This window comes from Microbispora oryzae (assembly GCF_017896165.1).
In the GTDB taxonomy this organism is placed as follows: domain Bacteria; phylum Actinomycetota; class Actinomycetes; order Streptosporangiales; family Streptosporangiaceae; genus Microbispora; species Microbispora oryzae.
The window spans coordinates 1-53,738 of the sequence record NZ_JAFCNB010000030.1; the positions used below are offsets into that span (position 1 = coordinate 1).

The following is a 53,738-nucleotide window of genomic DNA, read 5'->3' on the forward strand; positions in this document are numbered from 1 at the left end:
GCATGTGTTAAGCACGCCGCCAGCGTTCGTCCTGAGCCAGGATCAAACTCTCCAAACAATGCTGAAAAATTCAACCCCAGCAGCACCCCAAACACATTTGGGATGCCACAAAGGAATCCGTCATAAAAGACGGGGTTCATGCATAAATGCACTGGCTTTTAACACGCTGTTGAGTTCTCAAGAAACGGACGCGATCACCATCACCCGAAACCCGCAAACCGCGAGACCCGAACTCCGGGGCGTTCATTTCGTTGTGTCTTAATTCTGGCTAATTCCCTGATTTCTGTCAAATCCGCTCTTTCGAGCCGATTGCCCAGAAATCCGACTTTCACCGGAATTCCGACCGCCCCGTCTCCAGGGCAACCCCTCTAATCTACCCCGACTCGGACAGACCACCAAATCGCAGTGGAACTACCGAAGCCGGTTGGATGAAAGGGATCAACCGAAAGCCTAGCGCCGGACCCGCTCTACCGAGCCTGTGGCGCGCCGCGTTTCGGCGTGAAGAAAGACTAGCACCCCCGTGGAGGTGCCGAGGACAACTTGTGTAACTTCCCCTCGGCACCGTCCCTCAAACCTCAGAACCTCATGCCATCGCCGCCCGCCTGACGTGCGAGGACGGGCAGGACGGGGAACCTTCCCCGTGTCCTAGGAGGGCAGCGAGGCCAGCTGGGCCTCCAGCCGGGCGATGTCCTCCTGGGCCTGCGCGGCACGCTGACGCACCTTGGCCACCACCTCGTCGGGCGCCTTCGACATGAACTGCTCGTTGCCGAGCTTGGCCGTCACCTGCGTGTGTTCCTTCCGGGCCGCGGCGAGGTCCTTGTCCAGTCGCTTTCGCTCCGCGGCGACGTCGATGGCGCCGGCCGTGTCGATCTCAACCAGTACCGTGCCGACGGTCAGCCGTGCCGTCGCGGTGAACCCGTCGGCCGGGTCGTCCAACCGCAGCAGCGTGCGGATGGCGGGCTCGTGGGCGGCGAGAGCCGTACCGTCGAGCGCCAGCCGTGCGGCGACCCGCTGGCCGGGCTTCAGTCCCTGGTCGGAGCGGAAGCGCCGGACCTCGGTGACCAACTCCTGAAGGGAGGCGATCTCCCGTTCGGCGTCGGCGTCGGCCAACTGGGGTGACAAGCCAGGCCAGGGAGCGACGACGATCGACTCTCCCCCGGTCAACGCTCGCCACAGTTCCTCGGTCACGAACGGGACGAGTGGGTGCAGCAGCCGTAGCAGGGCGTCGAAGACGTGCCCGAGGACGCGCTTGGTGTTGTCGGCGACCACGCCACCCTGCGAGATCTGGACCTTGGCCAGCTCGACGTACCAGTCGAAGACCTCGTCCCAGGCGAAGTGATAGAGCGTGTCGGAGACCTTCGCGAACTCGAACTCCTCGAAGGCCTCGTCCACCGTCTTGACGACGGACTGCAGGCGCGAAAGGATCCACCGGTCCGCGGAGGTCAGCTCCTCCGGGAGTCCGTCAAGCACCGCGCCGTTCATCAGGGCGAACCGCGTCGCGTTCCAGATCTTGTTGCAGAAGTTCCGCGAGCCGGCGGCCCAGTCCTCGCTGATCGCGACGTCGGAACCCGGGTTGGCGCCGCGGAGCAACGTGAACCGGGTCGCGTCGGCGCCGTACCGCTCGATCCAGTCGAGCGGATCGACGACGTTGCCGAACGACTTCGACATCTTCTTGCCGAACTGGTCGCGCACCATGCCGTGCAGGGCGACGGTGCGGAACGGCGGCTGCCCGTCCATCGCGTAGAGCCCGAACATCATCATCCGGGCGACCCAGAAGAACAGGATGTCGTAGCCGGTGACCAGGACCGTCGTCGGGTAGAACCGGGCCAGATCGGCGGTCTCGTCCGGCCAGCCGAGCGTGGAGAACGGCCACAGGCCCGACGAGAACCATGTGTCCAGCACATCGGGGTCCTGCTCGTAGCCCGCGGGCGGCTCCTCGTCCGGCCCCACGCAGACCATGTCGCCGTCGGGTCCGTACCAGACCGGGATGCGGTGTCCCCACCACAGCTGCCGGGAGATGCACCAGTCGTGCATGTCGTCGACCCAGTCGAAGTAGCGCTTGGCCATCTCCGGCGGGTGGATGCGGGTGCGCCCGTCACGCACGGCGTCGCCGGCCTCCTTGGCCAGCGGCTCGACGTTCACGAACCACTGCAGCGACAGCCGCGGCTCCACCACCGTCTTGCAGCGGGAGCAGTGGCCGACGGAGTGGACGTACGGCCTCTTCTCGGAGACGACCCGGCCCTGCTCGCGCAGCGCGGCCACCACCGCGGGCCGTGCCTCGAACCGGTCGAGCCCCTGGAAGGGGCCGTGGGCGGTGATGACACCGCGCTCGTCCATGACGACCAGCGACTGGAGGGAGTGACGCCGCCCGATCTCGAAGTCGTTCGGGTCGTGCGCGGGAGTGACCTTCACCGCTCCGGTGCCGAAGGAGGGATCCACGTGCTCGTCGGCCACGATCGGGATGCGGCGGCCGGTAAGCGGGACCTCGACCTCCTTACCGACGAGGTGCGCGTAACGCTCGTCGGCCGGGTGCACGGCCACGGCAGTGTCGCCGAGCATCGTCTCGGCCCGGGTGGTGGCGACGACGATCTCGACGTCGTCCGACCCGTATCGGATCGACACAAGCTCGCCGTCGTCGTCGGAGTGCTCGACCTCGATGTCGGAGAGGGCGGTCAGGCAGCGCGGGCACCAGTTGATGATCCGCTCGGCCCGGTAGATGAGCCCGTCGTCGTACAGCTTCTTGAAGATCGTCTGGACGGCCCGGGAGAGCCCCTTGTCCATCGTGAAGCGCTCGCGCGACCAGTCCACGCCGTCGCCGAGCTTGCGCATCTGCCCGAGGATCCGGCCGCCGGACTCCTCCTTCCACTGCCACACACGCTCGACGAACGCGTCGCGTCCGAAGTCGTGACGGGACAGGCCGTCCTTGGCGATCTCACGCTCGACGACGTTCTGCGTCGCGATGCCGGCGTGGTCCATGCCCGGCAGCCAGAGCGTCTCCAGCCCCCGCATGCGGGCCCGCCTCGTCAGGGCGTCCTGGACCGAGTGATCGAGGGCGTGCCCCACGTGCAGGGAGCCGGTCACGTTGGGCGGGGGGAGCACGATGCTGTACGGCTCGCGCCCGCTGCCCGGATTCGCGGCGAAGTAGCCCGCCGCTACCCAGCGCTCGTAGCTCCGGGTCTCCACGTCGGCGGGCGCGTACTGGGTAGGCAGCTCAGGCGTTGTCATGATGCCCAATTCTAGGGACGTCGGGACGCCGTCTGAGCCGCTCGCGGCCGTGCTGTGGATTCGCGCCGCGTAACGCCGATCCGGCGGGGGTTCTGTGGCGCCGGCGGCCGCCCGGGACGGCCTCTCAGGCCGACTTCTCCCTGGGCGTACGCTGCTGCTTCGCCTGCAGCTGGTCGCGCGGCACGAGCGTCGGGTTGACGTGTTCGAGCACGGATTCGCGGGTGATGACGACGCGGGCCACGTCCTGCCGGGAGGGCACCTCGTACATCACGGACTGGAGGACCTCCTCCATGATGGCGCGGAGGCCGCGGGCGCCGGTGCCCCGCAGGATGGCCTGGTCGGCGATGGCCTCGAGGGCGTCGTCGGAGAACTCGAGCTCCACGTTGTCCAGCTCAAGCAGGCGCCGATACTGCTTGACGAGCGCGTTCCGCGGCTCTGTGAGGATCTGGATCAGCGCGTCGCGGTCGAGGTTGTGCACCGAGGTGATCACCGGGAGCCGGCCGACGAACTCCGGGATCATGCCGAATTTCAGCAGGTCTTCCGGCATGACGTCGGAGAAGATGTCCGAGGAGTGCATCTCCTCCTTGGAGTGGATGATCGCGTTGAAGCCGATCCCCTTCTTGCCGACCCGCGACTCTATGATCTTCTCCAGCCCGGCGAAGGCGCCGCCACAGATGAAGAGCACGTTGGTCGTGTCGATCTGGATGAACTCCTGGTGGGGATGCTTGCGGCCGCCCTGCGGCGGCACACTCGCGGTCGTCCCCTCAAGGATCTTCAGCAGCGCCTGCTGGACGCCCTCGCCCGACACGTCGCGGGTGATCGACGGGTTCTCGCTCTTGCGGGCGATCTTGTCTACCTCGTCGATGTAGATGATGCCGGTCTCGGCCTTCTTCACGTCGTAGTCGGCGGCCTGGATCAGCTTGAGCAGGATGTTCTCGACGTCCTCGCCGACGTATCCGGCCTCGGTGAGGGCGGTGGCGTCGGCGATGGCGAACGGGACGTTGAGCATCTTGGCGAGCGTCTGGGCGAGCAGGGTCTTGCCGGAACCGGTGGGACCGAGCAGAAGGATGTTCGACTTGGCGAGCTCGATGCCGTCGTCACGGCCGCGCTCTCCCGACTGGACCCGCTTGTAGTGGTTGTAGACGGCGACGGACAGCGCCTTCTTCGCCTTGTCCTGCCCGATGACGTACGCGTCGAGGAACTCGTAGATCTCACGCGGCTTCGGCAGGTTGTCCCACTTGAGCTCGGAGGACTCGGACAGCTCCTCCTCGATGATCTCGTTGCAGAGATCGATGCACTCATCGCAGATGTAGACGCCTGGTCCGGCGATGAGCTTCTTGACCTGCTTCTGGCTCTTGCCGCAGAACGAGCACTTCAGCAGGTCTCCGCCGTCGCCGATGCGTGCCACCCCAGATACTCCTTTGCGTGGGACCGCCCTGCAGAGCCGCGGTCGCTTCCGTCCGCATCCGGATCTCTACCGGTGCGAAAACGTCATCCCGCTCAAGTTTCGACGTTACCGCCTCCGGGGCCCTCAGTGAGCCCCCTAGCGGTGAGTCGCACCGGAACGTGCCCAATTGGGCACCGTTCCGGTGCGCCAACTCACTCAGGAAGCGATCGCTGCCGCGCGCTTCTTCCGCGACGGGATGATGTCGTCCACCAGCCCGTACGCCTTCGCCTCGGAGGCGCTGAGGATCTTGTCACGCTCGATGTCCCTGCGGACGTCCTCGGGCGCCTTACCTGAGTGCTTCGCCACAATCTCCTCGAGCAGCGACCGCATGCGCAGGATCTCCCGCGCCTGGATCTCGATGTCGCTGCCCTGGCCGCCACCTTCACTGTACGGCTGGTGAATGAGCACTCGGGCGTTCGGCAGCGCGAACCGCTTCCCGGGCGTGCCGCCCGCCAGCAGCACGGCCGCGGCGGAGGCCGCCTGACCCAGGCACACGGTCTGGATCTCGGGCCGGACGAACTGCATCGTGTCGTAGATCGCCGTCATGGCGGTGAACGATCCGCCCGGCGAGTTGATGTAGATGTTGATGTCCCGGTCGGGGTCCAGCGACTCCAGGGTCAGCAACTGCGCCATGACGTCGTTGGCCGAGGCGTCGTCGATCTGCACTCCGAGGAAGATGATGCGGTCCTCGAAGAGCTTGTTGTACGGGTTCATCTCCTTGACGCCGTAGGAGGTGCGCTCGACGAAGGAGGGAAGGACGTAACGGCCGCTGATGTCTCCCGGCCGGATCAGTTCACTCACTTGGACGCTCCAGTCATGAGACGGCGCCCTCGGAGGGCACCTGACGCGCGCTGCGCACGACGTGGTCGATGAACCCGTAGTCCGCGGCCTCCTCGGCCGTGAACCAGCGGTCACGGTCGGAGTCGCGCTCGATCTGCTCGAGCGGCTGCCCGGTGTGGTGGGCGATGCGCTCCGCGAGGGTCTTCTTCACGTAGAGCATCTGCTCGGCCTGGATCGCGATGTCCGCCGCCGTGCCGCCGATGCCGCCGGACGGCTGGTGCATCATGATCCGGGCGTGCGGCAGCGCGTACCGCTTGCCCTGGGCGCCCGCGCAGAGCAGGAACTGCCCCATGGACGCGGCCAGGCCCATCGCGACGGTGCAGACGTCGTTCGGCACGTACTCCATCATGTCGTAGATCGCCATGCCGGCCGTCACCGAGCCGCCCGGGGAGTTGATGTACATCCAGATGTCCCGGCCGGGGTCGTCGGCCGCCAGGAGCAGCAGCTCGGCGCACAGCCGGTTGGCGACCTCGTCGTTCACCTGGGTGCCGAGCACCACGATGCGCTCGCGCAGGAGACGCTGGTAGAGCTGGTCCTCAAGTCGACCGGGAGCGCCCTCGGGCCCCCGGGCCTCGAGGCCTGAGCCGGAGGACGGGAAGAAGGTCGGCGGGCTGGTCACAGCGTCACCTTCCAATGTGTCGTTATCGATTGGCTTTGCTTGTGACCTTAACGCGCGGCGCAGACAGCTCATGCCTCCTCGCCGGGGTGTTCGCTGACGGCGCATGTTCGGCATGCCAGACTCACGGAAGTTCGCGCGGGACGGAGGCGGCCGCTCGGCCCGGTTCTCCGCACTTGCCGTGTCCACGCTGGTCAAGCGGGTGCCATGAACGACCGAAAGCCAAGCGACGATAATTTGCCGTGATTTTCAGTAAATCGCGAAAAACCCCCGCCGCCATGCTGCGGCGGGGGTTTTCCCTCGCGTCATCCGGGCTCGCCGGACCTGTCCGGTTCGCCCCGCGTACCGTGCTGGGCTGATCAGCTCTCGGCGGGCGCCTCGGCCTGGTCGGCGTCGACCGCCTCCTGCTCGGGGTTGAGCTCGGCGTAGACGGCCTTCAGGTCGATCTCGTTGCCGGCCTCGTCGGTCACCTTGGCGGCGTCGCCGATGACCGTCTTGGCCTTCTCCCTGACGATCTCCATCATGGCGAGCGGCAGCTGGTTGTTGTCGGCCAGGTGCTGCGCCAGAGTGTTCGGCGCGACGCCCATCTGCATGGCGCGCTGCACCACGTAGTTGGTGAGCTCCTGCTCGCCGACGCCGATGTCCTCCGACTTCACGATCTTGTCGAGGACGAAGCCGGACTTGAGGGCCCTGGTCGAGTTCGTCTCGTACTCGGCGAAGAGCTCCTCCTCGGTGGTCTGCTGCAGGCGCAGGAACGCCTCACGGCTGAGACCACTCTCGGCGATCTGGTGCTCGAGGTTGTGCTTGCGGGCGTCGACCTCGGCCTTCAGCGCGCTCTCCGGCAGCGGGATGTCGAGCTGCTCCAGCAGCGCGTCGAGGGCCTTCTCACGAGCCTGCACGACCTGGTCGACCAGCTTGTTGCGGCGGGCCTGCTGGCGGAGGCTGTCCTTCAGGTCGCCGAGCGTGTCGAACTCACTGGCCAGCCCGGCGAAATCGTCGTCCAGCTCGGGCAGGACCTTCTCCTTCACCGACTTGACCGTGATGATCACGTCGGCCTCCTCGCCGGCGTTCTCACCGCCGACCAGGGTGGTGCGGAAGGTCTTCTCGTCGCCCGCGGCCATGCCCTGGAGGGCGTCGTCGAGGCCCTGGAGCACCGATCCGGCCCCGACCTCGTAGGACACGTCGGCGGCCTGCTGCTCTTCGAGGTTGTCGCCGTCGATCTCGGCGCGCAGGTCCATGACGACGTAGTCGCCGTTCTGCGCGGCACGGTCGACGCCGGACAGCGTGGCGAAACGCTGCCGGAGCCCGTCGAGCTGCGCGTCGATGTCGGCGTCGCTCACCTCGGCCGTCGGCACGACGACCTCGATGCCGTCGTACGCGGGTACGTCGAAGGCGGGACGCACGTCCACCTCGGCGGTGAACTCGACCTGCTCACCGTCCTCGATCTTGGTGACCTCGATCTCCGGCTGGCTCACCGGGAAGAGCTCGGTCTCATCGACGGCCTGGCCGTAGAGCTTGGGCAGCGCGTCGTTCAGGGTCTCCTCAAGAACCACCGCGCGGCCGAAGCGCTGCTCGATGATCCGGGCCGGCACCTTGCCAGGTCGGAAGCCGGGCACACGCACCTGCTGCGCGACCTTCTTGTAGGCGGCCTGCAGGCTCGGCTCGAGCTCCTTGAACGGCACCTCGACGGTGAGCTTGACCCGAGTAGGGCTGAGCTCCTCGACAGCGGTCTTCACGGGGTGGTCTCCTTGGTCCAGCATCTGGTGATCGCAGGCGCGTCGTGCACGGCAACCGCGGCACAAACAACGCGCGCCGCGCCCACGTGATCGGCGCACGAACCGCCATCCGCACGCGACCGGTCCGGGCATGCGCGAATGCGGCGGGTGTCCAGCGCCAAGGGCAGTCTAGAGCAGTCCTGCCCCAGGGAGCGACTGATCAGAAGTCCGTCATGATCCTACGGAGGAGATCAACGGTCTCGGCGGGGGTCGTGCTGACGGCGCAGAGTCGTTCCATGACCTCGCCGTACCGGTCGACCTCTTCGGGTTTGTCGAGGTAGAGCGCGCTGGCGAGCTGCTCCACGTAGACGATGTCGGGAAGCTCCGGGTCGCCGAACCGCAAAATGCTGAACGCGCCACCCTCCGCGGCGTGTCCTCCGTGACTGAACGGCATGACCTGGATCGTCACGTTGCGCTGGTTCATCAGGTCGATGAGGTGCTGAATCTGGCCGCGCATGACATCGGCGCCGCCGATCGGCCGGCGCAGCGCGGCCTCGTCGATCACGGCCCAGAACATGGGGCTGCGGTCGCCGTCCAGGATGCGCTGACGCTCGAGCCGGAGGTCGACACGCCGGGAGATCTCCTCTGGGACGGCGCCGACCGCGCCCGCCATGATGACCGCCCGCGCGTACTCCTTCGTCTGGAGCAGGCCGGGCACGAACTGCACCTCATAGGTGCGGATGCGCTCGGCGGCCTCCTCCAGGCCGACGTACGCCTGGAACCAGGAGGGCAGGACGTCGTTGAACCGGTGCCACCAGCCGGGCTCGTTGGCCCGCTCGACGAGGTTCATGACGACGGAGCGCGTCTCGTCGTCCTCCACGCCGTACATGACGAGAAGGTCGGCGACGTCGCGCTCCTTGAAGCCGACGCGGCCCAGCTCCATCCGGCTGATCTTCGATTCGGACCCGCGGATATACCGCCCGGCCTCCTCGCGGCTGATGCTCTTGTTCTCACGGAGCTTGCGGAGCTGTGAGCCCAGGAGGATGCGGAGCGCCGTTGGACCCGATCCAGGTTGGATCTGCGTCACGCCCGCCTCCCTCTACTCGGCCCTGTGCCGCCAAGGGAAGACTTGCACGACACCCCCCAGCCCACACAGTGTCACCACTTCCGGCTCGGAAGACAAGGGCCGTTCCCCAGGACGCTGAAGCTCCAGGCGAGGGTCCATTACCCCGTGCACGCGACAATTGCACGTGCATTTGGGTCTTGCACCGGCGTAGGCCGTGTTCCATCATGTTCGGGTGCATATTGGGCCAACGGTGCGCCGATTCCCAAAACCGGGCAGCAGGAGGTATGGGCAGCATGTGGGACAAGCCCATCTCCGCCGGCCCGTTGACGCGTGAGGTGGGAATCGACATGTTCCTCCAGGCCGCGGACATGACCGACTCCACGACATGCAAATTGCGTCCCCGGGCGGACTCGGTGCGTACGGCGCGCAATGTCACCCGGTCGACCTTGCGGGATTGGGGACTGCCGGAGCTCAGCGACGACGCCGCGCTCGTCGTCTCGGAACTCGTCACCAACGCCGTCCGGTACGCGCTCTGCCCCACCATCCGGCACGACGACCACGCGATCACCCTGCTGCTGCTGCGCCTGGCGCCCCACGTCCTGCTGGCCGTGTCCGACCCGAGCGATCAGGCCCCCTCCCCCGCCGAGCCGGACTACGTCTCCGAACACGGCCGCGGCCTTTACATAGTGGAGACGTACAGCCAGGCCTGGGGCTGGGATCCCCTCGACGAGGGCGGCAAGGCCGTCTGGGCCCTCTTCCGCACCGGGGACTGACCGCCCGCGAGCCTCTTTCCCGGAAGCACGCGCGCCGATTTCCGCGTCCGATCGAGGATGTCGATGACGCCCGGCGACCGCGTCGTCGTGGAAACGTTCAGCGAGGAGGACGCGTGACAGGCGCACGAGTACTGGTGGTCGGCCTCGATCCCGCCAAAATCCAGGGCTGGGACCCGGAGCCGGTGCAGGCCGCGATCGCACGTGGTCAGGCCCGTTTCGCCGATCAGGACATCGAGGCCGACTGGTGCCTGGTGGCTCTCGACGAGAATCCCGAGGAAGTCATCGCCGAGGCGCTCACCCGCGGGAATTACGTCTGCGTGGTGATCGGGGGCGGCATCCGCAAGCATGAGCCGTTGCTCGAATTCTTCGAGCGACTGGTCAACCTGGTCCGGCGGCACGCGCCCGACGCGGCCATCGCTTTCAACAACACCCCCGAGGACTGCGCCGACGCCGCTCTGCGGTGGCTCCGCCGGCCGGATTGAGGGCAAACCGAAGGCCAGGCTCCCCGCACGGGGTGACCTGGCCTTTCGCACTGAGAGCGGACGACGGGAATCGAACCCGCGTAGCCAGTTTGGAAGACTGGGGCTCTACCATTGAGCTACGTCCGCGCGCGCTCGGTGTCCGTCTGGTCTAGACTTCTCACCGGTCGTCAGGGCGTAAGCGTACCGGAGTCTCGGGGCGCTCGCGTACCCGGCGAGACGGGGCGTGGCGCAGCTTGGTAGCGCGCTTGCTTTGGGAGCAAGAAGTCGCAGGTTCAAATCCTGTCGCCCCGACCGTGTTCGAGCACGTCGAAGGCCACCTCCGCAGGTCGGAGGTGGCCTTCCCCGTCTCTGGGTGACGACGGTCGCCCGGAATCGGCGTGCGCGCCGGAAAGGCGGCGCGGCGATTCACCCGCCGCCGTCGGGGCCCGCCGCGAGGCCCGAGGCCGCGGCGACGATCCGTTCGAGCGCCGCCGCGTGCCGCTGGAACGCCTGCCGCCCTCCCGGGGTGAGCTGTACGGAGGTGCGCCGCGCCCGGCTCTGCTGGTCCTTCCGCACCGTGACATAGCCGGCTTCGGCCAGCGCCGACAGCTGCTTGGACAGCGCCGAATCGCTGGTCCCGATGGTGTCCCGCAGGAAGCCGAAGTCGACCCAGTCGGCCGGCGCGAGCAGGGCGACGATCGACAGTCGGGCGGGGACGTGGATGAACTCGTCGAAGCAGGGATCCATCAGACGCGTCCCGCGCCGCGCCAGGTGATCCTCTGGACGGCCCGGCGGGCCAGGGGCGTCAGCGCGACGTACGCCACCGCCGTCGCCGCGGCGGCGAGCGTGCCCTGGGACAGCAACCCCCGCGCGGGGACGGCGAACCACGCCCAGGCGGCGATGCGGAAGACGCCGAACAACACCATGAGCCCGGCCAGCACGCCCGCCCAGAACAGCCACTCCGGGCCGGTGGGCTTCCGGTGGACGAGGGCGCGGTGCTCCTGCACGACTCCCGCCGCCGCGTACAGGCCGAATCCGAGCACCAGGGCGGCGGTGCTCCACGGGTTGCGCAGGTCGAGGGACGCCAGGGCGACGAAGAGCCCGAGAGCCGCGAGCAGGACGTAGGGGCGGGCGAACCGTTGGCGGACGATCTCCTTGCGGGTCTTGTCCTCGAAGTGGCGGATGCCGGCGAGAGAGGATTGCGCGTCGTGCGGGTTCATGAGGCCATCCCGGAGCGATAGGACCACTTTCCTCCGAGGAAAGTACCATGGGCTTTCCTCAGAGGAAAGCAGTCCGGCCCCGATCAGGTCACTCCGCTTCGTAGGAATGGGTGAGGAACTCGATGGCGTGGCCGTCCGGGTCGTCGACGTAGACGCCCCGCCCGTGGTGGCGGTGGTTGATCCGCTGCGGATCGCGGTGACCGGGATCGGCCCAGTACGGAAGGCCGCGGGCCTTGATCCGTTCCCAGATCTGGTCGAACTCCTCCTCCGAGACCAGGAACGCGAGGTGTTGCATGACGATCCGGTCCGGCTTGACGATCTCGTCGGCGTAGTCGACGGTGACGCCGTTCGCGAGCGGGACCGTGGCGAACGGCCCCAACGCGCCCGGTCCCGGCGCGCCGAGCAGATCGGTGAGGAAACGGGCCGAGGCGAAACGGTCGGTACTGTGGATGATCGTGTGATCCAGTCGTGCGGGCACGGGCACCTCCCGGCGAGTCCGATGGCCCTACACTCCGAGCCTAACCCGGAGGGCCCACACCGGTCGGAAGTACGGTGAAACGATGATCGACAAGGACGTCTCACGTCTCCTCGGCCTGCTCGGCCAGGAGGACACGTTGCGCGCGTTCGCCGCTCTCGTCCTGTATCCCGGCGAACCCCCCGAGAAGGTCGCCGGGCTGACCCCCGACCAGACCGCGCGGGCGATCGACCGCCTGGCCCGCGGCGGCCTCGCCGTACCGGACGGTGACCTGTGGCGAGCACGGCCTGAGGCGTTCCGCGAGCTGCTGCGCGCGTCGCCCCAGGAGCGGCCGAGCCTGCTGGACACGTTCCTCGTGAACGGCCGGCTGACCTCCATCCCGTCCAAGCGGAGCAAGAGGCTCGTGGTGCTCGACTATGTCGCGCAGGTCTTCGAGCCCGGCGTCCGCTACCCCGAGAAAGAGGTCAACGTGATGCTGCGGGCGTTTCACGACGACTACGCCGCCCTGCGGCGCCATCTCGTCGACGAGTGCTTCCTGAGCCGGGAGGACAACGTCTACTGGCGGTCCGGCGGCAGCGTCTGACCGGTCTCCGCCATTTCGACCCGACCGCGTACGAACGGCATCCGGCCGACCGCCTGGAGGTCGTCTCCACCCCGCGGAAACGTATCGATGGGGTGCTCGCACACCTTCCGGCCGTTGAAACCCGTCCGATATGACTGCACCACTCGCTCTAAAAAGCTGAAATACGAGGTACCGGCTCCATACGATTCTGGGATACCACCCCTCTCGCCGGAGTAGCCGTTGAATCGGAACTGCGTCATCAAGGCCCCCGCCCCGGGGAGCCGGGCCGAATGGCGCCGTAGCAGTGCCTCGTCAGCACACGAAAGGCTGGCGTTCCTCAACGAGGCGACCCGCCGGATCGGCAGCACGCTCGACCTCGCGGAGACCAGCCGCGAACTGGTCGACGTGGCGGTCCCGCGTTTCGCCGACGCCGCGGCCGTGATGGTCCAGGATCGGCTGCTCGTCGACGGCGAGCTGCCCACCCGCCCGGTGGACGGGACGATGCTGGTGCGCCGGGTCGCGCTCGGCGTGGCGGCGGAAGATCCGCAGCCGTGGATCGACGTCTTCCCGATCGACGAGGCGACCGTCTATCCCGCGGGGCTCCCGCACGCCCTGTGCATGGCGTCGGGGAAGCCACTGATGTACCCGACCCTCGACAAGGAGAGCGCCCGGCTCATCGGATCGAGCATCGACCGGGAGGAGCCGGTGCTCGAACTCCTCACAGAGACGTCCTTCCTGGCGGTGCCGTTACGGGCGCGCGGCCGGGTGCTGGGCTGCGCCGTGTTCGTGCGGCGAGCCGGCACCCAGGGGTTCGAGGAGGCCGACGTCACCGTCGGCGAGGACCTCGCGGCGCGGGCGGCCGTCTGTATCGACAACGCCAGGCTCTACACGCGCGAACGCCGTACGGCCCTCACCCTGCAGAGCAGCCTGCTCCCCGCGGAGCTGCCCCAGCCGCTCGGCATGCAGATCGCCTCGCGCTATCTACCGGCCAGCGACCTGACGGGGGTCGGAGGCGACTGGTACGACGTGATCCCCCTGCCGGGATGCCGTACGGCGCTGGTGGTCGGCGACGTCATGGGGCACGGCACCAGAGCCGCCGCGACGATGGGCCAGCTGCGCACCGCCGCGCGGACGCTCGCCAGCCTCGACCTGCCACCCGACGAGGTGCTGTTCCGGCTCAACCTGATGAGCCAGGACCTCGACCCCACCCAGATCGCCACCTGCATCTACGCCGTGTACGACCCGGTGACCCGCAACTGCGCGCTGTCCCGGGCGGGGCACATGCCTCCGGTCCTGCTCCATCCCGATCGTTCCACCGAGGTCATCGACCTGCCGCCCGGCCTGCCGCTCGGGATCGGCAGCGAGCCGCTGGAGATGCGCGAGCTGGTCCTGCCCGCGAACGCGGTGCTGGCTCTCTACACCGACGGCCTGGTCGAGAGCCGGAAGCGCGATCTCGACTCGGGCATCATGGCGCTGCGCCGCCTGCTGGCCGGCCGGGTCGAGGACCTGGACGACATGTGCGATGTGATCATCAGTCGCCAGCGCTCCGGCCACGACCGCGACGACATCGCGTTGCTGGTCGCCCGGGTCCGCGAGCTCGATCCGGACGAGATCGCCGTGTGCCCGCTGCCCTCCGACCCTCGTTTCGTCTCGCACGCCCGCCGTTTCGTGCGGGCCACGCTGGCGAGCTGGGGGCTCGGCGCGCTGGCGGACGCCACCCAGCTCATCGTGAGCGAGCTGGTCACCAACGCCCTCAAGCACGGCTGGCCGCCGATCGAGCTGCGCCTGCTGCGCGGCAGGACGCTGGTGATCGAGGTCGCCGACGGCTCGCCGGTGACGCCCGCTCCGCGATCGGCCACCGCGGACGAGGACACCGGCCGGGGGCTCCAGCTTGTCAAGCGGTTCGCCTACCGCTGGGGAACCCGCCCCATGCCGTACGGGAAGATCGTCTGGGTCGAGCAGCATTTGCCGTGATCGTCTCCATCACCGGTAGGACCAGATCATCAGAAGAGATACGGTCGAATCGGGAGCTCCTTGGCGAGGAGGAGACATGATCGACATTCGAGACGCGTATCGCCGGGCGCTTGACGGCTTCGGCAGCCGGCTCCACCTCGTTCAGGACGATCAGTGGGAGCTGCCGACACCCTGCGTGGACTGGGACGTCCGGGGCCTGGTCAACCATGTCGTGGTCGAGAACCTGTGGGCGCCGGAACTGCTCGGCGGGCGCGCCGCGGCCGAGATGGGCGACGCGTTCGACGGCGACGTGCTCGGCGACGACCCGGTCAAGGCGTTCGAGGTGTCGGCGCAGGGCGCGATCCAGGCCGTGTACGCCGAGGGCGCGCTCACGGCCGTGACGCGCCTGTCGTTCGGCGACGTCGTGGGCGAGGAGTACATCACCGAGTTGTTCGCGGACGTCCTGATCCACACCTGGGACCTCGCCCGGGCGACCGGCGGGCCGGAGCGGCTCGACCCCCAGCTCGTCGCGTCCTGCGCCGACTGGTCGGCGCGGACGCAGGAGGACTACCCCCAGGCGGAGCCGACCGGGGACGGTCACCGAGCCTGGCGGGACACCGACCAGCAGGATCGGCTCCTCTCCGCCTGGGGCAGGAACCCCTGAGCTAGCCTCCGGTGGGCCGCTTGCCGTGGTTGGCCTTCTTCTTCCTGCGGGCCTTCGACTTCCGTGCGCGCTTGCCCATGGCACCCGCCTCCCGTGACGTACGGCTTTCGCCCACTCTCCTCCTGAGCGCGACGACGGACAAGGGAGAATGCACTCAGCACCACGTGCAGGCCATCGAGCACCACGTTCAAACAGTTCCGCCCACCAGATGGCATAATTTGTTGGAAAGTGTTGACAGGAGTGGTGGATGCTGGCCCAGCAACGGCAGCAGGCGATCCTTGAGAAGGTCCGCAGGACCGGCGGCGTCCGGGTGGCGGAGCTGGTGCGCGACCTCGGGGTCTCCGACATGACGATCCGGCGTGATCTCGAGGTGCTCGCGGAGCGAGGCCTGATCGAGAAGGTCCACGGCGGGGCCACGACGACCGGGGTGGGGTCGACGGAGGAGCCGGGTTTCGCGGCCAAGTCGGTCCGGCAGCAGGCCGAGAAGGAGGCCATCGCCCGCCGGGCGGCACGCCTCGTCCGGCCGGGCGGCGCCGTGGCGCTGTCCGCGGGCACGACCACGTGGACGCTGGCCCATCACCTGCTCGACGTGCCCGAACTGACCGTCATCACCAACTCCGTACAGGTGGCCGACGTCTTCCATCGGGGAGGACGGCCGGATCAGACCGTGGTGCTGGTCGGAGGCGTGCGCACGCCGTCGGACGCCCTCGTCGGGCCGGTCGCCGTGGCCGCCATCCGCTCACTCAACGTCGACACGCTCATGCTGGGCGTCCACGGGATGAGCTCCCGGGCCGGTTACACCACCCCCAACCTGCTCGAAGCGGAGACCGACCGGGAGCTGGTGGCCGCGGCGCAGCAACTGGTCGTCCTGGCCGATCACACGAAGTGGGGGACGGTCGGCATCAGCACGATCGCCGCCCTGGACGAGGCGCACGTGGTGGTGAGCGACGCCGGCCTTCCCCCGGAGGCACAGGCCGAGCTCACCGAGCGCGTGGGGGAACTCGTCATCGCCGACCCGTCGCCAGACGACGAGCTCGACAGCAAGCTGGAGACCGCACTGTGAAGCGCACCATCACCCATCTCGCGGACGGCCGCGAACTGATCTACTTCGACCGCCGCGACGACGCCGACCACAGCGCGTCCGACACCCGCGACCTGCCCCCACGCCCGCTCGCGTCCGAGCTGCGCTATGACCCGCTGATGGACGAGTGGGTCGCGGTCGCCCGGCACCGGCAGACCCGCACCCATCTCCCCTCCGCCGACGAGTGCCCGCTCTGCCCGGCGCACCCCGGCTCCGAGATCCCCTCCGCGTACGACGTGGCCGTCTTCGAGAACCGCTTCCCGTCGTTCAGCTACAACCTGGGCGAGTACGAGCAGGTGGGCGGCCTCAGCGAGGTACGGCCCGGCATCGGCAGATGCGAGGTCGTGTGCTTCACCTCCGACCACGACGCCTCCTTCAGCTCCCTGTCCGACGAGCAGGTCGAGCTGGTCATGGAGGCGTGGGCGGACCGCACCGCCGAGCTGTCCGCGCTGCCCGGCGTGGAGCAGGTGTTCTGCTTCGAGAACCGCGGCCGGGAGATCGGCATCACGCTTCCCCACCCGCACGGCCAGATCTACGCGTACCCGTACGTCACCCCACGGACCCGCCAGATGCTCGACGCCGCGGCGCGGCACGGCGGAGGTAATCTCTTCGCCGACGTGCTGGCCGCCGAGCGGAGGGGCCCCCGGGTGGTCGCGTCCAACGAGCACTGGACCGCCTTCGTCCCGGCCGCCGCCCGGTACCCGTTCGAGGTACACCTTTACCCGCACCGCCAGGTGCCCGACATCCCGGCGCTGTCGCCGGAGGAGCGCACCGCCTTCGGCCCGATCTACACCGACGTGCTGCGCCGCCTCGACGGGCTGTTCGGGGTGGCCATGCCGTATATCTCCGCCTGGCACCAGGCGCCGGTGACGCATCGGCGAGACCTCGCCTACCTGCACCTCCAGCTGTTCAGCATCAGAAGGGCGCCGAACAAGCTGAAGTATCTGGCCGGTTCGGAGTCGGCGATGGGCGCCTTCGTCAACGATGTCCTGCCCGAGGAGGCGGCCCGCCTGCTCCGTGAGTCACGATAACGACCAGGTCTCCGATTGATTGCGACTTGAGGTGGCACATGCTGTTTGCCGCCCACTAGTATCCACTGCACCGGCCGCCACAGGCGGCCCGCCTAATCCCGGGCGCCTCGCCCGGGGGCCGGGGACCCACATCAGAACCTGGGGTCATGGCGTCGCGCCCGGGCTTCTCCGGCCCGTACCCGGTCGGCATATGGAGAGGAGTGGGCGCTGCCCCGCGCGATTTCCCTGACCTGCGGTGTGCTCGCCGCCGTCGGCCTCGTCTTCGGTACCGCCACCGCGGGCAACGCCGACCCCAAGCCGACCGAGGCGAGCCTCAAGAAGCAGCTCGCCGGCCTGGAGAAGAAGGTCAACCGGCTGATCGTCGACTACAACGCCAAGCGGGTGGCGCTCGCCAAGGCCCGCGACGACGAGAAGGCCGCCCGCGCCCGGCTCGCCACGGCGCAGACGAACTACAACCGGGTCGAGCAGACCATCCGGGAGATGGCGCAGCTGAGTTACCAGGCCCAGACCGACACCCTGTTCCCCGACCTGAGTGGATCCACGGTCATCTACCAGATGCAGGAGGAGCAGAAGGCGAGACTCGCCCAGTTCGACCAAGTCCGCGACGAGCGGGAACGCGCGGCCGACGCGGCCAAGGCGCTCACCGCCCAGCTCAAGACGCAGTCGGCGGAGGTGGCCCGGCAGCGGTCGGACGCCGAAGACCTGATCAAGCAGATCAAGGAGAGACTCGACCGGCTCATCCCGGTCGCGCCGGGCCGCCGCGCGGGCGGCGGCTGGGTGCCCGAACTGCCCGCCGGAGCCGACAACATCACTCCCCGCATGCGGTTCATGCGGGGCGAGGTCGAACAGCACTTCTCGCTGCGCTTCCCGGTCGGCTGCTACCGCGCCGAGAACAGCGGCGAACACCCTCTCGGCCGCGCCTGCGACTTCATGATGAGCTCCGGCGGGTCGATGCCCACGCCCGAGATGAAGGCCCTCGGCGACAGCGTCGCGGCGTGGGCCATCAAGAACGGCGGCAAGCTCGGCGTCATGTACGTCATCTGGCAACAGAGGATCTACAACCTCGGCCATCCGGGCTGGCGGACCATGTCCGACCGCGGCGGGATCACCGCCAACCACTACGACCACGTGCACATCTCGATGTACTGAGCCGTGAGCGCATGCGATTAAGGTTGCCCCTCACCTTCCTCGCCCTCTACGTCGTCGCGGCGGCGCCCGCCTTCCTCCCGGGGGACGGGCGGGTGATCGTACAGCCGGCGACGAACGACGCCGTCGAGGTCTACCTCACCCCGGTCAACCTGGCCCTGCTCAGGTCGTACGAGGGCATCGAGCCGTTCAATCGCGCCCTGGAGATCGCCCAGCGGCGAGCCGAGAGCCACTCGCACGATCTCGCCCCGCCGTACATCCTGCACGACCCGTACCGGCTCGTCGCGCCCTATGTCACCGAGCGGGGACGAGCGCTGGCCGCCTTGCCGATCTCCGGGGCGTACTCGGCCGACGGGAAGAGCGTTCGATTCACGATCGCTTCTCGGCCGCGACCCGCCGAGAACAGCCAGGCCGAGTTGACGGCGTTGGCGGAGACGCCGGACGGACCGATGGAGCAAACGGAATCGTCGCTGGGCATGGGGATCGACCCGGAGCTCAACCGTGCCGTTCTCGAGGTGAACGCGTTCGACCAAGATCTACGCAGGAGGCTGGCCAGGCGCTACGGCGGGCTCATCACCGTCCACTGGGAGCCCTTCACCCAGCGCCCGCAGCTCGATTGAAGTCGTAACGGATCACGGCTCTCGGGGCGCGTCCAGAGCGGCGGAGCCGTCAGCCGGAGATGCGCACCGGGTTGACCAGGTCGGCGTAGATCAGCAGGCCGCCCATGACGACCAGCAGCGCGGCCATCATGTACGTCAGCGGCAGGGCCTTCGCCACATCCACGTAGCCGGGCAGCGGACGCCTGCGCACCCGGGCGAAGGCCCGCTTGAGCCCCTCCCAGAGCCCGCCCGCGATGTGCCCGCCGTCCAGCGGCAGCAGCGGGATCAGATTGAACATGCCGACGGCGAGGTTGAGCCCGGCGAGCAGGTTGACGAAGAACATGATCTTGTTCTGGGCGGACAGGTCGGACGCCGCGATCTCGCCGCCGATCCGTCCGGCGCCGACGATGCCGATGGGCCCGTTGGGGTCACGCTTCTGGCCGGAGAACGCCGCGTCCCAGACGCCCACCATCTTCTTCGGGATGTTCACGATGGAGGCGGCGGTGCGTCCGGTGAAGTCGGCCATCTGGGCGGCCACGTATCCGAGGCCCGGCCGCTCCACGACCGTGACGGGGGCGACCCCGAGGAAGCCGACGTTCCTGTCGATCTTCGATGGGTCGTCAGGGTCCGGCATGTTCTGGGCGATCAGGGTCACGTCGAGGGTGAGGGGCTTGCCCTCCCGGACGACGCCCAGCGTGGTCGCGCCCGCCCCGTGGGAACGGATCCGCCGGGTCGCGTCGTCCCAGGAGCTCACCGGGGCTCCCCCGACCGATGTGATCCGGTCGCCGGGCAGCAGGCCGGCGCGTGCCGCGGGGGTCGCGGGGTCGCCGGCGCGGCAGTCACGCTGGTCGACCTGGGTCACCGGGATCACGCACTTCGACACCGAGGACACGACCGGCTTGGCGACGGGCACGCCGAAGCCGATGAACACGACCGCGAAGAGGATGAAGGCCAGCACGAAGTTCATCGCCGGGCCGCCGAACATGATGATGACCTTCTGCCACCAGGGCTTGCGGTAGAAAACCCGGTCCTCGTCTCCCGGCCCGATCTCCTCCAGGGCGACGGCCCGGGCGTTCTCGATGAGACCCTGCCAGGGGCCGGTGGAGACGCTGCGCAGCATGCGCGGGTCGTCCGAGGGCCGGGGCGGCAGCATTCCGATCATCCGGATGTAGCCGCCCAGGGGGATCCACTTCACGCCGAACTCGGTCTCACCCCGGCGCCGCGACCACATGGTCGGCCCGAAGCCGACCATGTACTGCGTCACCCGCACGCCGAACAACTTGGCCGGGACGAGGTGTCCGATCTCGTGCAACGCGATGGAGACGAGCAGACCGACGAAGAGAACCACGAATCCGGCTACGAATAGCCAGCTCATCAGCGCGTACCTCCACGGTCGGAGACGGTGCCCTGCAGACGACGCACGTTTCGAGCGTAGCCCACCCGATGTTCGCTTCGTGTGAGCCGAAGGTGGTCCGGGTTGCGATGCTCCGCCCTAATGTGGACACTTCGTTGACAGTGCGCATCCAGTCGATCACCCTGTGGAAGACCATCCCGAGGGGAGCGTAGTGATCCGGATCCTGGTGGCCGAGCACCTGCCGCTGGTACGACGGGGCCTCGTGGCCTCGCTCGACGGCGAGAGCGACCTGGAGGTGGTGGCCGACGTCTGCTCGGGCGAGGACATCGTCCCCGCCGCGCTCGACCTGCGCCCCGACGCGGCCGTGGTGGACGCGGACCTGCCCGGTGTGGACGGCCTGAACGCCGCCGCCAGGCTCGGGGAGAAGGTCCCGCTGTGCCGGGTGATGGTGCTGTCGGGCCAGCCGAGCCCGGGACATCTCAAGCGCGCCTTCGCGGCGGGCGTGCTCGGCTACATGAGCATCGAAGTGGCGCCGGAGCAGCTCGCCGACGGCATCCGCCAGATGCTCGCCGGCCGCCGGGTCGTCGACTCCGAGCTGGCCGTCGCCGCGCTGGAGACGGCGGACAACCCGCTGACCCGGCGCGAGCTCGACGTGCTGCGGCTCGCCGCCAGCGGGGCCCGCTCCTGCGACATCGCCGCCGAGCTGCGCCTGTCGGTCGGCACCGTGCGCAATCACCTGTCCCGCGTCCTCTACAAGACCGGGGCCCGCAGCCGGGTGGACGCGGTCCGCATCGCGGCCGACGCCGGCTGGATCTAGCACGCGCGGACAACACCGCCACACCAGACGATGCCGACGCCCGTGATCCGCGCCGCTGAAACGTTCATCCGGTTTCTCGCACAAGGATGCGAAATCCGGGCGATCTCACACCTCGACGGCGGACGGCGCGTCACGCCCGGCGCGCCCGCCCGGGCCGGTCGGCATCGCGCCGCCGAGGAACGGAAGCCCGACGGGCTCACCATGCAGGGCCGCCCCGGCGGCGAGCAGCACTCCGGCCGTTCCTGTGGCCAGGTCCATGGAGAGCCGCAGGAGCCCGTCGCCGGGGTAGGCCAGATGCCCGCGGTAGCCGAGGGCGTGCCACGACAGCGCCGCGAGCTGGCGGGCCGCCTCCGGGTCTTCCCTGCCCCAGCCGCCCGCCCGTTCTCTGCACAGGTACGCGATGATCCCGGCCCGGCCGGCGAACACGCCCGCGTGACGATGGAAGGGCGCCCGGGCCGCGAGGTCGAGCCGCGCCCGGGCCGCGGCCAGCTCAGGATCGCACCGGTACTGCAGGAGATCCCCCAGCACCCATGCGACGCCCACCGCTCCTCCGCCGAGGTGTGGCACGGCCCGCCGGCCGGCCACCACCTGGAGCGACCCGTCGGGCTGGGGCGCGCAGCGGCGCAGATCCTGCCGAAGCGCCCGCTCGGCCTCGTCGAGCCACCGCACGTCGCCGGTCCGTTCGAACAGCCGCAGGAACAGCAGGGCCGGCCCGGTGGACCCGTGCATCAGCCCGGCGGGCGCGTCGTCCCCCGCCTCCCCGGCGCGTACGTCCAGCCGTTCGGCGGCCAGGGCGCCGGCCTCAAGGGCACGGCTCAGGTCGCCCAGGAAGATGTGGTTGAGGCCGACGCCGGCGAGGCCACGGAAGAGGTCGGCGCCGAGACCCTGCCAGGGCCGCCCGGCGGCGCCCTCCCACAGCTCCAGCGCCTCCTCACAGCGCCCCAGCCTGGCCAGCGCGTGGATCACCCCGTGGAGTCCGTCGTAGAACCCCAGCGGCGCGTCGGCGGCGAGTCGCCGCGCCCGGTCGATCAGCCACCTCTCATGCTCCGGGAAGCGGCCCGCGCCCGTGACGTGCAGCGCGTAGAGGACCCCGGCCGCGCCGTGGGCGAAGCCGAGGCCTCCCCAGGGGCCGTCGAACTGGGCGGGATCCCCGGGGAACAGCCGGTCGTCCCGTTCGGGGGTGGCGGACGCCAGGACGGCGCCGGCCATGGCGGCCCGCAACTGCCCCCAGCCGCCGGCGGCCGGGGCCTTTCCGCGCTCGCCCCGGCCGATGATCCGCGCCGCCGGCCGCAGGAACGACGCGGGGGCCGCGAAAAGCCGGTTCGCGACGTCGGCCAGCTCCGGGGCCTTGCCCGGGTCGAGCAGGAAGAGCTCGGCGACGGGCAGCAGCAGGGCGAACCGCAGCCGGGCGAGGGCGTACCGGTCCGCGTCGAGCCCGGTGAGGCCGGCCGGGACGACCGGTCCCGGGCCGGTGCGGGTGGCGTCGCCCAGGGGCGCGGCCCGCTCGAAGTCGATCAAGGCGACGCCGCCGTCCGGGCGGATCACGACGTCGCCCGGTGTGAGGCCGCCGTGGACCAGGCCGTTCTCGTGGATCATGGTCACCGCGTCCTCGACCGCGGCGCAGGTCTCCATCACCCACGCCACGTGCTCGGCCACGTCGCCCCCGTCGGCCCGCCGCAGCGGATGGCGGGACCGCAGGACCTCGCTGAGGGTCTCTCCGGGCACCCGCTCCAGCACCAGGAACCGGTGTCCCCCGGCCGTGACGTCTCCCCTGAGCGCGGGGGCGACGCCGAGCCCGGCGAGCCGTACGAGCGCCGCCCGCTCCCGCTCCGCGCGGCAGTGCGTCCCGTCACCGCGTCCGGAGGACGGCCACGTCTCCTTCAACACCACCACGTCTCCCGTGCCCGGCTCCGCGGCGAGGAGCACCCGGCCGCGCACGGACGCGTGGACGACGGCCCGCACCTGATACGACGGGATCTCCGGTATGTCCGGGATCTGCGGAGAGCCTGCCGGGGGCGCGTCGTAGAAGAGCGAGTCGGTGCGAGAGTAGAGCTCACATCGCTGGTCCACGCCGTTCCGCCCCTCATCCGGACGCCCTCATGTCAGCCGTGCGGGGGATCACCCACGGGTGATGGGACCCGCCGGTGACTCCGTGAACGAATCGTACATGAGTAGTTACAATCCGTGACCGGTACGGCTGTCACGGTTACGGCACGGTGTGCTTCGCGTTACGGCGGTCCGGCCTTCCCGGTAGGGGACAGCGGACCGCGACGCGGTCCCGGCGGCAGGCCGCGCCGCCTACGCAGCGTCACGGACGCCAGATCAGGACGAGCGCGCAGTCGTCGTTGTGCCCGGACGTCATCGACTGCACGAGCTGGCGGGCCCGGTCGCGGAATCCGGACGGCAGCAGCCGCTCCGCCTCCCCCAGCAGCCGGTCGAGCCCGGCGTCGATGTCGCGGCCCGGCTGCTCGATGAGGCCGTCGGTGAACAGCATGAGCGCGTCGCCCTTGCGCAGCACCCCGCTGTCGGTCTCGCAGTGGAGGTCCGGGACCACGCCGAGCACGACGCCCTTGGACGTCGACACGCGCCACGTGCCCGATCCCGCGTCGAACCGCACGGCGGGCGGATGACCGGCCGAGGTGATGGTGTACTCACCCGTGGCCAGGTCGAGGCTCAGGTGAACGGCGGTGACAAAGCCCTCGTCGCCCAGTTGCCGGTGCAGGTAGGAGTTGCACGCGCCGAGGAAGTCGTCGACGGAGCCGAGCAGCCCGCCGAACGTGCCCGACAGCATGAGCGCCCGCGTGCCCGCGTCCACGCCCTTGCCGGAGACGTCGACGACCGCCACCTCGACGAGGTCGCCCACCCGCATGGAGACCACGAAGTCGCCCCCGAACGACGACCCCCCGGCCTGCTTGAGCACCACCTTGCCGCCCCAGTCCTTCGGCAGCGGGGGCAGCTCGCTCTGCCGTTTGAGGCGGTCGCGCAGGTCGAGCAGCATGGCGTCGCCCCGGAGACCCTGCACGCCGAGCTTGCCCCGGATGCGCGACATAGCCCAGGCGAGCGCCGCGGTGAAGGCCATCGTGATCAGCAGTCCCGGGCCGACGTTGCCGACGCCGCGCACCTGTCCCATGTACGTGAGCGACGCGGCGACCGCGACCAGCAGGACGGCGAGGCTGCGCAGCCGCAGCCGGAGCCCGCCGAGCAGGGTGAGGAGGATCAGCAGCGACGGAGAGAACCAGTACGCCGACACCTCGGCGGCCAGGACCCCGATGACCAGGGTCGCGACGACCATGGCGCCGAGCAGCGTGCGGTCCTGCGCCCAGCTCCTCCGTACCAGACGGACCAGCGGCACCAGGAGCGGCACGCGCACCAGGAGCGCGCGCAGCCGTGGAGGGACGAGCGGCGCCGAACGGGAACTCATGATGTGCTCGACTGTATCGGCCCGCCCGCGCCGAGGGCACCGGCTTGACCAACCCCTTGATCATCCAGCACGGATATTCCGTGGCTTCCCCGGAGGGCCCCCGCCTACCCTGACCCCGTGACTTTCACGGTGCGCCCTCTCTCCGACGCCGAGTGGCCGGCCTTCATCGGGGTCGCCTACGAGGCGTTCAACTCCTCCTATCCCCTTGAGCTCGCCGACAAGTGGAAGGAGGTCGTGGAGATCGGCCGGTGCCTGGCCGCCGTCGACGGCGACCTCCTGGTCGGCACCGCCGGGGCCCTGTCCTTCACCATGACCGTGCCAGGGGGCCCCATCCCGGTGGCCGGGGTGACGAGTGTCGCCGTCCTGCCGTCGCATCGGCGGCGGGGCGTGCTGTCGGCGCTGATGCGCAGACAGCTCGACGACCTTCACACGAAGGGAGAGGCCGTCGCGGCCCTGTACGCGAGCGAGGCCGGCATCTACGGCCGGTTCGGGTACGGCAGGGCGGCCGACAACCTGTTCTTCCGCATTCCGACCCGAGGGTCCGCCTTCGTGCCGGGCGCCCCCGCGGACCCGTCGCTGCGGCTCCGCGTGGCACAGCCCCTGGAGGCGCACGCCGACCTGCGGCGGGTCTTCGACGCCGTGGTGCGCGACCGCCCCGGTCTGTACGCCCGATCCGACGCGACCTGGCGGGTGGAGGTCCTGAACGACTCCGACCACGCGCGGGGCGGGAACGGCCCGCTGCGCTGCATGATCGTGGAGGACGACGCGGGGCCGCGCGGCTACGCCCTCTTCCGCGTCAGGCGGGGCACGACCGACCACGACGTCCCCGACGGCGAGGTGCAGCTGTTCGAGCTGTTCGCCACCGACCCCGCCGCGTACGCCCTGACCTGGCGCAGCGTGCTCGACCGGGACCTGTGCTCGCACGTGCACGCGGTGAGCCGTCCGGTGGACGATCCGATCGTTCACCTGCTCGCCGAGCCCCGGAACCTGAACGCGGGATGGCTCGACGAGCTGTGGATCCGCTTGGTGGACGTCGGGCGGGCGCTGGCGTCCCGGACGTACGCCGCGCCCGCCGACCTGGTCATCGAGGTCGACGACCGGGTGTGCCCGTGGAACTCCGGCCGGTGGCGGCTCGACACGGAGAAGGGCGCCTGCGAGCGGACCGACCAGGCCCCCGACCTGTCGCTGCCCGTCGACGTTCTCGGCGCCGCCTACCTGGGCGGACGGCCCCTCCAGGCGTTCGCCGGCGCGGGCCTCGTGCGCGAGCACCGGAAGGGCGCGGCCCGCGAGCTCTCCACGGCGATGAGCTGGGACCCCAAGCCCTGGGCGGGTCTGGTCTTCTGAGCGCCGTCGCGCAGCCTCCGGGCAGCCGTCGCGCGGCCTCCGGGTAGTCTCGGGGCATGGCGCTCCAGAACTTGCAGATCACCGCGGTCACCGCGATGCGGGCACGGGACGTGTCCCGCCCCGGCCAGGAGCATCAGGACGCCGCCGACCGGCGGCCGCTGCGCGACGAGACGCCCCGGCGGGACAGCCGCCGGGGCCGCGACACTCGCCTCGACCAGCCCTCGGACGAATCCGCCCGTCAGGGCAGCGGCGGGAGCTCCCCCGTCAACTCGTAGCCGGCGAGTTGCCGGATGCGGCGGGCGTGGCGCTCCGCCCCGGAGAACGGGGTCGCCAGGAAGATCTCGGTGAAGCGCGCCGCCTCCTCCGGGGTGTGCATCCTGGCCCCCAGGCTGATGACGTTGGCGTCGTTGTGCTCCCGCCCGAGCCGGGCCGTCTCCTCGCTCCAGGCGAGGGCCGCCCGGACGCCCCGCACCTTGTTGGCCGCGATCTGCTCGCCGTTCCCCGATCCCCCGATCACCACCCCCAGGGCGCCGGGGTCCTCCGCGACGCCCACCGCGGCGCGCAGCACGAACGGCGGATAGTCGTCCTCCGCGTCGTAGACGAAGGGCCCGCAGTCGACGACGTCGTGACCCTGGCCCTTGAGCCACATCACGAGATGGTTCTTGAGCTCATAGCCGGCATGATCGGCACCGATGTAGACACGCACCCCACAAGTTTCCCAGGTCTCATCGGAGCACTCGACCCCGGGGCTGCACTAGAGTAAGAGCCCAAAGTGACAACAGCCCCTTACACCCTCAAGATGGGCCGCCCCGAGAGGCAGAAGCGTCATGCGTGAGATCCGTTACGTCGGCGATCCCGTCCTGCGCAGCCCGGCGGAGCCGGTGACCGAGTTCGACCGGGAGCTGCGGCGACTGATCGACGAGATGTTCACCGTCATGTACGCGGCGGACGGCGTGGGCCTCGCCGGGCCGCAGATCGGCGTCGGCAGGCGGCTGTTCGTCTACGAGGTCGGCAACCGCAAGGGCCATGTGATCAACCCGGAGCTGGCCGTCGACGACCCCGAAGTGGTGGTCGAGGAGGAGGGCTGCCTGTCGGTGCCGGACAAGGAGAGCCGCAAGCCGCTCTACGCCCGCACGCCCCGCGCCGCCGGCGTCACCGTCCGCGGCCTCGACCGCCTCGGCCGCCCCGTCACCGTGAAGGCCAGGGGCACGCTCGCCCGCTGCTTCCAGCACGAGGTCGACCACCTCGACGGGACGCTGTACGTCGACCGCCTGGGCAAGGACGAGCGCCGGGCGATCCTGCTCCGGACGCCCTGACGCGGGACCCCTGACCTTCGACGCCCCGATCGCCGCGGCGCGGCCGGAGATCCCCGGGCGTCACAGCTGGATGGCCTTGACCTCCAGATGCTCCTCCAGCCCGGCCTCTCCCAGTTCGCGGCCCACCCCGGACTGCTTGTAGCCGCCGAAGGGCGCCAGCGGGTTGTGGCGGCCTCCGTTCACGGCCACCTGGCCGGTCCTGAGCCGCCGGGCCACCGCGAGCGCCCGCTCCTCGGTCGCCGCCCACACCGCGCCCGCCAGCCCGTACGGCGTGCCGTTGGCGATCCGCACGGCCTCGTCCTCGGTGGCGAACGGCACGATCGACAGGACGGGCCCGAAGATCTCCTCCTGCTCGACGGCCATCCCCGGCTCGACGCCCGCGAAGATGGCCGGCTCGACGTAGTAGCCGCGGTCCATCGGGTTGTCGGTGCTCCCGAGCACCAGGCGGGCGCCCTCCTCCTGTCCCTGGTTGAGATACCTGATCACCCGGTCGCGCTGGGCCGCGGAGACGAGCGGCCCCAGCCGGGTGCCCTCGGCCAGCGGATCGCCCACCGTGTACGCGCGGGCGAAGCCGACCGCCAGCCGGACCGCCTCGTCGTACTGCTCCCAGTGGACGAGCATCCGCGTCAGGGCCGAGCAGGTCTGGCCCGAATTGATGAAGGCGCCCGCCACACCCGCCTTCACCGCGGTCTCGAGGTCGGCGTCCGGCAGGATGACGTTGGCCGACTTGCCGCCGAGTTCGAGGGCGACCCGCTTGATCGTCTCGGCCGCCAGCCCGGCCACCCGCCGTCCGGCCCGGGTGGAACCCGTGAACGAGACCATGTCGACGCCGGGGTGCGCCGCGATCGCCTCACCCACGACCGGTCCGTGGCCGCTCACCATGTTGACCACCCCGGGCGGCAGGCCGATCTCGTGGAAGATCTCGGCCAGCGCGTAGACCGCGAGCGGCGCCACCTCGCTCGGCTTCAGCACGACCGTGCACCCCGCGGCGAGCGCGGGGGCCACCTTGCAGATCACCTGGTTGAGCGGATAGTTCCACGGCGTGATCGCGCCCACCACGCCCACCGGCTCGCGCACGATCAGCGAGTTGCCCACCTTGCCGGCGTCGAAGGCGTACCGGCCGAGCAGGTCCGCGTACGACGCGAGCACCTTCGCGGGCAGCAGGGTCTGCGCCTTCAGGGCGAACGGCAGCGGCGCCCCCACGTCGGCGGCGATCGTCTCGGCGATCCGGGGGGCGCGCTCCTCGATCAGCCGCGCCGCCTCGGCGAGATAGCCGGCCCGCCGCTCCGGGGAGGTGCCCGACCACTCGGGGAAGGCGTCCCGGGCCGCGGCCACGGCCGCCTCGACGTCCGCCCTGCTGCCGGCCGGGACCTGGTCGAGGACCTCCTCCGTCGCGGGGTTGATCACGTCGACGGTCTCACCGGACGAGGAGGGGACCCACGCCCCGTTGACGTAGAGCTGACGCATTCCCTCATCCTCGCGTGGAGGGCTCCGGATGGCGAGCGCACGCGCGCTGTCATGCGGAAACCGTCCATACCCGTTGGGCCGGACACGATGATCGTCGATCTTCATCGGCACCCCGCACCAGGGGTTCTCCGGCACCGAATCGGGGCAGAGAATTTCCCCGCAACACAGGCAGGTGAAATATCGAATGCCATGGTGTCGGGATGCCGTGGCAGGATTCATGCAATCCCTCTCGCGAAGGGGCGACGGGGATCGGGGGAGTGAATACGCGATGAGGAGCAGGTGTGGCAGGCAATCTGACGCGTGACGAGGCCCGGGAGCGCTCCCGGTTGCTCGAGGTCCGGTCCTATCAGGTCGAGCTCGACCTGACCGAGGGCGAGGAACGGTTCGAGAGCATCACCACGGTCCACTTCAGCTCGCGCCGGCCGGGGGCGGACACGTTCATCGATCTTCACGGGGCGCACGTGCGCAAGGTCGTGCTGAACGGCGATGAGCTGGACGTCAGCGCCTACGACGCGGAGAAGGGCCGCTTCCCGCTCCCCGGCCTCGCCGAGCACAACGAGCTGCGCATCGACGCCGACGCCTCCTACATGCGCACCGGCGAGGGGCTGCACCGCTTCGTCGACCCCGTCGACCAGCAGATCTACCTGCACAGCCAGTTCGAGACGGCCGACGCGCACCGCATGTACGCCTGTTTCGACCAGCCCGACCTCAAGGCGACGTTCGAGCTCACCGTCCTCGCGCCCGGCGCCTGGGAAGTGGTGTCCAACGCCGCCCCCGACTCGGTCGAGGAGCTCGACGAGCACCACGGCAGGCACGGCACCCTTCAGGCCGCCAAGCGCTGGCACTTCCCGCCCACGCCGGTCATGTCGACCTACATCACGGCGCTGATCGCCGGGCCGTACGCGGTCGTGCGGGACGAGCACGACGGCATCCCGCTCGGCGTCTACGTGCGGCGCTCCCTCGCCCAGCACCTCGACGCGGACAACATCTTCGAGGTCACCCGGCAGGGCTTCGACTTCTACCACCGCGTCTTCGGCCTGCGGTACCCCTTCGGCAAGTACGACCAGCTCTTCGTGCCCGAGTTCAACGCCGGGGCGATGGAGAACGCGGGGGCGGTCACGTTCCTGGAGGACTACGTCTTCCGTTCGCGGGTCACCGACGCCGTCGTCGAGCGCAGGGCGGAGACCATCCTGCACGAGATGGCGCACATGTGGTTCGGCGACCTCGTGACCATGCGCTGGTGGGACGACCTGTGGCTGAACGAGTCGTTCGCCACCTACATGTCCGTCCTGTGCCAGGCCGAGGCCACCCGCTGGGGGCAGGGCGCCTGGACGACGTTCGCCAACGTCGAGAAGGCCTGGGCGTACCGGCAGGACCAGCTCCCGTCGACCCACCCGATCGCCGCCGACATCCCCGACATGCAGGCGGTGGAGGTCAACTTCGACGGCATCACGTACGCCAAGGGCGCCTCGGTGCTCAAGCAGCTGGTGGCGTACGTCGGCCTCGACAACTTCCTGGCCGGCGTCCGCGACTACTTCAACGAGCACGCCTGGGGCAACACGACCCTGCAGGACCTGCTCTCGGCCCTGGAGCGGACCTCGGGCCGCGACCTGTCGGCCTGGTCGAAGGAGTGGCTGGAGACCTCCGGCGTCAACACCCTGCGCCCGTCGTTCACGGTCGACGCCGAGGGCCGCTTCCAGAGCTTCGACGTGCTCCAGGAGGCCACGGCCGAGCACCCGACGCTCCGCTCCCACCGGATCGCCATCGGCCTCTACTCCCTCGAGAACGGCGTGCTGACCAGGACCCGCCGGGTCGAGCTCGACGTCGTGGGCGCCCGCACCGCCGTCCCCGAGCTGGTCGGCGAGGTCCAGCCCGACCTCGTGCTCGTCAACGACGACGACCTCACCTACGCGAAGGTCCGCCTCGACGAGCGCTCCCTGCGGACCCTGGTCGACGGGGGCATCGCCGCCTTCACCGAGTCGCTGCCCCGCGCCCTGTCCTGGTCGGCCGCGTGGGACATGACCCGCGACGCCGAGATGGCCACCCGCGACTACGTCAAGCTGGTCGTGGCCAACATCGACGCCGTGCGTGACATGACGGTCCTGCAGACCGTGCTGCGCCAGGCCCGCCTGGCCGTCCAGCAGTACGCCGACCCGGCCTGGCGCACGGCCGGGCTGTCCACCCTGGCGGCCGCCCTGCGCCGCCTGGCCACCGGCGCCGAGCCCGGCTCGGACCACCAGCTCGCCTACGTCAACGCGTTCGCCGCCGTCGCCACCTCGCCCGAGGACCTGGCGTTCCTGAAGGGCGTCCTGGACGGCGAGGCCGTGCCCGAGGGCCTGACGGTCGACGCCGACCTGCGGTGGACCCTGACGCACGCCCTGGTGTCGGGCGGCGTGCTCGGAGCGGCCGAGATCGACGCCGAGCTGGCGCGCGACGCGACCGCGACGGGCGAGCGGTCGGCCGCGATGAGCCGGGCCGCGATCCCGACCCCCGAGGCCAAGGCCGAGACGTGGGACCGCATCCTGGGCGGCACGCTGAGCGGCGCGGTGCTGCGGGCCACCATCGGCGGCTTCATGGATCCCCACCACGTCGACCTGCTGGAGCCGTACGCGGACCGCTACTTCGACGAGGTCGGGCGCGTCTGGAGCGAGTGGACCTCCGACACGGCGCAGAGCTTCGCCGTGGGGTGCTACCCCGCCCTGCTCATCAGGCCCGAGACCGTGGCGGCCACCCAGGACCGCATCAGCGCCACCCAGCCCCCGCACGCGCTGCGCCGGCTGCTGCTGGAGGGCGCCGACGGCGTCAGCCGCGCGCTCCGCGCCCAGGCCAGGGACGCCTCGGCCTGAGCCGTGGCCGGAGACGGCCGTCCCCCGGAGCCCCGGGGGACGGCCGCCGGTCTTCTTCGCGGCCCCGGCGGGTCACCACATGGACGGGCGGCGGTCGCCCCAGAACCCGCCGGCCGACCGCTCCACCTGGGCCGACAACGAGATCAACGTGCCCTCGTCGCCGTGGCGGCCGGCCAGCATGGCCCCGATCGGCAGCCCGCCGGGCGTCCAGTGCAGCGGCAGATTCACCGCGGGCTGGCCGCTCACGTTGCAGACGGCGGCGAACGGCGCGAACCGCTTCATCCGCTCGAAGGTCTCCTCCGGGGAGTCGACGTCCTCGAACCAGCCCACGGGCACCGGCGGCGCGGTGACGGTCGGGGAGAGCACGGCGTCGTACTCGTCGGTGACCAGCAGGGCGAGGCGGGTCGCCAGTTGCAGGGCCGACTGGGCCTGGAGGAAGGCGGGGGCGGAGACCGCGAAACCGCGTTCGCGCAGCCAGGCCGTCAACGGGCGCAGCTTCGGCTCCAGCTCCGGGGCCACCGGATGGAGGCAGGCGAAGCTCACCCACAGAGTGACGAAGTGGGGCACCATGTCCTCGCCGAACGGCGACGGGATGTCCACCACCTCGTGGCCCAGCGACTCCAGCAGCGCGGACGCGCTCTCGTAGGCCGCCAGCACATCGGGGTGGATCTCGGCCCCCGGCACGGCCGGGGTCGCGTACCGGGCGATCCGCAACCGGCCCGGCTCACGGTCCACGTACGCCGAGAAGGAGCCGAGGCCGGGCGCAGGGGCGTGATAGAGGTCGCCCGGGTTGTTGTGTGCCATGGCGTCGAGCAGCGCCGCCGCGTCCGCCACCGTACGGGCGAGGGGGCCGCTCGTGGACATGCCCGCGAGGTCGGGGATGATCGGCGCGGACGAGATCCGGCCCCGGGTGGGCTTGATGCCGTATAGACCGCAGACGGAGGCCGGGATGCGGACGGATCCGGCGCCGTCGCTGCCGTGCGCGGCGGGGGCGAGCCCGGCCGCCACGGCCGCCGCCGCTCCGCCGCTCGACCCGCCGGCCGACCTGGACGGGTCCCAGGGCGTGCGGGCCGGCTCGCTCACGTACGTCTCGGTGTAGCAGGGCAGCCCGAACTCGGGTGTGGCGGTCTTGCCGAGCATGATCGTGCCGGCGCTCCGGAGCCGCTCCACCACACTGTCGTCAACGGGCGCGACGAAGCCCTCGTACGCCGCGGAGCCGAAGCGGAGCGGCACGTCCTTCACGAAGTTGAGGTCCTTGATCGGGACGGGCACACCGAGCAGCGGCGGAAGATCGTCGCCACCGGACGCGGCGAGCAGGGCCTCCTGCTCGCGGGCCTGGGCGAGCGCCCGGTCGGCGGTCACCGTCACGAACGCGCCGACCTGCGGATTGAGCCGCTCGACGCGCTCCAGATAGTGCTCGGTGATCTCGACGGGAGACAGTTCACGGGATCTTACGGCCGCCGCCTGCTGCAGGACGGTAAGGTCGTGGATGTGCGTCACGTAACGCAACCGTAGGCTGCGCGGACGAAGATATCTAGAGAAGATACCCCTGCCGGAGTGCTCCGAACCGGCAGAAGCAGGCCACAAAAGTATGAACCATCCAACACTAGGCAAGCCGCCGACGGCTCAACTACCGTGAGTGATGTGGATACCGGTCTAGCGCCAGAAGACGGTCACGATGTGTCACCAATCTGGGTGAGTGACCACGCCGAGGAGCGGGCGGAGAGCCCGACGACGCCGGCTGACGCGTCAGCCTCCGAGTACGCGCCGGTTGAGCGCGCGTCCCTCCGGAGTCTCGCGCAGGATCCGCGATACCGGCATCTGCGGCGCCGGGCTCTGATAGCGGCGGCCGCCGGGCTGGTGTTCGGGATCCTGCTGGGAAGCTGGCGCATGGGCCTCACCGTCGCCGTCCTCGCCTTCATCGCCGACGCGGTCTACCGCGCGCAGACGGTGTCGTCCGTCCCCGCCTGGCGGCGCGCGTCGGCGGCCGAGCGGCGCACCGAGGCGCAGCTGCGCAAGCTGGAGCGCAACGGCTACAAGACGCTGCACGCCCGGGCCATCCCCGGCAGCGAGGCCCAGATCGACCATCTGGTCGTCGGCCCGACCGGTGTGTACGCGGTCGACTCGGAGAAGTGGGACAAGCGGCTGCCGGTCCGGGTCCAGTCGCACCGCAAGCTGTTCCACGGCCCGTTCAACCGCAAGCCGAGGCTCGACGAGGCCCGGTGGGAGGCCGCCCAGGCCAGCGACCTGATCAGCAAGGCCCTCGGCCGCGAGATCACCGTCGTGCCCTCGCTGGCGATCTACGGCCCGGCGATCCCGTGGCGCATTCTCAACATCCGGGACGTCGACGTGTTCTCCGGCGGGCTGGTGCGCAAGTGGATCACCAAGCGGGAACGGTCGCTCACGACCGCGGAGATCGAGGCGATCTTCCGGGCGGCCGAGCGGGTTCTTCCGGCGCGTTATCCCGAGTAGTGGACACAGGGTCTCACCGGGCGGGCGGCGGTCGTACCATTTGAGGACTCGTAGTCTTCGGATGGGAGCTCGCCGATGCCCGCGCTCAGGTCACGTACGGTCACGCACGGCAGGAACATGGCCGGTGCCCGGGCGCTGCTCCGGGCGACGGGCGTAGCCGGCAGCGACCTCGGCAAGCCGATCATCGCGGTCGCGAACAGCTACACCCAGTTCGTCCCCGGACACGTCCACCTGCGCGAGGTGGGCGACGTGGTCTCCGCCGCGGTGCGCGAGGCGGGGGCGATCCCCCGCGAGTTCAACACGATCGCCGTGGACGACGGCATCGCGATGGGCCACGGCGGCATGCTCTACTCGCTGCCGTCCCGGGAGCTGATCGCCGACGCGGTCGAGTACATGGTCAACGCCCACTGCGCCGACGCGCTGATCTGCGTGTCCAACTGCGACAAGATCACGCCCGGCATGCTGCTCGCGGCCTTCCGGCTCAACATCCCGACCGTCTTCGTCTCCGGCGGCCCGATGGAGGCCGGCAAGATCCCCGGCAAGAAGCTCGACCTCATCGACCCGATGATCGCCGCGGCGGACGACTCCGTCTCCGACGCCGAGCTGCTGGAGATGGAGGAGAACGCCTGCCCCACCTGCGGCTCCTGCAGCGGCATGTTCACCGCCAACTCGATGAACTGCCTCGCCGAGGCCATCGGCCTGGCGCTGCCCGGCAACGGCACGATCCTGGCGACCCACAAGGCCCGCAAGACGCTGTTCGAGGACGCCGGCCGCACGATCGTGGATATCACCCGGCGCTACTACGAGCAGGACGACGAGTCGGTCCTGCCGCTCAGCATCGCCACCCGCGACGCGTTCGAGAACGCCATGGCGCTCGACGTGGCCATGGGCGGCTCGACCAACACGATCCTCCACCTGCTCGCCGCGGCCCGCGAGGCCGGCGTCGACTTCGGGCTCAAGGAGATCAACGAGGTCTCGCTGCGGGTGCCGTGCGTGTGCAAGGTCGCCCCGGCCACCGCGAAGTACCACATCGAGGACGTGCACCGGGCGGGCGGCATCCCCGCCATCCTGGCCGAACTCGACCGCGGCGGCCTGCTCCACCGCGACGTGCACAGCATCCACTCCTCGTCCCTGCGTGAGCACCTCGCCGCCTGGGACCCCAAGTCCCCTGAGGCGACCGACGCGGCGATGGAGATGTGGCACGCGGCCCCGGGCAACGTCCGGACCGTCAAGGCGTACTCGCAGGACGCCCGGTGGGACGAGCTCGACCTCGACCGGTCGGCGGGCTGCATCCGCGACGTCGAGCACGCCTACACCCGCGACGGCGGCCTCGCCGTGCTCTACGGCAACATCGCGCAGGATGGCTGCGTCGTGAAGACGGCCGGCGTGGACGAGTCGGTCTGGCGGTTCTCCGGCCCTGCGGTGGTGTTCGAGTCCCAGGAGGACGCCGTCGACGGCATCCTCAGCAAGCGGGTCAAGGAGGGCGACGTCGTCGTCATCCGCTATGAGGGCCCCAAGGGCGGTCCCGGCATGCAGGAGATGCTGTACCCGACGAGCTTCCTCAAGGGCCGCGGTCTCGGCAAGGCGTGCGCGCTGATCACCGACGGGCGGTTCTCCGGCGGCACCTCCGGCCTGTCCATCGGCCACATCTCCCCCGAGGCGGCCGAGGGCGGCGCCATCGGCCTGGTCGAGGACGGCGATCTCATCGAGATCGACATCCCGGGCCGGTCGATCGAGCTCAAGGTCTCCGACGAGGTGCTGGCGGCCCGGCGAGAGAAGCTGCTGGCCGAGGTCGGCGGCTACCGTCCGCGCGACCGGCGGCGGCCCGTGACCGCGGCCCTGCAGGCGTACGCGGCCCTCACCACCTCGGCCTCCACCGGCGCCTCCCGGGACCTGACGCAGCTGTCCCGGTAGGAAGATCTGTCCATCTGGATACCGGAACATTCCGAGAACGCGTTCGGAAAATTGTCAGTGCTCGTCGTTATGGTCGAGGTATGGCCAACGTCATACGGCACACGCTGACAGCCGAGGAGCTCGCCGCCCTCGCGCTGTCGCTCGCCCACCTCGGGGCGGGCCCGCAGTCGGTCACGGCACGCCGCGGGCTGCGCCATGCCTTCGCCCACCTCGACCTCACCGACGACGTCATCGCCAGGACCCTCACCACCCTGACCACGCCACTCCCGACCGACGTCGCCCGGCGCGCCCGCGTCGTGGCCAACGCGATCACCGCACGGCTGGTGATCCGCATCCAGTATCACGACGCGGAGGGCCGCCTGACCTTCCGCGACGTCGAGCCGGTGACCTGCCTCGTCCACGGCGAGTTCTGGTATCTCGTCGGCTGGTGCCGGATGCGGCGGAGCGTGCGGGCGTTCCGGTTCGACCGGATCCTGTCCGTCGAGTCGACCGACCTTCCGGCCCGGCCGCATCTCCCCCAGCGCTACCTGCCGTTCCAGCGCCGATCCGGCACCGGGCGGCACGCGAAGGCGCTGACCGCCCCACGTCCCCCGGCAGGCGAGCCCGCCGCCTGACCGTCACACCGCCTGACCGTCATACAGCCTGACGATCACGTCACGTGACCGTCATACAGCTTGACGATCAGGCCGGCGCCACACCCGCGGGGGCGGGTCAGCCGCAGCAGCCGCCCCCGCAGCACCCTCCGCCGGAGCCCGCCCGGGGAGCGGGTGTGGCGCCGGCCCTGCCGGTCACCGCGACGGTGGAGAGCAGTTTCACGGTGTCGTCGTGGCCCGACGGGCAGGTCGCGGGCGCGCCGGCCTCACTCATGGGCCGGTTCAGCTCGAACGTCGAACCGCACGCGCGGCAACGGTAGTCGTAGCGTGGCATGCGTCCAGGGTACGACCGCCCCGGCCGTCACGCCGCCGGGTGCCGCCGGGTCACCTCCCGGAAGTGTGGCGCGCGCGGTCGCCTGACCCGGCCGGGCCGGATCCGGGACGATACGGCGAGGGACGCCTGCCGAGATCTACCCGAAGTCGATCGTCACGTAGTCGCCCACAGGCCGGTAACCCAGTCGCTGATAGAGGGAGTTCGAGACGGGATTGGACAGGTCGGTGATGAGCAGCACCTCGTCGGCGCCTTCATCCAGCGCCTTGCGGGTCGCCGCGTGCGTCGCCGCCCCGGCGTACCCCCGCCCGCGCAGCGGTGGAGGCGTGTAGACGGGGCCGATCCGCGACATGCCGGAGATGGGGGTGGAGACACAGGCGAAGGCCACCGGCCGGCCGTCGTCCTCCCACCAGACGAGCTCGTCGCGGTTGACCCGCGCCGACACGACGGGCGCCGGGTCGGCCCTGACGTCGACATGGGCCTCGGCCTGGAAGGCGCGGACCCACTCCGTGGCCAGCGGGACGTCCGCGGCGGAGGCGGTCCGCGGCTTACCCGGCGCGGGCGCGGCAGCGAGTGTCTCCAGCCGGTAGAGGCGTTCCGGCCTGCGCCGGCGTTCGGGGCGCCACCAGGCGCGGGCGAACGCCTCCGCCACGTCGACCGGGCCTCTGACGGCGGCCACCTCGTGCTCACGCCCGATCAGATCGGCCGCGAGCGCGGGCAGCGTCGTGAGCGGCACGTCTCCGAGGAGCAGGGGGTACGGCGCCGTGTGCAGGATCGCCCCCACGACGGCCGGGGCCGCCGTGTCCGCCGACGCGACCGGGGCCGGAGGCACGGGGCCCGCCGGGCCCGCCGGGCCTGCACGGTCGGCCGGGTTGGCCGGGTTGGCCGGGTTGGCCGGGTTGGCCGGGTCGCGGTCGGACAGCCACCCCATCAGGACGCCGTAGCCGTGGAGGCCGCTCCTGATCCCCCGCAGCACGGTCAGCTGGACGGTGTTACGGACGGGATCACGGAGCAGCCACGGGCCGACGATCTCGGCGAACTCCTCGACGTCGGCGGTGAACGTCCACCGCGCGCGGCCGGTGCTCAGGCCGCCGGTTCCAGGTAGGGCGCCCATTGAGGATCACCGTCGAGCTGCGCGCCGATGAGCCGCCAGTGGGCGCCGTGTGGCACCGACGGGGGGATGTGCAGGATCCACCCCAGCTCCTCCAGCAGGCGATCGGCCTTCCGGTGATTGCACGGCATGCATGACGCCACGCAGTTCTCCCAGGTGTGCGGGCCTCCCTTGGAGCGAGGAATGACGTGATCGATGGTCTCGGCCCGCTGGCCGCAGTAGGCGCAGCGGAAGTTGTCCCGTCGCATCAGCGCCGCCCGGGTCAGCGGGATGCGCGTCCGATAGGGGATGCGGACATACCGGCGCAGCCGGATCACCGAGGGGACGTCGAGGGTGCGGCTGGCCGAACGCAGGACCGCGCCTCTCCCGTCCCGGTGGACGACGTCCGCCTTCTCCCTGAGGACCAGGATCACGGCCCGGTGCAGGGAGAGCGTGGTGAGCGGCTCGTAGGTGGCGTTCAGTAGCAGGACTTGGCGCATCAGCCGGCCTCCACAGCGGTCTCGGCTGTGCGCCTGGGTTGTGGCCCCGTCGGTTGGGACCCGGATGCTTCCGTCACAGGGACCTCCGCCGGACGGCCCAGCGGATCGTCACCACGGCACCGCCCTTCACCAAAGTGTGGCCTCTTGGGCGGCCGGTTCGCCACCCCATAAAGGTGAACCGGAGCGGACGACGAGGACGCCTGTTCCCTCTATGCCCCGCCGATCTTCCCTTTACTCCCATCCTGGGCGGATACGCACCGTGAGGCGCGCGCCACGGCCTCGCCTGTTCTAAAGTGCCAGCATGACGCGACAGCCGTATCCGCCCGCCCGCCGGGACGCCATCGTCGACGACATCCACGGAACCTCCGTCCCCGACCCGTATCGGTGGCTGGAGGACGCGGACGCTCCGGAGACCAAGGAGTGGCTGGACGCGCAGGAGGAGCTGTTCCGCCGGGCCGATCTCGAAGGCCGCCGGCACTTCCGGTCCCGCATCGCCGAACTGCTGCGCTCCGGCTCGATCGGGACGCCCTCCTGGCGGGGCGAGCGCCGGTTCTTCACCCGCCGTACTCCGGACCAGGAGCACCCGGTCCTCTACGTCGGCGAGGCGGGCGAGGAGCGCGTACTGCTCGACGTGACCGCGCTCGACTCTTCCGGGCTGACCACACTGGACGCCTACCAGCCCGACAAGGAGGGCAACCGGCTGGCCTACCAGATCTCGGTCGGCGGCGACGAGGAGTCGCGGCTCTACGTGATCGACGTGGCCACCGGCGAGATCGTCGAAGGGCCCATCGACAGGTGCCGCTACTCCCCCGTGGCCTGGCGGCCCGGGGGTGAGTCCTTCTACTACGTCCGGCGGCTGGCGCCCTCAGCGGTACCGGCCGGCGAGGAGCAGTACCACCGCCGGGTCTACCTCCACCGCGTCGGCACGTCCCCGGACGAGGACGTCCTGATCTTCGGTGAGGGCCTGGAGAAGACGAACTACTACGGCGTGTCGGTCTCCCTCGACGGCCGCTGGCTGTCGATCTCCGCGTCCCGGGGCACGGCTCCGCGTAACGATCTGTGGCTCGCCGACCTGTCCGTCTCGGAGGCGACCGCGCCCCGCCTGGTCACCGTCCAGGAGAACGTGGACGCTCAGACGGCACTTCACGCCGGGCGGGACGGCCGCCTCTACGTCTTCACCGACCTCGACGCGCCTCGCGGCCGTATCTGCGTCACCTCCCCCACCACGCCCGGCCGGGAGCACTGGCGCGACCTCGTCCCCGAGGACCCCGAGGCCGTGCTGTCCGACTTCGCCGTCCTCGACGGCGCGGCGGAGCCGGTCATGCTGGTCGGCTGGACGCGGCACGCCATCTCGGAGATCACCGTCCACGCGCTGGAGTCGGGCGCGCGGGTCGGCGACGTGCCACTGCCCGGTCTCGGCTCCACCGGGGGGATCACGGAGCGGCCCGAGGGCGGCCACGAGGCGTGGTTCAGCTACACCGACGACATCACGCCCACGGCGGTCTACCGGTTCGACGCGGACACCGGCGCCACCACCCTCTGGGCGGCGCCGCCCGGCGCGGTCGAGGTGCCGCAGGCGCGGACGGAGCAGGTGGTCTACCGGTCCAAGGACGGCGCCGAGGTGCACATGCTGGTGATCTCCCGGGAGGGGACCGGCCCCCGGCCCACCATCCTCTACGGCTACGGCGGTTTCGGGATCTCGATGACCCCGGGCTTCTCCGCGACCGCCCTGGCCTGGGTGGAGGCGGGCGGCGTCTACGCGGTGGCGCAGCTGCGCGGCGGCGGCGAACAGGGCGAGCAGTGGCACCGTGCGGGCATGCTGGGCAACAAGCAGAACGTCTTCGACGACCTGCACGCCGCGGCTGAGCACCTCATCGCCACCGGGGTGACCACCCCCGACCGGCTGGCCATCTCCGGCGGGTCGAACGGCGGGCTCCTCGTGGGAGCGGCACTCACCCAGCGCCCCGAGCTCTACGCGGCGGTGGTCTGCTCCGCCCCGCTGCTGGACATGATCCGGTACGAGAAGTTCGGCCTCGGCGCGACCTGGAACGTCGAGTACGGCTCCGCCGACGTGCCCGAGGAGTTCGGCTGGCTGTGGGGCTACTCGCCGTACCATCACGTGCGTGAGGGCGTGACCTATCCGGCGACCCTGTTCGCGGTCTTCGCGTCGGACACCCGGGTGCACCCGCTGCACGCGTGGAAGATGGCGGCGGCGCTCCAGCACGCTCAGGCCGGTGACGCCCCGATCCTGCTGCGCAACGAGACCGAGGTGGGACACGGCGCCCGCGCCGTCAGCAAGTCGGTCGAACTCGCGGCCGACCAGCTCGCGTTCCTGGCCCGGCACACCGGGCTCACGGTCACCGGCCAACCAGAGGCCTGACGCGGAAAGAGCCGAGCGCAGTCAGTAGCCATGGGCGGCCACGCAGCACGGTCGCCCGGCTCGGCACGCTCAGCGGGGGAAGATCACCGTCTTGTGGCCGTCGAGCAGCACGCGGTGCTCGGCGTGCCAGCGGACGGCCCGCGCCAGCGCCTGGCATTCGAGGTCGCGGCCCATCGCGGCGAGGTCCTCCGGCGAGTGAGTGTGATTCACCCGGGCGACCTCCTGCTCGATGATCGGCCCCTCGTCGAGGTCGGGCGTGACGTAGTGGGCGGTCGCGCCGATGAGTTTGACCCCCCGCGCGTACGCCTGGTGGTAGGGCTTGGCGCCCTTGAAGGACGGCAGGAACGAGTGATGGATGTTGATCATCCGCCCGGCGAGCTTGGCGCACATGTCCTCGGACAGCACCTGCATGTATCGGGCCAGCACCACCAGGTCGGCCTGGTAGTGGTCGACGAGCGTCAGGATCTCGGCCTCCTGCCGGGGCTTGGATCCAGCGTCGACCGGCAGGTGGTGATACTCCACCCCGTACGACTGGGTCAGCGGCCGCAGGTCGGGGTGGTTCGACGCGACTCCGGCGATCTCGATGGGCAGCAGGCCTGAGCGCACCCGGTAGAGCAGGTCGTTGAGGCAGTGGTCGAACCGGCTGACCAGCACCAGGGCACGGGTCTTCACCGCGCTGTCGAACAGCTGGAAATCCATGCCGAACTCCGGCGCCAGCGCCGCGAACTCGGCGCGCAGATCGTCCACGGAGAGTGTGGCGGCGAACTGCACCCGCATGAAGAACCGGACGGCGACCGGGTCGCCGAACTGCTGACTTTCGATGATGTTGCAGCCGTGCCGCGCCAGCAGGCCCGAGACGGCCGCGACCACGCCGGGTCGGTCCGGGCAGGACAGGGTCAGCACGTATTCAGCGCTCATGCGTGGGTCCTCGGGGGGAGTGCGTCCATTGGGTTCAAGGGTAGGGCCACCCGCTACCCGGACCGGCGGCGACATGGGCCGCCCGGCCCGCATCGCCGCCGCACCGCTCACGCCGCGGGTCAGCCGGCCTTCTCGAACCGCTCCAGAGCCGAACGGATCTCCGGATCGCCGGGGTCGAGCGCCTGGGCGGCACGCAGGTCCGCCTCCGCCTCGCCGTCGCGGCCGAGCGCCGCCAGGGCGGTCGCCCGGTTGAAGTACAGCGCCGCGTCCTCGCCCAGCTCGATGGCCCGGGTGAGGTCGGCCACCGCCCCTTCCACGTCGCCGCTCTCGTACCGCAGAACGGCTCGGTTGGCCCAGGCGGAGGCGAGGCCGGGCCGGGCCGCGAGCGCGGCGTCGAACGCGGCGGCCGCCTCGGCGTACCGGCCCTCGGCCGTCTCCAGCTGCCCGAGCACGCCGAGGAGGTGGGCGTTGCCGGGGTCGGCGGCGAGCCCGGCCTCCACGTCACGGCGGGCCGCCTCGTGCTCGCCCAGGACCTCCAGGATGCCCGCCCGGTTCACGTACGCGTCGAGGTAGTCGGGGTCGAGGTCGAGCACGTGGTCGAGGTCCTCCTTGGCCAGCGGGAGATCGCCCTGGGCCAGCCGGAGCTCCGCCCGGTTGTAGTACGCCTCCGGCAGCGGTGGGCTGACCCGGATGGCGGTCTCGTAATCGGCCAGTGCCTCGTCCAACCGGCCCAGCTCGAACAGCAGGTTTCCCCGGTCGAGATAGTGGTCGGGGAAGAACGGGTCGATGGCGATGGCACGCCGGAAGTCGTCCAGGGCCTCCTCGGCGCGGCCGCTGCGGGCGAGTAACTGCGCCCGGTTGGCGTACAGCACCATCCGGTGCAGCGGGTGCGCCTGCGGCGGCAGGTCCCGCTCGGCGAGATCGATCGCGGCCTGCACCAACTCCAGGGCCGCGCCCACCCGGCCCTGCCTCAGCTCGATCAGCGCCCGGCCGTTCTGGTCGAACCCGAGCTTGAACGCCCGCAGCCTCCGGTCGGACAGCAGTGTGGAGACGGCGATCGCCTCGTTGATCCAGCCGGTGGCCCTGGGCAGGTTGCGCCTGCCCGGATCGGGATGCCGCGCGTCCAGCATCGCCGTGCCGTACGCGGACGCCGCGTGGACCTCCGGGTCGACGCTGATCTGACGCGCCTGATGGTAGAGCCGGAGGGCCTCCTCCCGCCGCCCCAGCCCGCCCAGCGCCGTGGCCGTACGCTGGGTGAGCCGCCACCACAGGTCGGAGCCGGGCTCGGCGAGCCGGAGCCCCCGCATCCCCAGGTCGACGACGGCGTCGAGGAAGCCCTCGCCCACGCAGTGATCCACCGCCGCCCACAGCGCGCGGAGCGCGGCGTCGGGATCATCGCCGTGTTCGAGGTGGTACGGCAGCGCCCCGAGCGCGGACTCCGGTCCCAGCAGGGCGGCCCGCGCCGCGTGCAGGCGCGCACGCTCGGCCGGCGGCAGATCCAGATAGGCCCGGTACGCCGCGGGATCGTCGCAGGTGCCGTCGGAGCCGACATAGTCGTTCGCGCTCTCCGGAGGCAGTCCGCGCGCGGGGGCCTGGATCACCCGGAAGGAACCGCCCAGAGCGGCCGGCGGCGGCTGTGGGGACGCGAGCACGAGCGTGAGGTCGTCCACGCGGCGCGCAAGTACACGCAACAGCTCCAGATCGGTCGGGTCCGCCTCGTGCAGGTTGTCCACCAGCAGAGCGGCGGGCCCGCCGAGGCGGTCACGGGAGTCGTCGCGGGAGTCGCCACGGGAGTCGCCGCGGGAGTCGCCGCGGAGGCAGTCGCGGACGAACTCGGCCAGACCGTTGGCGATGCGTAGCGTCCGCCGGGGGGCGGGGACGAGAATCCGCTCGTCCTCCGGCAGACGCGACTCGACCAGCTGCCTGCGCGCCGGAACCAGCGGCCGCAGGTCCGGCGCCGTGGCCCGGATCTCGATGTCGTGCTCGGCCACCAGAGCCTCGGAACGCTCCAACGCCTCCGGAACCAGGGCACGGAGCACCGCTCCTCCCACCGTGTACGGGCCCCGCAGCCTGCGGTGTCCGTTCACCACGGTCGTCAGGGGCGCGGGCACCTCGACGGTGCGGAGCACGGCCTTTCGGTCGCGCGACAGCGTCCCCTGGACCCAGATGTGGCGCGGCGGGCGGCTCACCCCTTGTGGATCACACTCGAGGTGCCGGTGAGCTTCCTGGTGCCTGGCTTGCGGATGATGATCTTCTTCATCGTTCCTTCTTCCCCATGGTCGGACGGGACAAGGAACAAGTATCGAAGGTGATCAGTCATCCGCCAAGGCATGAAACAACTATCTAACACTTGAAAACGGAGAAACCGTGGCGTCGAGCCGCTTCTCTATATAAAGGACGACATTGTCGCCTCGTACCTCGCGCCGCAATTCGCGCCACCCGGCCCTTCGGTACATCTCGACCGCGGCCACCTGCCGGAGGGTGGTGTCCCCGATGAGCGCGGAGAAGCCGAGAGCGCGGGCACGACTCTCCAGGGCCCGCATCATCTGCCTGCCGTACCCGCGCCGCTGGTGCTCGGGATGGACCCGCAGGCGGCACATCTCGGCGGTGTGGTCGTCCACGCGGCGCAGCCCACCCATGGCGACGATGCCCGTCCGGCTGATCGTCCCGACGAGGAAGTCGCCACCGCCCGCCACGTAGACCTCGGTGATGTGCGGGAAGTCGTCGTCGTAGTAGACGCCGTCTCCGGGCGTGAGCCCGACCTGCGCCAGCGCCACCTGGTGCAGGGACCACACGGTGTCGAGATCCGACCAGTGGAAGCGCCGGATCCGCAGGCGCGGCGTCATCGGCCGCCTGCTCTCGTCAGCGTCTCCACGCGACGACCGGTCCGGTGACGACATAGGGGCACCCGCCATGGATCCTCCTCAGGCCCGCTCCGTCCCTGCGCGTCACTACACGTCCTGACCCGAAACCGGGGCGGCTAACGTGGCGGGCCGCAGCAGATCGCGGAACTCCGTGAGCTTCGGGCTCTCCCCCGCCTCGGCCTGGATGTCCCTGATGAGATCGTAGGCGGGCCGCAGGATCAGCTCGGTCCGGTATTCCGCCGCGACGTGCTCGATGGCCTCCCGGCCCATGTGGATGGCCCCCTCGGCGTCGCCCTCGATCAACCGGCACCGGGCCCGGTCGAACCGGATGAGGGTCTGGTCGAGCAGGTCCTCGCCGGAGTATTTGCCGAGCGCCTGCTCCAAGATGAGGTCGGCCTCGGTGGTCTGCCCCAGCTTCACCAGCACGTCGCCCTGGTAGAAGTAGAGCTGCCGCTCGGTGTAGCCGAAGGCCGCGTCCGCCTGGTCGCTGGCGTTCATCTGCTGGAAGGCCGCCCTGGCGCGATGAAGGGCGCGCTTGGCCTGCTCGACCACCTCGTGGCGGGACCCGTTGGTGCCGGCGAGCATGGCGAGGGCCCGCGCCTCGACCACGGGCGCCATCGTCCGCGCCGCGCACGGTGTGTGCCCGGCCATGTCGCGGCTCTTCTTCGCCAGGGTGAGAGCCTCGCGCGGGTCTCCGTAGTAGAGGGGCACCAATGCCTCGCGGGCGGTCACCCAGGCGCGCAGCGCCCGGTCGCCGGTCTCGTCGGCCGCGGTGCGCCCGGTGCGGAAGAAGGAACGGGCGAGGCGGTGATCGCCGAGGTCGATCATGATCATGCCGGACAGCCCGGCGAGCTGGGCGGCCATCCTGCAGAGTCGCTCCTGCACGTCGACCGGCTGCCGGTGCTCCAGGGCCTTGCGCACCGCCGAGAACTCCAGCATGACGTCGCACAGCAGTCGCAGCGGTGGAGCGTTCATGTACTGACGGCCGAACCCCGTGGTCGACTGTTCCCACTGATCGAGCATCGCCGGGGAGACGGTGGCCGTCACCATTGTGACGTCCATCCGCCGCCGGAGATTCTCCATCGCGGCCAGCACCTCGCTGTCCAAGCCGGCCACCTTCGACGCGGTGGTGCCGGCGAGGAGTGTCAGCAGCGTCCTCCGTAGCACGTTCTCGTCCTCCTCGCCCCCGTCCGCGCAGTGGTGTCCGCCCTTTGCGGGGGCCGGAATCTCACGCTCAACGAGGGAAGTGTCTGGTCTGTCCTGTTGTGGTTCCCCGCCACCCGGGACACTCGCGATCACGTGGCCGTGACCACAGATGCAGGGGCCGTCGAATCCCAGGGCCGGCGGCTCGACCCGGTAGACCGAACACAGGTAGTGGAGATATTCCGGACCGGGACGCTTCATTCCCGACTCGTACGCGGACAGTAGCGTCTCCCCGATGCCCGGCACAGGCTTTCCGTCTCTCTCGAAAAGCGCGCGCACCTGTTCGATCACATCGGCGAGCGCGATGCCGTTCGAGAGTCGGTGGGCCTTGATCCTCGTGGTGCCGAACTGCGCGCCGCAGACATCGTGGATCTCCTCGGCGATCTCGGCCAGCGCGCGGCCCACGGCGAGTCCGCGCGCCCTGATCCGCCTCGCGATCTCCGTCTCACGGTGTTGCCTGCCGGACATTCCGGCCCCTCTCTCGCGGCCGGCCGCAAATCGCAGCCATAGGTGTTCCGACCGGTCCAGTCAATGACGGTGCGTGACGCGACAGTCGCACTCCGCCCCCACCATGATGATGGACCGGGCATCGCTTGGCCAAGCCCTGTTTTTGAACGTGCCGACTAAGGATCGTCCTCTGCCGGGGTGTTTCTTTCAACCGACTTGGGTTTTCCTCCACCACAGGCGTCTTCTCAGGTCGTTGACCCAATCTGTTCGGTGAGTCATCGTGTGGCGAGCCGCTCCGAACAACCGGAGCGTGAAAGCCCACAAATCGGCCAGCAGCCGAATCAAAGGAGGACTCGAGGTGGGGGAGGACGATTTCCGGCGGCTGGAACGCCTGGTGGCCGAACTCGACGCCCGGGGCCTCATCGCGCGTGTCGTGCGCACCCGATCGGGACGCGCGTACGTCCGGGTGATCAACCCCAGCGCGACGAGCCTCACCGAGAACGTTGTCTGCCGGGCCGCCGACTACTGGTGGTCGTGGGGCGAGCGGATGCACGGGGCGGACGACCCCGCGGGCGCCGCCACCAAGGTCGCCCGTGTGCTCGCCGCGGTGAGCGAGTAGGGGAAGGCGGCGGACCGAAGTGGAACGCAGCCGCCTTCGGTACGCCGCGCCCACCGCGGCTCGGCGGGGCCGGCGGAATGCCCGGTGCGGAGCGCTCACCGGCCGTGCCCCACGGCTCGGCGAGCGTTGCGGCATCCCGCCGGTCCCTGTCGTCACCGAGCCGTTTGTCCTCACCGCGCCCTATCCCTTCATCGCTGTCTTCACCACGCCGTACGTCTCACCGTGCCGTACGTCCGGTGCGCCCACGCGGCGCGCGCCGGACGCCTGAGACGCCGGCCGGACCGCCCCTCGGGGCGAATCCGGCCGGTCATGGGGGGGATCCCCCTCTTGGAGAATGGCGACGGACGCGCTTCCGGGTGCGTGTCCCCGCCCTGCCGTCCGTCACCGGAGCGTTCCCGGCCCGCCCTCCGCGGTCCCGGGCCTCGGGCGCGCTCCCGTCTTCCCCGGCGTCGTGACGGAGGCCGGTTCAGTCCGCGGTATGCGCTAGGTTCTCGACCGAGAAGCCCGCGCGCCTGAACCGATCCGAGGGGGATCTACCTCGTGTTGCCGCTGACGCCCGCGACACCCACCCCGCCGACTGATCCCGACCTGCCCGACCCGGGCCAGCTCGTCCAGAACATCACGACGGCGTGCGAGAAGAGCGAGGGCCTGGTCTGCAGCGTCATCAACGCCTCGTACGACGGATCGAAGCCCCCGGCCTGGGTGCCGCTGGTGGCGGGCGCGGCGGACGTGATCCTGGTCCTGGCGCTGATCCTCGCCGGGGCGCTGATCGTCCGTAAGGTGGCCCACCGGCTCATCACGACCCTGACGATCCGGGCCAGCGAGGGCGTGCTGCCCGAACGACTCCGGACCAGGGCCGCGCTGTCGGGCGCGACCGACGCCGCCACCGTGCTCTTCACGGAGCGGCGCAGGCAGCGGGCCGAGACCATGGGGTCGGTGCTGCGCAGCCTCGCTTCTGTGATCATCCTCGGCACCGCGGCGCTCACCATGCTGCAACGCCTCGGCCTGCCCCTCGGGCCGCTGCTCACCAGCGTCGGCATCCTGGGCGTCGCCGTCGGCTTCGGCGCGCAGGAGCTCGTCAAGGACTTCATCGCCGGCATGTTCATGCTGCTGGAGGACCAGTACGGCGTGGGCGACGTCATCGACACCGGGGTGGCCACCGGCACAGTGGAGGCGGTCACCCTGCGCATCACCCGACTGCGGGACGGCGACGGCAAGGTCTGGTACGTCCGCAACGGCACCATCAGCCGGGTGGGCAACGAGTCGCAGGGCTGGTCGCGCGCGCTCGTCGACGTGCCGGTGCCGTACGCGGCCGACGTGGCGGCGATCCGCGAGCTGCTGAAGGGCATCGCCTCGGACCTGTGGGAGGACCCCGACTTCCGGGAAACTCTCATCGTCGAGGAGCCCCAGGTCTACGGGCTGGAGCAGGTGTCGGAGAGCGCGGTCATCTTCCGGATCAGCGTCAAGACGGCTCCGGCGAAGCAGACGGAGGTCGCGCGCGAGCTGCGGCTGCGGATGAAGCGCGCGTTCGACGAGAAGGGCCTCACGTTCGCGTCCCTGACGGCCTGACCTTACCGGTGGGTAGCTGACTTAGGCTGAGACGGTGACCAGCGAGCAGACCCTGTCCTTCTACGAGGCGATCGGCGGCGAGGAGAGCTTCCGGCGGCTCGTCCACCGGTTCTACGAGGGTGTGGCCGAAGATCCGCTGCTGCGGCCGCTCTACCCGGAGGAGGACCTCGCGGGGGCGGAGGAGCGGCTCCGCATGTTCCTCATCCAATACTGGGGCGGGCCGAAGACCTACAGCGAGCAGCGCGGCCATCCCCGGCTGCGCATGCGCCACGTCCCGTTCTCGATCGGGGAGGCCGAGCGGGACGCCTGGCTGCGCCACATGGGCGACGCGGTCCGCTCACTGGACCTGCCCGCCGAGCAGGAGCGGCAGCTCTGGGACTACTTGGTCTACGCCGCCCACAGCCTGGTCAACCAGGTATAGGCCGGGCAAGGAGCGGGCAGCGAGTCAGGCATGGAATCGACCCCCTGGTGGCATGACGCCGTCGTCTATGAGATCTATGTCCGCAGCTTCGCCGACGGCTCGGGGGACGGGATCGGGGATCTCGCCGGCATCCGCAGCCGGCTGCCGTACCTGGCGGAGCTCGGCGTCGACGCCGTCTGGCTGACCCCCTTCTACCCCTCCCCCATGGCGGACGGCGGCTACGACGTGGCCGACTACCGCGACGTCGACCCCCTCTTCGGCACTCTCGACGAGTTCGACGCCCTGATGGCCGACGCCCACGCCCATGGCGTGCGCCTGATGATCGACATCGTGCCGAACCACAGCTCCTCGGCCCACCCGTGGTTCCAGAAGGCCCTGGCGTCCCCTCCCGGGTCGCCGGAGCGCGACCGGTACATGTTCAGAGACGGGGCCGACCCCGCGATCACAGGCGGCCGTAGAGAGCCGAACAACTGGCTGTCCACCTTCGGCGGACCGGCCTGGACCCAGGTGCCCGACGGGCAGTGGTACCTCCACCTCTTCGCCCCCCAGCAGCCCGATTTCAACTGGCGCAACCCCGAAGTGCGGGAGGAGTTCCGCGACATCCTGCGCTTCTGGCTCGATCGGGGCGTGGACGGCTTCCGCATCGACGTCGCCATGGGACTGATCAAGGCCGAGGGGCTGCCCGACACCGAGCCCGGCTTCAACGAGAGCTCGCCCATCTGGAGCCGGCCGGAGGTCCACGAGATCTACCGCGACTGGCGCCGGCTGCTGGACACCTATCCCGGCCCCCGGGCCGCGGTGGGCGAGGTGTGGACCTACTCGGCGGACGACCTCGCCCTCTATGTGCGGCCGGACGAACTGCACCAGAGCTTCAACTTCGCCTGGCTGGAGGCGCCCTGGTCGGCGACGGCCTTCCGGAAGGTCATCGATGACACGCTGCGCGCCATGCCCGCGCCGACCTGGGTCCTGTCCAACCACGACGTCGTACGGCACGTCACCCGATATGGGGAGGGGTCGCTCGATCCGTCCGCCGGCCCGGCCAGGGGACGCGCGGCGCTCCTGACCATGCTGGCTCTACCCGGGTCGGCGTACCTCTACCAGGGGGAGGAACTGGGCCTCCCCGAGGTGAAGGATCTTCCCCCGGAGGCGCGGCAGGACCCGATCTTCACTCGCTCCGGCGGCGAGATCCTCGGCCGGGACGGCTGCCGGGTGCCGCTGCCCTGGTCGGGCACCGCCCCGCCGTACGGCTTCGGGGAGGGCGGGTCGTGGCTGCCCCAGCCGGCGGACTGGGCGGAGCTGACGGCGGAGCGGCAGGCGGCCGACCCCTCCTCCACGCTGTGGTTCTACCGGAGGGCTCTGGCGGCCAGGAAGGAACTGCGCGGCACGCTGCCCGGCACCATCGCCTGGGCGGACGCGCCGGGCGACGCGCTGTTCTTCCGGCGCGGACGGCTGACAGCCGTGATCAACTGCGGTGAGGAGGCCGTTCCGCTGCCCCCGCACGAGCGGGTCCTGCTGTCCAGCGGCCCCCTCGACGGCACTGATCTGCCGCCCGACACGGCCGCCTGGCTCCTCGACGACTGACCGCCGGCCCTCTGCCCCGGCTCCGGGCCGGGGCAGAGAACCGGCGCGGTCCGCTTACTCGCGGGTCAGCTTCCGGTACGTCACCCGGTGCGGGCGGGCGGCGTCAGCGCCGAGGCGCTCGACCTTGTTCTTCTCGTAGTCGGCGAAGTTGCCCTCGAACCAGAACCAGTTCGAGCCTTCCTCCCACGCCAGGATGTGGGTGGCGATGCGGTCCAGGAACCACCGGTCGTGCGACGTGATCACGGCGCATCCCGGGAAGTCGAGCAGCGCGTTCTCCAGGCTGGAGAGCGTCTCGGTGTCGAGGTCGTTGGTGGGCTCGTCGAGCAGGAGCACGTTGCCGCCCTGCTTGAGCGTGAGCGCGAGGTTGAGCCGGTTGCGCTCTCCGCCGGACAGGACGCCCGCGAGCTTCTGCTGGTCGGGGCCCTTGAAGCCGAAGGCCGCGACATACGCCCGGGACGGCATCTCGACGTTGCCGACCTTGATGTGGTCGAGCCCGTCGGAGACGACCTGCCAGACGTTCTTCTTCGGGTCGATTCCGCCGCGGCCCTGGTCGACATAGGAAATCTTGACGGTGTCGCCGACGGTGATCGACCCGCTGTCCGGGGTCTCCCCACCGATGATCATCCGGAACAGCGTGGTCTTGCCGACGCCGTTCGGGCCGATGACGCCGACGATGCCGTTGCGCGGCAGATCGAAGGAGATCTCGTCCATGAGCAGCCGGTCGCCGAAACCCTTGCTCAGCTTCTCGGCCCGGATGACCGTCGTGCCCAGGCGCGGGCCCGGCGGGATCTGGATCTCCTCGAAGTCGAGCTTGCGGTACTTGTCGGCTTCGGCGGCCATCTCCTCGTAGCGCTGGAGACGGGCTCGGCTCTTGGTCTGCCGGGCGCGCGCGTTGGAGCGCACCCACTGGAGCTCTTCCTCCAGGCGCTTCTTGCGCTTGGCGTCCTTCTGCCCCTCGACCTTCAGACGGGCCGCCTTGGCCTCCAGGTAGGTCGAGTAGTTGCCCTCGTAGGGGTAGCAGCGGCCACGGTCGAGCTCAAGGATCCAGTTGGCCACGTTGTCGAGGAAGTAACGGTCGTGGGTGACGGCCAGCACGGTGCCGGGGTACTTCTCCAGATGCTGCTCCAGCCACTGGACGCTCTCGGCGTCGAGGTGGTTGGTGGGCTCGTCGAGCAGCAGCAGATCGGGCTGCTCCAGGAGCAGCTTGCACAGGGCGACCCGGCGGCGCTCTCCACCGGAGAGCTGGGAGACCTCGGCGTCCGGAGGCGGGCAGCGCAGCGCGTCCATGGCCTGCTCGAGCTGGCTGTCGAGATCCCACGCGTTGCGGTGATCGAGGGCGTCCTGGAGCCGGCCCATCTCGTCCAGCAGCTCGTCGCTGTAGTCGGTGGCCATCTGCTCGGCGATCGCGTTGAAACGGTCGAGCATCGCCTTGGTCTCGGCGACGCCCTCCTGGACGTTCCCGAGCACGGTCTTCGACTCGTTGAGTGTGGGCTCCTGCTGGAGGATGCCGACGGTGAAGCCGGGCATCAGCCGGGCCTCGCCGTTGGACGGCTGCTCCAAGCCCGCCATCATCTTGAGCAGCGTCGACTTGCCCGTGCCGTTCGGGCCGAGCACGCCGATCTTGGCGCCCGGCAGGAACGACAGAGTGACGTCGTCGAGGACAACCTTGTCACCGTGCGCCTTGCGCACGCGCTGCAGCGTGTAGATGTACTCCGGCATGCTCTCAAGCCTAGGGGATCGCGCCGGTTGCGCCGTCCGCCCGCTGCTGCGGAGGAGCGGCCGGAGTCGCGGGGAGACAGATCCGGTCCCGGCCGAGCTCCTTCGCCCGATAGAGGGCGAGATCGGCCGCGGCCAGCAGCTCGATCAGGTCGTCCCCGTGCACGTTCATGATCGCCACACCGGCGCTGACCGTCACCGTCACCGCCGCCTGCTCCGCGGCGACGGCCATCCGGCCCACCCGGCGGCGCAGGCGCTCGGCCACCCGGCGCGCCTCGTGCACGTCGGCGCCCGGCAGGAGCACCACGAACTCCTCGCCGCCGAACCGGCCCACCACGTCGTACTCCCGGAGCTGGGAACGCAGGGTGGTCGCCACCTGGATCAGCACCTGGTCGCCGACCAGATGACCATAGGTGTCGTTGACCTTCTTGAAGTGGTCGATGTCGACCAGGACCAGGGCGAGCGGGACTCCCGTCCGCTGCGCCCTGATGATTTCCGTGTCGGCCTCGCGCTGCCAGGCCGCGGCGTTGAGCAGCCCCGTCTTGGGGTCGGTGCGGGCGGCCGCCTGGAGCTGGGCGTGGAGCAGGCTCCGCTGGAGCAGGACGACAGGCGGCAGGACGAGCAGCAGCAGCGCCAGGTTGAGACCACAGACGACGGCCACGACCACGCCCAGGCACAGCTCCACCGCGTCGAGCAGGAGACGCTCACGATCCCAGAGGACCTCACCCCAGCTGCCCTCGGGATCGTTGGCGTGCGCGGCGACCGCGATGAGCGCGGTGTTGAGCACGGTGAAGATCACGGCCGAGCCGGCGGCGAGCGCGATGGGCCCACCCGTGCCGCCGTGAAGCTGGGCGGGGTCGCGGATCCAGTGATGGAAGACGGCCGAGGCCGCACCGGCCGCCAGCCCGATCGCGGCCGCGCTGAAGACCCGCCGGTAGACGAGCGTGGCCCGCACCCGCAACTGCAGAAGGATCTGCAGCGGCACCGGCGCGAGCAGCGCGTAGACGGGCGGCAGCAGGAACGCCACCGGCAGCCACCAGGCCGAAAGCAGGTCGCGGCTCACGCCCGCGGGCATCCCCAGGCGCCGCGTGGCCTCGATGCAGACGGCCCCGCAGCCCATCAGGGCCAGGAACGTGACCATGTCGTCCACCCGGAACGCGGTCGTCCTGGTCATGGTGCCGAGAAGGGTCAGATCGAGGGCGACTATGGCGCACAGGTAGGCCACGAGAGCGGTCGGCTGCGCCAGCAGGGGCCATCGGCTCCGAGAGGCGATGGCGTCTCGGGGCTTGGCCGACGTCTGACCCGGTACCGTCATGCAGTCCCCCATCACAACCACAAACTGCACTTCACGATGTGTAACACAATAGTTGCGGAGTGTGCGCCGCGCGACGGGAACCGCTACCTTGGCACGGTGGCCATCTGGATCTGATGGCCTACGGGTGGGTCTGCGGCGATTTGATCGCGGATCCATCACGGTGGGGAACCGCTCCTCGGAGCGGGTTTTGTTGGGAAAGGAGCAGCCATGGTGCGGGGCATCATCTGGACCTGATTGTGGTGCTCTGGTAGCGACGCGGACGTCGCCATCGGCCGACCCCCGGACTCCCCGCGCCGGACATCCGGCCGGGCACGGCCGATGCCCCTCCACCGCCAGCCGCGTCGGCGCCCGCACCCTCCCTTCGGC

The 53,738-nt window shown here is 70.1% G+C and carries 47 protein-coding genes and 2 tRNA genes; 23 read left to right on the forward strand and 26 right to left on the reverse strand.

The window, feature by feature from the left end:
* Positions 1-645: 645 nt before the first annotated feature.
* The 6 genes from JOL79_RS31345 to JOL79_RS31370 all read right to left on the reverse strand — a co-directional run bounded on the left by JOL79_RS31345 (position 646) and on the right by JOL79_RS31370 (position 8,930).
* Complete coding sequence (locus JOL79_RS31345) at positions 646-3,225, reverse strand: valine--tRNA ligase (RefSeq protein ID WP_210159551.1); 2,580 nt, start codon at positions 3,223-3,225, stop codon at positions 646-648.
* A 124-nt stretch (positions 3,226-3,349) separates the two neighbouring features.
* Positions 3,350-4,633 (reverse strand): ATP-dependent Clp protease ATP-binding subunit ClpX, encoded by a 1,284-nt coding sequence (clpX, locus tag JOL79_RS31350; RefSeq protein WP_210159552.1) that lies wholly within the window; start codon positions 4,631-4,633, stop codon positions 3,350-3,352.
* Between the two features lie 195 nt (positions 4,634-4,828).
* Positions 4,829-5,473, reverse strand: coding sequence for an ATP-dependent Clp protease proteolytic subunit (locus tag JOL79_RS31355; protein ID WP_210159553.1), 645 nt, complete (start codon positions 5,471-5,473; stop codon positions 4,829-4,831).
* A gap of 13 nt (positions 5,474-5,486) precedes the next feature.
* A complete protein-coding gene (locus JOL79_RS31360; RefSeq protein ID WP_307848832.1) occupies positions 5,487-6,131 on the reverse strand; it encodes a ClpP family protease in 645 nt (214 codons plus the stop codon).
* Positions 6,132-6,487: 356 nt separating this feature from the next.
* Positions 6,488-7,864, reverse strand: coding sequence for a trigger factor (gene tig, locus JOL79_RS31365; RefSeq protein WP_210159555.1), 1,377 nt, complete (start codon positions 7,862-7,864; stop codon positions 6,488-6,490).
* A gap of 199 nt (positions 7,865-8,063) precedes the next feature.
* Positions 8,064-8,930 carry a Sco1979 family transcriptional regulator gene (locus tag JOL79_RS31370; protein WP_210159556.1) on the reverse strand — a complete coding sequence of 289 codons (867 nt, stop codon included), beginning with the start codon at positions 8,928-8,930 and terminating at the stop codon, positions 8,064-8,066.
* A 263-nt stretch (positions 8,931-9,193) separates the two neighbouring features.
* Here JOL79_RS31370 and JOL79_RS31375 point away from each other — a divergent pair, with 263 nt between their 5' ends.
* The gene (locus tag JOL79_RS31375; RefSeq protein ID WP_230985841.1) at positions 9,194-9,682 is read left to right on the forward strand and encodes an ATP-binding protein; all 489 of its coding nucleotides are present in this window, start codon (positions 9,194-9,196) and stop codon (positions 9,680-9,682) included.
* Between the two features lie 113 nt (positions 9,683-9,795).
* Positions 9,796-10,164, forward strand: a complete 369-nt coding sequence (locus tag JOL79_RS31380; RefSeq protein WP_210159557.1) for a hypothetical protein — start codon at positions 9,796-9,798, stop codon at positions 10,162-10,164.
* 55 nt (positions 10,165-10,219) lie between these two features.
* Here JOL79_RS31380 and JOL79_RS31385 read toward each other — a convergent pair.
* Positions 10,220-10,290: transfer RNA gene (locus tag JOL79_RS31385), tRNA-Gly, on the reverse strand.
* Between the two features lie 91 nt (positions 10,291-10,381).
* On the opposite strand from JOL79_RS31385, the gene JOL79_RS31390 reads away from it, so the two are divergent.
* Positions 10,382-10,455 (forward strand) — tRNA-Pro (locus JOL79_RS31390).
* A gap of 114 nt (positions 10,456-10,569) precedes the next feature.
* On the opposite strand, the gene JOL79_RS31395 is transcribed toward JOL79_RS31390, so the two are convergent.
* The 3 genes from JOL79_RS31395 to JOL79_RS31405 all read right to left on the reverse strand — a co-directional run bounded on the left by JOL79_RS31395 (position 10,570) and on the right by JOL79_RS31405 (position 11,841).
* A complete protein-coding gene (locus JOL79_RS31395) occupies positions 10,570-10,890 on the reverse strand; it encodes a winged helix-turn-helix domain-containing protein (protein WP_210159558.1) in 321 nt (106 codons plus the stop codon).
* Positions 10,890-11,363, reverse strand: a complete 474-nt coding sequence (locus JOL79_RS31400; protein WP_210159559.1) for a hypothetical protein — start codon at positions 11,361-11,363, stop codon at positions 10,890-10,892. Before JOL79_RS31400 ends, JOL79_RS31395 begins: the two co-directional genes overlap by 1 nt.
* A gap of 88 nt (positions 11,364-11,451) precedes the next feature.
* The gene (locus JOL79_RS31405; RefSeq protein ID WP_210159560.1) at positions 11,452-11,841 is read right to left on the reverse strand and encodes a VOC family protein; all 390 of its coding nucleotides are present in this window, start codon (positions 11,839-11,841) and stop codon (positions 11,452-11,454) included.
* 82 nt (positions 11,842-11,923) lie between these two features.
* Between JOL79_RS31405 and JOL79_RS31410 the strand changes: the two genes are divergently transcribed.
* From JOL79_RS31410 to JOL79_RS31420, 3 genes are all read left to right on the forward strand, one after another.
* The gene (locus tag JOL79_RS31410) at positions 11,924-12,421 is read left to right on the forward strand and encodes a DUF2087 domain-containing protein (RefSeq protein ID WP_210159561.1); all 498 of its coding nucleotides are present in this window, start codon (positions 11,924-11,926) and stop codon (positions 12,419-12,421) included.
* Positions 12,422-12,640: 219 nt separating this feature from the next.
* On the forward strand, positions 12,641-14,374 hold the full coding sequence (locus tag JOL79_RS31415) for an ATP-binding SpoIIE family protein phosphatase (RefSeq protein ID WP_230985844.1): 1,734 nt from the start codon (positions 12,641-12,643) through the stop codon (positions 14,372-14,374).
* A gap of 76 nt (positions 14,375-14,450) precedes the next feature.
* Positions 14,451-15,017 carry a TIGR03086 family metal-binding protein gene (locus JOL79_RS31420; protein WP_210159562.1) on the forward strand — a complete coding sequence of 189 codons (567 nt, stop codon included), beginning with the start codon at positions 14,451-14,453 and terminating at the stop codon, positions 15,015-15,017.
* A 1-nt stretch (position 15,018) separates the two neighbouring features.
* Here the strand turns inward: JOL79_RS31420 and JOL79_RS35930 are convergent, their stop codons facing one another.
* Positions 15,019-15,096: a 50S ribosomal protein bL37 gene (locus JOL79_RS35930; RefSeq protein WP_372446823.1), complete on the reverse strand. Its 78-nt coding sequence runs from the start codon at positions 15,094-15,096 to the stop codon at positions 15,019-15,021.
* Between the two features lie 168 nt (positions 15,097-15,264).
* Here JOL79_RS35930 and JOL79_RS31425 point away from each other — a divergent pair, with 168 nt between their 5' ends.
* The 4 genes from JOL79_RS31425 (at position 15,265) to JOL79_RS31440 (ending at position 18,895) form a co-directional block, all read left to right on the forward strand.
* Positions 15,265-16,080, forward strand: coding sequence for a DeoR/GlpR family DNA-binding transcription regulator (locus JOL79_RS31425; RefSeq protein ID WP_210159563.1), 816 nt, complete (start codon positions 15,265-15,267; stop codon positions 16,078-16,080).
* A complete protein-coding gene (galT, locus tag JOL79_RS31430; protein ID WP_210159564.1) occupies positions 16,077-17,129 on the forward strand; it encodes a galactose-1-phosphate uridylyltransferase in 1,053 nt (350 codons plus the stop codon). Before JOL79_RS31425 ends, galT begins: the two co-directional genes overlap by 4 nt.
* Before the next feature lie 237 nt (positions 17,130-17,366).
* Positions 17,367-18,278, forward strand: coding sequence for a coiled-coil domain-containing protein (locus tag JOL79_RS31435; protein ID WP_307848833.1), 912 nt, complete (start codon positions 17,367-17,369; stop codon positions 18,276-18,278).
* 11 nt (positions 18,279-18,289) lie between these two features.
* On the forward strand, positions 18,290-18,895 hold the full coding sequence (locus JOL79_RS31440; RefSeq protein WP_210159565.1) for a hypothetical protein: 606 nt from the start codon (positions 18,290-18,292) through the stop codon (positions 18,893-18,895).
* Positions 18,896-18,944: 49 nt separating this feature from the next.
* On the opposite strand, the gene JOL79_RS31445 is transcribed toward JOL79_RS31440, so the two are convergent.
* Positions 18,945-20,249 carry a M50 family metallopeptidase gene (locus JOL79_RS31445; protein WP_210159566.1) on the reverse strand — a complete coding sequence of 435 codons (1,305 nt, stop codon included), beginning with the start codon at positions 20,247-20,249 and terminating at the stop codon, positions 18,945-18,947.
* Positions 20,250-20,439: 190 nt separating this feature from the next.
* On the opposite strand from JOL79_RS31445, the gene JOL79_RS31450 reads away from it, so the two are divergent.
* Positions 20,440-21,045, forward strand: coding sequence for a response regulator transcription factor (locus tag JOL79_RS31450; protein ID WP_210159567.1), 606 nt, complete (start codon positions 20,440-20,442; stop codon positions 21,043-21,045).
* A 105-nt stretch (positions 21,046-21,150) separates the two neighbouring features.
* Here the strand turns inward: JOL79_RS31450 and JOL79_RS31455 are convergent, their stop codons facing one another.
* Positions 21,151-23,115, reverse strand: a complete 1,965-nt coding sequence (locus JOL79_RS31455) for a protein kinase/lanthionine synthetase C family protein (protein WP_210159568.1) — start codon at positions 23,113-23,115, stop codon at positions 21,151-21,153.
* A 238-nt stretch (positions 23,116-23,353) separates the two neighbouring features.
* Positions 23,354-24,466: a PP2C family protein-serine/threonine phosphatase gene (locus tag JOL79_RS31460; protein ID WP_210159569.1), complete on the reverse strand. Its 1,113-nt coding sequence runs from the start codon at positions 24,464-24,466 to the stop codon at positions 23,354-23,356.
* 117 nt (positions 24,467-24,583) lie between these two features.
* Between JOL79_RS31460 and JOL79_RS31465 the strand changes: the two genes are divergently transcribed.
* Together JOL79_RS31465 and JOL79_RS31470 are read left to right on the forward strand one after the other, a co-directional pair.
* Positions 24,584-25,810, forward strand: coding sequence for a GNAT family N-acetyltransferase (locus tag JOL79_RS31465; RefSeq protein WP_210159570.1), 1,227 nt, complete (start codon positions 24,584-24,586; stop codon positions 25,808-25,810).
* A gap of 56 nt (positions 25,811-25,866) precedes the next feature.
* Entirely contained in the window at positions 25,867-26,085 is a 219-nt protein-coding gene (locus JOL79_RS31470) for a hypothetical protein (RefSeq protein WP_210159571.1), read from the forward strand.
* Here the strand turns inward: JOL79_RS31470 and JOL79_RS31475 are convergent.
* The gene (locus JOL79_RS31475; protein ID WP_210159572.1) at positions 26,049-26,516 is read right to left on the reverse strand and encodes a ribose-5-phosphate isomerase; all 468 of its coding nucleotides are present in this window, start codon (positions 26,514-26,516) and stop codon (positions 26,049-26,051) included. The two genes, JOL79_RS31470 and JOL79_RS31475, sit on opposite strands and share 37 nt — an antisense overlap.
* Before the next feature lie 121 nt (positions 26,517-26,637).
* Here JOL79_RS31475 and def point away from each other — a divergent pair, with 121 nt between their 5' ends.
* Positions 26,638-27,126, forward strand: a complete 489-nt coding sequence (gene def, locus JOL79_RS31480) for a peptide deformylase (protein WP_210159573.1) — start codon at positions 26,638-26,640, stop codon at positions 27,124-27,126.
* 60 nt (positions 27,127-27,186) lie between these two features.
* On the opposite strand, the gene JOL79_RS31485 is transcribed toward def, so the two are convergent.
* The gene (locus JOL79_RS31485; protein WP_210159574.1) at positions 27,187-28,593 is read right to left on the reverse strand and encodes an aldehyde dehydrogenase family protein; all 1,407 of its coding nucleotides are present in this window, start codon (positions 28,591-28,593) and stop codon (positions 27,187-27,189) included.
* A gap of 281 nt (positions 28,594-28,874) precedes the next feature.
* Here JOL79_RS31485 and pepN point away from each other — a divergent pair, with 281 nt between their 5' ends.
* Positions 28,875-31,439: an aminopeptidase N gene (pepN, locus tag JOL79_RS31490; protein WP_210159575.1), complete on the forward strand. Its 2,565-nt coding sequence runs from the start codon at positions 28,875-28,877 to the stop codon at positions 31,437-31,439.
* 72 nt (positions 31,440-31,511) lie between these two features.
* Here pepN and JOL79_RS31495 read toward each other — a convergent pair whose 3' ends face one another.
* The gene (locus tag JOL79_RS31495; protein WP_210159576.1) at positions 31,512-32,939 is read right to left on the reverse strand and encodes an amidase; all 1,428 of its coding nucleotides are present in this window, start codon (positions 32,937-32,939) and stop codon (positions 31,512-31,514) included.
* Positions 32,940-33,134: 195 nt separating this feature from the next.
* Between JOL79_RS31495 and JOL79_RS31500 the strand changes: the two genes are divergently transcribed.
* The 3 genes from JOL79_RS31500 (at position 33,135) to JOL79_RS31510 (ending at position 36,439) form a co-directional block, all read left to right on the forward strand.
* Positions 33,135-33,911 (forward strand): nuclease-related domain-containing protein, encoded by a 777-nt coding sequence (locus tag JOL79_RS31500; protein WP_307848834.1) that lies wholly within the window; start codon positions 33,135-33,137, stop codon positions 33,909-33,911.
* Between the two features lie 75 nt (positions 33,912-33,986).
* Positions 33,987-35,825: a dihydroxy-acid dehydratase gene (gene ilvD, locus JOL79_RS31505; RefSeq protein ID WP_210159578.1), complete on the forward strand. Its 1,839-nt coding sequence runs from the start codon at positions 33,987-33,989 to the stop codon at positions 35,823-35,825.
* 80 nt (positions 35,826-35,905) lie between these two features.
* Positions 35,906-36,439, forward strand: coding sequence for a helix-turn-helix transcriptional regulator (locus tag JOL79_RS31510; protein ID WP_210159579.1), 534 nt, complete (start codon positions 35,906-35,908; stop codon positions 36,437-36,439).
* A 97-nt stretch (positions 36,440-36,536) separates the two neighbouring features.
* On the opposite strand, the gene JOL79_RS31515 is transcribed toward JOL79_RS31510, so the two are convergent.
* The 3 genes from JOL79_RS31515 to JOL79_RS31525 form a co-directional block, all read right to left on the reverse strand.
* Positions 36,537-36,752, reverse strand: a complete 216-nt coding sequence (locus JOL79_RS31515; protein WP_210159580.1) for an FmdB family zinc ribbon protein — start codon at positions 36,750-36,752, stop codon at positions 36,537-36,539.
* A 136-nt stretch (positions 36,753-36,888) separates the two neighbouring features.
* Entirely contained in the window at positions 36,889-37,863 is a 975-nt protein-coding gene (locus JOL79_RS31520; protein WP_210159581.1) for a GNAT family N-acetyltransferase, read from the reverse strand.
* Complete coding sequence (locus tag JOL79_RS31525; protein WP_210159582.1) at positions 37,833-38,339, reverse strand: HNH endonuclease; 507 nt, start codon at positions 38,337-38,339, stop codon at positions 37,833-37,835. Before JOL79_RS31525 ends, JOL79_RS31520 begins: the two co-directional genes overlap by 31 nt.
* A gap of 301 nt (positions 38,340-38,640) precedes the next feature.
* On the opposite strand from JOL79_RS31525, the gene JOL79_RS31530 reads away from it, so the two are divergent.
* Positions 38,641-40,719, forward strand: a complete 2,079-nt coding sequence (locus tag JOL79_RS31530) for a prolyl oligopeptidase family serine peptidase (protein ID WP_210159583.1) — start codon at positions 38,641-38,643, stop codon at positions 40,717-40,719.
* Positions 40,720-40,788: 69 nt separating this feature from the next.
* Here the strand turns inward: JOL79_RS31530 and purU are convergent, their stop codons facing one another.
* The 4 genes from purU to JOL79_RS31550 form a co-directional block, all read right to left on the reverse strand.
* On the reverse strand, positions 40,789-41,637 hold the full coding sequence (gene purU, locus JOL79_RS31535) for a formyltetrahydrofolate deformylase (protein ID WP_210159584.1): 849 nt from the start codon (positions 41,635-41,637) through the stop codon (positions 40,789-40,791).
* Between the two features lie 119 nt (positions 41,638-41,756).
* Positions 41,757-43,826 (reverse strand): tetratricopeptide repeat protein, encoded by a 2,070-nt coding sequence (locus JOL79_RS31540; RefSeq protein ID WP_210159585.1) that lies wholly within the window; start codon positions 43,824-43,826, stop codon positions 41,757-41,759.
* Positions 43,827-43,976: 150 nt separating this feature from the next.
* Complete coding sequence (locus JOL79_RS31545) at positions 43,977-44,552, reverse strand: GNAT family N-acetyltransferase (protein ID WP_230985850.1); 576 nt, start codon at positions 44,550-44,552, stop codon at positions 43,977-43,979.
* Positions 44,553-44,588: 36 nt separating this feature from the next.
* The gene (locus tag JOL79_RS31550; RefSeq protein WP_210159586.1) at positions 44,589-46,172 is read right to left on the reverse strand and encodes an NsdA family TPR-like regulatory protein; all 1,584 of its coding nucleotides are present in this window, start codon (positions 46,170-46,172) and stop codon (positions 44,589-44,591) included.
* Between the two features lie 337 nt (positions 46,173-46,509).
* Between JOL79_RS31550 and JOL79_RS31555 the strand changes: the two genes are divergently transcribed.
* From JOL79_RS31555 to JOL79_RS31570, 4 genes are all read left to right on the forward strand, one after another.
* A complete protein-coding gene (locus JOL79_RS31555; RefSeq protein ID WP_210159587.1) occupies positions 46,510-46,770 on the forward strand; it encodes a hypothetical protein in 261 nt (86 codons plus the stop codon).
* Between the two features lie 540 nt (positions 46,771-47,310).
* A complete protein-coding gene (locus JOL79_RS31560) occupies positions 47,311-48,339 on the forward strand; it encodes a mechanosensitive ion channel family protein (RefSeq protein ID WP_307848835.1) in 1,029 nt (342 codons plus the stop codon).
* A 34-nt stretch (positions 48,340-48,373) separates the two neighbouring features.
* Positions 48,374-48,760, forward strand: coding sequence for a globin (locus tag JOL79_RS31565; protein WP_307848836.1), 387 nt, complete (start codon positions 48,374-48,376; stop codon positions 48,758-48,760).
* 30 nt (positions 48,761-48,790) lie between these two features.
* On the forward strand, positions 48,791-50,341 hold the full coding sequence (locus JOL79_RS31570) for a glycoside hydrolase family 13 protein (RefSeq protein ID WP_210159588.1): 1,551 nt from the start codon (positions 48,791-48,793) through the stop codon (positions 50,339-50,341).
* 54 nt (positions 50,342-50,395) lie between these two features.
* On the opposite strand, the gene ettA is transcribed toward JOL79_RS31570, so the two are convergent.
* Positions 50,396-52,060, reverse strand: a complete 1,665-nt coding sequence (ettA, locus tag JOL79_RS31575) for an energy-dependent translational throttle protein EttA (protein ID WP_210159589.1) — start codon at positions 52,058-52,060, stop codon at positions 50,396-50,398.
* A gap of 10 nt (positions 52,061-52,070) precedes the next feature.
* A complete protein-coding gene (locus tag JOL79_RS31580) occupies positions 52,071-53,372 on the reverse strand; it encodes a GGDEF domain-containing protein (protein ID WP_210159590.1) in 1,302 nt (433 codons plus the stop codon).
* Between the last annotated feature and the right edge of the window lie 366 nt (positions 53,373-53,738).

Excerpts from the sequence above, each read along its gene's own strand:
- JOL79_RS31345 (WP_210159551.1), bottom strand. The coding sequence starts at position 3,225 with ATGACAACGCCTGAGCTGCCTACCCAGTACGCGCCCGCCGACGTGGAG.
- JOL79_RS31375 (WP_230985841.1), top strand. The coding sequence starts at position 9,194 with ATGGGCAGCATGTGGGACAAGCCCATCTCCGCCGGCCCGTTGACGCGT.
- JOL79_RS31395 (WP_210159558.1), bottom strand. The coding sequence starts at position 10,890 with ATGGATCCCTGCTTCGACGAGTTCATCCACGTCCCCGCCCGACTGTCG.
- JOL79_RS31400 (WP_210159559.1), bottom strand. The coding sequence starts at position 11,363 with ATGAACCCGCACGACGCGCAATCCTCTCTCGCCGGCATCCGCCACTTC.
- JOL79_RS31410 (WP_210159561.1), top strand. The coding sequence starts at position 11,924 with ATGATCGACAAGGACGTCTCACGTCTCCTCGGCCTGCTCGGCCAGGAG.
- JOL79_RS31420 (WP_210159562.1), top strand. The coding sequence starts at position 14,451 with ATGATCGACATTCGAGACGCGTATCGCCGGGCGCTTGACGGCTTCGGC.
- JOL79_RS35930 (WP_372446823.1), bottom strand. The coding sequence starts at position 15,096 with ATGGGCAAGCGCGCACGGAAGTCGAAGGCCCGCAGGAAGAAGAAGGCC.
- JOL79_RS31425 (WP_210159563.1), top strand. The coding sequence starts at position 15,265 with ATGCTGGCCCAGCAACGGCAGCAGGCGATCCTTGAGAAGGTCCGCAGG.
- JOL79_RS31440 (WP_210159565.1), top strand. The coding sequence starts at position 18,290 with ATGCGATTAAGGTTGCCCCTCACCTTCCTCGCCCTCTACGTCGTCGCG.
- JOL79_RS31445 (WP_210159566.1), bottom strand. The coding sequence starts at position 20,249 with ATGAGCTGGCTATTCGTAGCCGGATTCGTGGTTCTCTTCGTCGGTCTG.
- JOL79_RS31460 (WP_210159569.1), bottom strand. The coding sequence starts at position 24,466 with ATGAGTTCCCGTTCGGCGCCGCTCGTCCCTCCACGGCTGCGCGCGCTC.
- JOL79_RS31470 (WP_210159571.1), top strand. The coding sequence starts at position 25,867 with ATGGCGCTCCAGAACTTGCAGATCACCGCGGTCACCGCGATGCGGGCA.
- def (WP_210159573.1), top strand. The coding sequence starts at position 26,638 with ATGCGTGAGATCCGTTACGTCGGCGATCCCGTCCTGCGCAGCCCGGCG.
- JOL79_RS31485 (WP_210159574.1), bottom strand. The coding sequence starts at position 28,593 with ATGCGTCAGCTCTACGTCAACGGGGCGTGGGTCCCCTCCTCGTCCGGT.
- ilvD (WP_210159578.1), top strand. The coding sequence starts at position 33,987 with ATGCCCGCGCTCAGGTCACGTACGGTCACGCACGGCAGGAACATGGCC.
- JOL79_RS31510 (WP_210159579.1), top strand. The coding sequence starts at position 35,906 with ATGGCCAACGTCATACGGCACACGCTGACAGCCGAGGAGCTCGCCGCC.
- JOL79_RS31515 (WP_210159580.1), bottom strand. The coding sequence starts at position 36,752 with ATGCCACGCTACGACTACCGTTGCCGCGCGTGCGGTTCGACGTTCGAG.
- JOL79_RS31520 (WP_210159581.1), bottom strand. The coding sequence starts at position 37,863 with ATGGGCGCCCTACCTGGAACCGGCGGCCTGAGCACCGGCCGCGCGCGG.
- JOL79_RS31525 (WP_210159582.1), bottom strand. The coding sequence starts at position 38,339 with ATGCGCCAAGTCCTGCTACTGAACGCCACCTACGAGCCGCTCACCACG.
- JOL79_RS31530 (WP_210159583.1), top strand. The coding sequence starts at position 38,641 with ATGACGCGACAGCCGTATCCGCCCGCCCGCCGGGACGCCATCGTCGAC.
- purU (WP_210159584.1), bottom strand. The coding sequence starts at position 41,637 with ATGAGCGCTGAATACGTGCTGACCCTGTCCTGCCCGGACCGACCCGGC.
- JOL79_RS31545 (WP_230985850.1), bottom strand. The coding sequence starts at position 44,552 with ATGGCGGGTGCCCCTATGTCGTCACCGGACCGGTCGTCGCGTGGAGAC.
- JOL79_RS31550 (WP_210159586.1), bottom strand. The coding sequence starts at position 46,172 with ATGTCCGGCAGGCAACACCGTGAGACGGAGATCGCGAGGCGGATCAGG.
- JOL79_RS31570 (WP_210159588.1), top strand. The coding sequence starts at position 48,791 with ATGGAATCGACCCCCTGGTGGCATGACGCCGTCGTCTATGAGATCTAT.
- ettA (WP_210159589.1), bottom strand. The coding sequence starts at position 52,060 with ATGCCGGAGTACATCTACACGCTGCAGCGCGTGCGCAAGGCGCACGGT.
- JOL79_RS31580 (WP_210159590.1), bottom strand. The coding sequence starts at position 53,372 with ATGACGGTACCGGGTCAGACGTCGGCCAAGCCCCGAGACGCCATCGCC.